At 60.0% G+C, this 55,939-nt stretch carries 56 protein-coding genes, 1 tRNA gene and 1 pseudogene (1 of these 58 cut by a window edge); 27 read left to right on the top strand and 31 right to left on the bottom strand.

Features of this window, described 5'->3' with window-relative positions:
- From NFR87_RS06915 to NFR87_RS06890, 5 genes are all read right to left on the bottom strand, one after another.
- Window positions 1–194: the 5' portion of a metal-sensing transcriptional repressor gene (locus NFR87_RS06915; protein ID WP_251448251.1), read on the bottom strand. The gene continues 70 nt to the left of window position 1, outside the view; the window shows 194 of its 264 coding nt (coding positions 1–194); it begins with the start codon at window positions 192–194; its stop codon lies off the left edge, out of view.
- 223 nt (window positions 195–417) lie between these two features.
- The gene (locus tag NFR87_RS10455) at window positions 418–2,127 is read right to left on the bottom strand and encodes an S-layer homology domain-containing protein (RefSeq protein ID WP_277613133.1); all 1,710 of its coding nucleotides are present in this window, start codon (window positions 2,125–2,127) and stop codon (window positions 418–420) included.
- Window positions 2,128–2,245: 118 nt separating this feature from the next.
- Window positions 2,246–2,332, bottom strand: a tRNA-Leu gene (locus NFR87_RS06900).
- Between the two features lie 61 nt (window positions 2,333–2,393).
- Window positions 2,394–3,659, bottom strand: a complete 1,266-nt coding sequence (locus NFR87_RS06895; RefSeq protein WP_251448248.1) for a sensor histidine kinase — start codon at window positions 3,657–3,659, stop codon at window positions 2,394–2,396.
- Entirely contained in the window at window positions 3,656–4,333 is a 678-nt protein-coding gene (locus NFR87_RS06890) for a response regulator transcription factor (RefSeq protein ID WP_251448245.1), read from the bottom strand. The genes NFR87_RS06895 and NFR87_RS06890 overlap by 4 nt, the downstream gene beginning before the upstream one ends.
- A 407-nt stretch (window positions 4,334–4,740) precedes the next feature.
- On the opposite strand from NFR87_RS06890, the gene NFR87_RS06885 reads away from it, so the two are divergent.
- From NFR87_RS06885 to NFR87_RS06850, 8 genes are all read left to right on the top strand, one after another.
- Entirely contained in the window at window positions 4,741–5,634 is an 894-nt protein-coding gene (locus tag NFR87_RS06885) for a polysaccharide deacetylase family protein (protein WP_251448242.1), read from the top strand.
- Between the two features lie 77 nt (window positions 5,635–5,711).
- Window positions 5,712–6,563 (top strand): bactofilin family protein, encoded by an 852-nt coding sequence (locus NFR87_RS06880; protein ID WP_251448239.1) that lies wholly within the window; start codon window positions 5,712–5,714, stop codon window positions 6,561–6,563.
- A gap of 85 nt (window positions 6,564–6,648) precedes the next feature.
- Entirely contained in the window at window positions 6,649–7,443 is a 795-nt protein-coding gene (gene proC, locus NFR87_RS06875; RefSeq protein WP_251448236.1) for a pyrroline-5-carboxylate reductase, read from the top strand.
- 190 nt (window positions 7,444–7,633) lie between these two features.
- On the top strand, window positions 7,634–8,362 hold the full coding sequence (rpsB, locus tag NFR87_RS06870) for a 30S ribosomal protein S2 (protein ID WP_251448234.1): 729 nt from the start codon (window positions 7,634–7,636) through the stop codon (window positions 8,360–8,362).
- 80 nt (window positions 8,363–8,442) lie between these two features.
- Window positions 8,443–9,357: a translation elongation factor Ts gene (gene tsf, locus NFR87_RS06865; protein ID WP_251448231.1), complete on the top strand. Its 915-nt coding sequence runs from the start codon at window positions 8,443–8,445 to the stop codon at window positions 9,355–9,357.
- Between the two features lie 75 nt (window positions 9,358–9,432).
- A complete protein-coding gene (locus tag NFR87_RS06860) occupies window positions 9,433–9,888 on the top strand; it encodes a MarR family transcriptional regulator (protein ID WP_251448228.1) in 456 nt (151 codons plus the stop codon).
- Between the two features lie 205 nt (window positions 9,889–10,093).
- Window positions 10,094–11,314, top strand: a complete 1,221-nt coding sequence (locus NFR87_RS06855; protein ID WP_251448225.1) for a MalY/PatB family protein — start codon at window positions 10,094–10,096, stop codon at window positions 11,312–11,314.
- Window positions 11,315–11,339: 25 nt separating this feature from the next.
- Window positions 11,340–12,668: an APC family permease gene (locus tag NFR87_RS06850; RefSeq protein ID WP_251448222.1), complete on the top strand. Its 1,329-nt coding sequence runs from the start codon at window positions 11,340–11,342 to the stop codon at window positions 12,666–12,668.
- A 57-nt stretch (window positions 12,669–12,725) separates the two neighbouring features.
- On the opposite strand, the gene NFR87_RS06845 is transcribed toward NFR87_RS06850, so the two are convergent.
- The 11 genes from NFR87_RS06845 to NFR87_RS06795 form a co-directional block, all read right to left on the bottom strand.
- Entirely contained in the window at window positions 12,726–14,225 is a 1,500-nt protein-coding gene (locus NFR87_RS06845; RefSeq protein ID WP_251448220.1) for a hypothetical protein, read from the bottom strand.
- Complete coding sequence (locus NFR87_RS06840) at window positions 14,222–14,749, bottom strand: RNA polymerase sigma factor (protein WP_251448217.1); 528 nt, start codon at window positions 14,747–14,749, stop codon at window positions 14,222–14,224. The genes NFR87_RS06845 and NFR87_RS06840 overlap by 4 nt, the downstream gene beginning before the upstream one ends.
- Before the next feature lie 111 nt (window positions 14,750–14,860).
- Window positions 14,861–15,820 (bottom strand): HPr(Ser) kinase/phosphatase, encoded by a 960-nt coding sequence (gene hprK / locus NFR87_RS06835; protein WP_251448214.1) that lies wholly within the window; start codon window positions 15,818–15,820, stop codon window positions 14,861–14,863.
- A 137-nt stretch (window positions 15,821–15,957) separates the two neighbouring features.
- A complete protein-coding gene (gene nifU, locus NFR87_RS06830; RefSeq protein ID WP_251448211.1) occupies window positions 15,958–16,392 on the bottom strand; it encodes a Fe-S cluster assembly scaffold protein NifU in 435 nt (144 codons plus the stop codon).
- A gap of 15 nt (window positions 16,393–16,407) precedes the next feature.
- Window positions 16,408–17,595, bottom strand: a complete 1,188-nt coding sequence (gene nifS, locus NFR87_RS06825; RefSeq protein ID WP_251448208.1) for a cysteine desulfurase NifS — start codon at window positions 17,593–17,595, stop codon at window positions 16,408–16,410.
- 127 nt (window positions 17,596–17,722) lie between these two features.
- Window positions 17,723–17,974 (bottom strand): spore coat protein, encoded by a 252-nt coding sequence (locus NFR87_RS06820; RefSeq protein WP_251448205.1) that lies wholly within the window; start codon window positions 17,972–17,974, stop codon window positions 17,723–17,725.
- A 13-nt stretch (window positions 17,975–17,987) separates the two neighbouring features.
- On the bottom strand, window positions 17,988–18,173 hold the full coding sequence (locus NFR87_RS06815; protein ID WP_251448202.1) for a ferritin family protein: 186 nt from the start codon (window positions 18,171–18,173) through the stop codon (window positions 17,988–17,990).
- A gap of 15 nt (window positions 18,174–18,188) precedes the next feature.
- Window positions 18,189–18,758, bottom strand: coding sequence for a hypothetical protein (locus tag NFR87_RS06810; RefSeq protein ID WP_251448199.1), 570 nt, complete (start codon window positions 18,756–18,758; stop codon window positions 18,189–18,191).
- A gap of 91 nt (window positions 18,759–18,849) precedes the next feature.
- On the bottom strand, window positions 18,850–19,725 hold the full coding sequence (locus tag NFR87_RS06805) for a DUF4097 family beta strand repeat-containing protein (RefSeq protein ID WP_251448196.1): 876 nt from the start codon (window positions 19,723–19,725) through the stop codon (window positions 18,850–18,852).
- Window positions 19,709–20,299, bottom strand: a complete 591-nt coding sequence (locus tag NFR87_RS06800; RefSeq protein ID WP_251448193.1) for a DUF1700 domain-containing protein — start codon at window positions 20,297–20,299, stop codon at window positions 19,709–19,711. Before NFR87_RS06800 ends, NFR87_RS06805 begins: the two co-directional genes overlap by 17 nt.
- Entirely contained in the window at window positions 20,296–20,613 is a 318-nt protein-coding gene (locus NFR87_RS06795) for a PadR family transcriptional regulator (protein WP_251448190.1), read from the bottom strand. Before NFR87_RS06795 ends, NFR87_RS06800 begins: the two co-directional genes overlap by 4 nt.
- Before the next feature lie 201 nt (window positions 20,614–20,814).
- On the opposite strand from NFR87_RS06795, the gene NFR87_RS06790 reads away from it, so the two are divergent.
- From NFR87_RS06790 to NFR87_RS06780, 3 genes are read left to right on the top strand one after another with little or no spacing between them, the layout of a single operon-like run.
- Complete coding sequence (locus NFR87_RS06790; RefSeq protein ID WP_251448187.1) at window positions 20,815–23,748, top strand: acyl-CoA dehydratase activase; 2,934 nt, start codon at window positions 20,815–20,817, stop codon at window positions 23,746–23,748.
- Window positions 23,749–23,750: 2 nt separating this feature from the next.
- Window positions 23,751–25,070, top strand: coding sequence for a 2-hydroxyacyl-CoA dehydratase (locus NFR87_RS06785; protein WP_251448184.1), 1,320 nt, complete (start codon window positions 23,751–23,753; stop codon window positions 25,068–25,070).
- The gene (locus NFR87_RS06780) at window positions 25,048–25,623 is read left to right on the top strand and encodes a GNAT family N-acetyltransferase (RefSeq protein ID WP_251448181.1); all 576 of its coding nucleotides are present in this window, start codon (window positions 25,048–25,050) and stop codon (window positions 25,621–25,623) included. The genes NFR87_RS06785 and NFR87_RS06780 overlap by 23 nt, the downstream gene beginning before the upstream one ends.
- Before the next feature lie 77 nt (window positions 25,624–25,700).
- Here the strand turns inward: NFR87_RS06780 and NFR87_RS06775 are convergent, their stop codons facing one another.
- Entirely contained in the window at window positions 25,701–26,078 is a 378-nt protein-coding gene (locus NFR87_RS06775) for a DUF6465 family protein (RefSeq protein ID WP_251448178.1), read from the bottom strand.
- Between the two features lie 238 nt (window positions 26,079–26,316).
- On the opposite strand from NFR87_RS06775, the gene NFR87_RS06770 reads away from it, so the two are divergent.
- On the top strand, window positions 26,317–26,523 hold the full coding sequence (locus NFR87_RS06770; RefSeq protein ID WP_251448175.1) for a hypothetical protein: 207 nt from the start codon (window positions 26,317–26,319) through the stop codon (window positions 26,521–26,523).
- A gap of 21 nt (window positions 26,524–26,544) precedes the next feature.
- Here the strand turns inward: NFR87_RS06770 and gltA are convergent, their stop codons facing one another.
- The 10 genes from gltA to NFR87_RS06720 all read right to left on the bottom strand — a co-directional run bounded on the left by gltA (window position 26,545) and on the right by NFR87_RS06720 (window position 36,747).
- The gene (gene gltA / locus NFR87_RS06765; RefSeq protein WP_251448172.1) at window positions 26,545–27,933 is read right to left on the bottom strand and encodes an NADPH-dependent glutamate synthase; all 1,389 of its coding nucleotides are present in this window, start codon (window positions 27,931–27,933) and stop codon (window positions 26,545–26,547) included.
- Between the two features lie 14 nt (window positions 27,934–27,947).
- Window positions 27,948–28,811: a sulfide/dihydroorotate dehydrogenase-like FAD/NAD-binding protein gene (locus tag NFR87_RS06760; RefSeq protein WP_251448169.1), complete on the bottom strand. Its 864-nt coding sequence runs from the start codon at window positions 28,809–28,811 to the stop codon at window positions 27,948–27,950.
- A gap of 181 nt (window positions 28,812–28,992) precedes the next feature.
- Entirely contained in the window at window positions 28,993–29,886 is an 894-nt protein-coding gene (locus NFR87_RS06755; protein WP_251448166.1) for a sensor histidine kinase, read from the bottom strand.
- A gap of 16 nt (window positions 29,887–29,902) precedes the next feature.
- Window positions 29,903–30,664, bottom strand: a complete 762-nt coding sequence (locus NFR87_RS06750) for an ABC transporter permease (RefSeq protein WP_251448163.1) — start codon at window positions 30,662–30,664, stop codon at window positions 29,903–29,905.
- Window positions 30,665–31,459 (bottom strand): ABC-2 transporter permease, encoded by a 795-nt coding sequence (locus NFR87_RS06745; protein ID WP_251448160.1) that lies wholly within the window; start codon window positions 31,457–31,459, stop codon window positions 30,665–30,667.
- On the bottom strand, window positions 31,452–32,375 hold the full coding sequence (locus tag NFR87_RS06740) for an ABC transporter ATP-binding protein (RefSeq protein ID WP_251448157.1): 924 nt from the start codon (window positions 32,373–32,375) through the stop codon (window positions 31,452–31,454). The genes NFR87_RS06745 and NFR87_RS06740 overlap by 8 nt, the downstream gene beginning before the upstream one ends.
- Window positions 32,376–32,475: 100 nt before the next feature.
- Window positions 32,476–33,165 carry a response regulator transcription factor gene (locus tag NFR87_RS06735; protein WP_251448154.1) on the bottom strand — a complete coding sequence of 230 codons (690 nt, stop codon included), beginning with the start codon at window positions 33,163–33,165 and terminating at the stop codon, window positions 32,476–32,478.
- A gap of 79 nt (window positions 33,166–33,244) precedes the next feature.
- Window positions 33,245–34,867 carry an Rqc2 family fibronectin-binding protein gene (locus NFR87_RS06730; protein ID WP_251448152.1) on the bottom strand — a complete coding sequence of 541 codons (1,623 nt, stop codon included), beginning with the start codon at window positions 34,865–34,867 and terminating at the stop codon, window positions 33,245–33,247.
- Window positions 34,868–35,272 carry a Mini-ribonuclease 3 gene (locus NFR87_RS06725; protein ID WP_251448150.1) on the bottom strand — a complete coding sequence of 135 codons (405 nt, stop codon included), beginning with the start codon at window positions 35,270–35,272 and terminating at the stop codon, window positions 34,868–34,870. It lies immediately after the preceding gene.
- 101 nt (window positions 35,273–35,373) lie between these two features.
- A complete protein-coding gene (locus tag NFR87_RS06720; RefSeq protein ID WP_251448147.1) occupies window positions 35,374–36,747 on the bottom strand; it encodes an MATE family efflux transporter in 1,374 nt (457 codons plus the stop codon).
- A 242-nt stretch (window positions 36,748–36,989) separates the two neighbouring features.
- On the opposite strand from NFR87_RS06720, the gene NFR87_RS06715 reads away from it, so the two are divergent.
- Genes NFR87_RS06715 through NFR87_RS06685 form a run of 7 tightly spaced genes read left to right on the top strand, consistent with a single transcriptional unit; the run spans window position 36,990 to window position 43,117 of the window.
- Window positions 36,990–37,328, top strand: coding sequence for a hypothetical protein (locus tag NFR87_RS06715; RefSeq protein ID WP_251448144.1), 339 nt, complete (start codon window positions 36,990–36,992; stop codon window positions 37,326–37,328).
- Window positions 37,325–38,041, top strand: a complete 717-nt coding sequence (locus NFR87_RS06710; protein ID WP_251448141.1) for a PHP domain-containing protein — start codon at window positions 37,325–37,327, stop codon at window positions 38,039–38,041. The genes NFR87_RS06715 and NFR87_RS06710 overlap by 4 nt, the downstream gene beginning before the upstream one ends.
- Window positions 38,042–38,078: 37 nt before the next feature.
- Window positions 38,079–38,573 (top strand): NADH-quinone oxidoreductase subunit NuoE, encoded by a 495-nt coding sequence (nuoE, locus tag NFR87_RS06705; protein ID WP_251448138.1) that lies wholly within the window; start codon window positions 38,079–38,081, stop codon window positions 38,571–38,573.
- The gene (locus tag NFR87_RS06700; RefSeq protein ID WP_251448135.1) at window positions 38,570–39,145 is read left to right on the top strand and encodes an ATP-binding protein; all 576 of its coding nucleotides are present in this window, start codon (window positions 38,570–38,572) and stop codon (window positions 39,143–39,145) included. The genes nuoE and NFR87_RS06700 overlap by 4 nt, the downstream gene beginning before the upstream one ends.
- Before the next feature lie 15 nt (window positions 39,146–39,160).
- Window positions 39,161–39,541 (top strand): (2Fe-2S) ferredoxin domain-containing protein, encoded by a 381-nt coding sequence (locus NFR87_RS06695; protein ID WP_251448132.1) that lies wholly within the window; start codon window positions 39,161–39,163, stop codon window positions 39,539–39,541.
- The gene (locus NFR87_RS06690; RefSeq protein ID WP_251448129.1) at window positions 39,541–41,343 is read left to right on the top strand and encodes an NADH-quinone oxidoreductase subunit NuoF; all 1,803 of its coding nucleotides are present in this window, start codon (window positions 39,541–39,543) and stop codon (window positions 41,341–41,343) included. Before NFR87_RS06695 ends, NFR87_RS06690 begins: the two co-directional genes overlap by 1 nt.
- 13 nt (window positions 41,344–41,356) lie before the next feature.
- Complete coding sequence (locus NFR87_RS06685) at window positions 41,357–43,117, top strand: NADH-dependent [FeFe] hydrogenase, group A6 (RefSeq protein ID WP_251448126.1); 1,761 nt, start codon at window positions 41,357–41,359, stop codon at window positions 43,115–43,117.
- 75 nt (window positions 43,118–43,192) lie between these two features.
- On the opposite strand, the gene NFR87_RS06680 is transcribed toward NFR87_RS06685, so the two are convergent.
- From NFR87_RS06680 to NFR87_RS06670, 3 genes and pseudogenes are all read right to left on the bottom strand, one after another.
- Window positions 43,193–44,737 (bottom strand): O-antigen ligase family protein, encoded by a 1,545-nt coding sequence (locus NFR87_RS06680; RefSeq protein WP_251448121.1) that lies wholly within the window; start codon window positions 44,735–44,737, stop codon window positions 43,193–43,195.
- A gap of 16 nt (window positions 44,738–44,753) precedes the next feature.
- Window positions 44,754–45,860 carry a glycosyltransferase family 4 protein gene (locus tag NFR87_RS06675; protein WP_251448118.1) on the bottom strand — a complete coding sequence of 369 codons (1,107 nt, stop codon included), beginning with the start codon at window positions 45,858–45,860 and terminating at the stop codon, window positions 44,754–44,756.
- A 121-nt stretch (window positions 45,861–45,981) separates the two neighbouring features.
- Window positions 45,982–46,362: pseudogene (locus tag NFR87_RS06670) on the bottom strand (methionine adenosyltransferase domain-containing protein); the annotation flags it as partial.
- A gap of 83 nt (window positions 46,363–46,445) precedes the next feature.
- Between NFR87_RS06670 and NFR87_RS06665 the strand changes: the two are divergent.
- The 8 genes from NFR87_RS06665 (at window position 46,446) to NFR87_RS06630 (ending at window position 53,739) form a co-directional block, all read left to right on the top strand.
- Window positions 46,446–47,336: a carbohydrate ABC transporter permease gene (locus NFR87_RS06665; protein ID WP_251448259.1), complete on the top strand. Its 891-nt coding sequence runs from the start codon at window positions 46,446–46,448 to the stop codon at window positions 47,334–47,336.
- Window positions 47,337–47,351: 15 nt separating this feature from the next.
- Window positions 47,352–48,284, top strand: coding sequence for a carbohydrate ABC transporter permease (locus tag NFR87_RS06660; protein WP_251448115.1), 933 nt, complete (start codon window positions 47,352–47,354; stop codon window positions 48,282–48,284).
- A 41-nt stretch (window positions 48,285–48,325) separates the two neighbouring features.
- Complete coding sequence (locus tag NFR87_RS06655) at window positions 48,326–49,237, top strand: dihydrodipicolinate synthase family protein (protein WP_251448112.1); 912 nt, start codon at window positions 48,326–48,328, stop codon at window positions 49,235–49,237.
- A gap of 22 nt (window positions 49,238–49,259) precedes the next feature.
- Window positions 49,260–50,012 carry a glucosamine-6-phosphate deaminase gene (gene nagB, locus NFR87_RS06650; protein ID WP_251448109.1) on the top strand — a complete coding sequence of 251 codons (753 nt, stop codon included), beginning with the start codon at window positions 49,260–49,262 and terminating at the stop codon, window positions 50,010–50,012.
- Complete coding sequence (nagA, locus tag NFR87_RS06645) at window positions 50,003–51,124, top strand: N-acetylglucosamine-6-phosphate deacetylase (protein WP_251448106.1); 1,122 nt, start codon at window positions 50,003–50,005, stop codon at window positions 51,122–51,124. Before nagB ends, nagA begins: the two co-directional genes overlap by 10 nt.
- A 282-nt stretch (window positions 51,125–51,406) precedes the next feature.
- Window positions 51,407–52,525, top strand: coding sequence for an ABC transporter ATP-binding protein (locus NFR87_RS06640; protein ID WP_251448103.1), 1,119 nt, complete (start codon window positions 51,407–51,409; stop codon window positions 52,523–52,525).
- A 172-nt stretch (window positions 52,526–52,697) separates the two neighbouring features.
- Window positions 52,698–53,240: a stage V sporulation T C-terminal domain-containing protein gene (locus NFR87_RS06635; RefSeq protein ID WP_251448100.1), complete on the top strand. Its 543-nt coding sequence runs from the start codon at window positions 52,698–52,700 to the stop codon at window positions 53,238–53,240.
- Window positions 53,241–53,478: 238 nt separating this feature from the next.
- Complete coding sequence (locus tag NFR87_RS06630; RefSeq protein ID WP_251448097.1) at window positions 53,479–53,739, top strand: translation initiation factor 2; 261 nt, start codon at window positions 53,479–53,481, stop codon at window positions 53,737–53,739.
- Between the two features lie 37 nt (window positions 53,740–53,776).
- Here NFR87_RS06630 and NFR87_RS06625 read toward each other — a convergent pair whose 3' ends face one another.
- A complete protein-coding gene (locus NFR87_RS06625) occupies window positions 53,777–55,732 on the bottom strand; it encodes a hypothetical protein (RefSeq protein WP_251448094.1) in 1,956 nt (651 codons plus the stop codon).
- Window positions 55,733–55,939: the final 207 nt, after the last annotated feature.

The following is a 55,939-nucleotide window of genomic DNA, read 5'->3' as shown; positions in this document are numbered from 1 at the left end:
GCCTGTTGGACACAGCCGCGGAGATGGGCGGAGAGCACCTCCCGGTTCACCCGGTTGAGCAGCGCCTCGGTGGCCATAAGCTGCTGGGAGATGTCGATGCAATAGCGGTCTTCCTCTATCATTTTCAGGATCCCATCCAGTTGTCCGCGGGCAGTCTTCAAAAGCCGGGAGACCTTTTTCCGATCCGCCATCATGGGCCGCACCTCGCTTTCACAAGTTAAATGACACCCCCCTGGGGTGTGGTATTATTCTAACCCATCTTCCCTCCTTTGTCAAGAGGGTGCGGGCAAAAATCGAATGAAAACAAAAGCAGGCCGCTGTCGTTTCGATAGCGGCCTGCTTTATTGCGCTCATATAGAATGCACAAAGAACCCGTCGCTATTTAAGCGGCGGGTTCTTTGTTGTAATCGGCTTTTTTCATTTTCCGAAGACGTCTTCGTAGAGGGCTTCGATAATAAGTTTCTGGTTATCATAGGAATGGTCAAAATCCCAAAAGTTATCATCAAAGTAAAATTGTTCTGTCACATATGGTGCGAAGCCAATGTCAGCATTGGTTGCATCTACAACATACCACTCGCTATCAGCGTACACCAAATTCCATGCATGGTTGTTACCAGTGCAAATCATGCAGGGGAGGCCAGCATAATCGCACATGTAAGCGAACGCAACAGCGTAGTCGTCGCAGATACCCTTAACGACTGGCGCATCAGAAGCCCATACGTCTGGGCCGCCAACACGAGGGATGTCTGCAACCTCTGGAGACCCATCGTTATAAGTCATCTTTTCGCAGAGCGCCTCGACCATGATGACGATTTTGTCTTTATCGGACATGCCGGGGGTAAACTTGGCAAAGACAGGGACGAGATTGCCGTTGTATGCTTCGTCTACGGTCGTTGCCTTATATACCCGGTAGATTCCAATGTCATCCTCGACTGTATCACCCACTCGATTGACATAGATGTCACCGCCAGTTACTGCATCCACATAGTAGTCAGTAAATGGAAGTTCCATAGGAATGGGGTGGGTACGCTTTGTGCTGAAACAGGGGTAATTGAAAGTATCGACACCGTCAGTCCACGCGCCGTTTTGCCATGTGCTTGCGACAATGCCGTTCTTTGCAATCCACTCGCGGTTCAGCGCCATAAAGACATAGGCGTTATATTCATCCTTGTCCACCAGCCCATTCAGCTCAGGATGCTTTCCCCAGTAATCCACAGGAGCTTTGTGGGTCTCAAGACTCAGGGTAACCCGTTTGTCGCTTACCGTTCCAACGATGCTGTCTTCAGTAGTAGCATAAGGGGCCTTCGTGCCGCCGGTCACAGGGGGCTTCGAAGGAGTCGGAGTAGGCTCAACACTGGGGGCAGGGGTAGGCGTCGGAGTAGGAGTGGGTGTCGTGCCGCCAGCGTGGTTCCGAATGGCATCCCGCAGGCGGCAGTAGATAGCAGCGGCAGAGGCACGGTCAACCGTGCCAGAAGGATTGAAAGTACCATTGGAGTCGATACCGGTGATAACCTTGTAGTAGTATACCATCGCCATCGTTTCCCGCTGGGTATTGAGAATCTGGTCGACGTCGGGAACCTTGTTCAGTGTAGCCTGACGCTCTGCGTCAGGAAGTTCGGGGATGCCCTTCTCCAGCATGATTCGCCCCGCGATAACAGCCATGTCGATTCGGGTAATGTTCTCGGCAGAGACCTCAGACAAGTCCTTTGCGTTGCGGTACAGGAAGCTGTCAGGGTTCTTCAGCTTTCCAACACCGTTTCGGATAGCCGTTTCCATAGAGGCGCTTTCCAGCAAGCCCTTTTCATATGCGAGGAAACAGTGGGCGACGTACCACGACGTCTCGATACCGGCATTCTTCAGCTCGGTCTCCTTCGCTGCGACCTCATCCTTGTAGAAGGCCCGCATCATCATTACGATGAACTCGGCGCGGGTCAGCGTCTTGGAAGGGGAAAAGTTACCCTCTCCGGTGCCGTTCATCACGCCGTCAGCGGCGGCAGACTGGATGTAGGAGTAGGCCCAGTGGGCATCGGGTACGTCGTTGAAATTTTGATCCGCCGCGGAAACGGGAAGCGCTGCCACGCTCAGCAGTATTGCAGCCGCCAGGAGCAGTGAAGAAAGCCTTTTCACGCATAGTCCCCCTTTTATCTGTGGTACTAATTTGTCCGGCGGAAAACGCCGCATAACACAGCAGAAAAGCAATAATCCGAACCTGTTCCTACCGGAAAAGGTTCGGATTATATAGGCTTGGTGCGGATGGCGGGACTTGAACCCGCACGCCCAATTGAGCACCAGCACCTCAAGCTGGCCAGTCTACCAATTCCAGCACATCCGCATTTGCGCCCCATTTGGGGCACCATGCTATTATAGCGGCCTGCCAAAGGTTTGTCAAGCCCTCATTTTTTCGAAAAAAGCACGGTAAAAGTGGTACCCGCCTCAGGGGTGCTGGCCACAGATATCCTGCCCCCCTGGGTCTCCACAATGCTCTTGGCGATGGCCAGGCCCAGGCCGTATCCCCCCTGCACCCGATCCCGGGCGGCGTCGGAGCGGTAGAACCGCTCAAAGAGGTGCGGCAAATGCTCCGGCGGGATAGCGGGGCCGCTGTTGTTTACGGTAAGCCGGGGTCTTCCCTGGGCCTCGTCCAGGCGCACAGTGACCCTCTCCCCTGCTCCGGCGTATTTCACGGCGTTATCCAGCAGGATCATCACCAACCGGCGCAGCTGGCCCTCGTCTCCCCAGGCGGTAAGTCCGGGCGCTACCGTCTCCGCAAGGGTCACGCCCCTTTCAAAGAATACCGATTCAAAGGGCAGGATGGCGCCGGTGACCAGCTCGCTCAAGCGTACCTGAGTGGGCTGGAGCGGCTGCTTCGCCGCGTCGCTCTTGGCCAGAAAGAGAAGGTCGTCCACCAGGGCCTTCATGCGGGCGGCCTCCTCCTGGGTGTACTCGATCCACTTGGCCTGCTGCTCCACTGTGTCCGTGCGGTGTGCCAAAACAATATCCGCATTGGCTAAGATCACCGTGATAGGAGTCTTGAGCTCGTGGGAGGCGTCGGCCACAAACTGCCGCTGCTGCTCCCAGGCCCGCTCCACCGGGCGGAGGGACAGCCTGGCCAGGAACCGGGAGATGAGATAGAAGACGGTAAGGGCCAGGGCGCAGATCCCCGCGGAGGTCAACAGCTGAGCGCGAATCGTTGCGGCGATGATCCGGTTATCCGCAAAGGCCAGAAACGCTCTGCCGTTCTCCTGGCGGTAAAGATAGCTGAGGCTCTGGCCGGGGAGGGCGCCGTGACCGCCGGCCTGGGCCAGGGCGGCGTCCGTCAGCTCCTGGGCCGTCTCCCGGGTCACGGTCGCGCCGGGCCCCTCCTGAAGATCTATGATGCGGCCGTCGGCGTCGATCTCCACGGCGAAGATGGGCACCGAGGGGAAATTGTCCGCCCGATTTTCCCCCCGGCCCCTTTCCCCGCCCGGGTGGGGCATGTCGAAGGCAAAGCCGGGCGACTGCTTCTGGACGATCCACCGCAGGGCCATGAGCTGAGCCTGATAGACCTGTTCCCGGGCGCGCTGATAGGCGCTGAAGGTCTGGATGGAAAAAACCGCCAGGAGCACCAGGCTCACCAGAAGCATATTGGTCGCAATAAATTTTCGGCGCAGTTTGGCGATCATTCCTCCGGCACCTCCAAAAAGTAACCCACCTTGCGCAGGGTACCGATGGTCACATTGGAATGAAGAAAGGCCAATTTCTTGCGCAGGAAGGAGATATACACCTCCACGTTATTGTCCTCCGCCTCCGACTCCAGGCCCCACACCTTGGCGATCATATCTTCCTTGGGCACCACCGCCCTGCCGTTGAGCATCAGAAGGCGCATGACCTCAAACTCCTTAAAGCCCAAGTGGACGGAGTCCTCCCCCCACATGAGGCAGCGAACGTCCAGCCGCAGGGACAGCTCCCCCACCGTGATAACATTGCCGACCACCTCTCCCTGCCGCCGGGTGAGGGCGCGGATGCGGGCCAGGAGCTCGCCGGCGTCGAAGGGCTTGGTCATGTAGTCGTCGGCGCCGCAATCCAGCCCGCTGATCTTGTCGGCGACCTCATCCCGGGCGGTGAGCATGAGGATGGGCGTGGACACATGGGCGGCCCGGAGCCGCTGGGCCACCTCAAGTCCATCTACCTTGGGAAGCATCACATCAAGAACGATCACGTCGTATTGGCCGGTAAGGGAATAGTCCAGACCGCCCGCCCCGTCATAGACCACGTCCGTCTGATAACGCTGTTCGGTCATGATCTGGCCCAGCGCCTCGGCCAAATGACGCTCGTCCTCTACGATCAAAATTCGCATGCTCCTCCCGCCTTTCTGTCACAAGGATACCGCAGAAAGCTGAAATTTGTCTGAAAGCTTCCCGCTTCTATTGTAATAAATGTGGGCTGGAATTGGAAGGGGACGGCTTAGAAAATTTGCCATAGGCCGGGCAAATTCTTTTTGTTGGAAAAAGTCGTTAAAAAAGTTGACAAGAACCGGGAATTTGTGTCATACTTCCAATAGTGGTTTTTCTATGCCCTGCGGAAAAGGCCGGAAATCCAAAGAGCTCCGCTCTCTCTCCGCTGGAAAACTTTTACAAATTTTCGAGGAAATGCCCACTCTTTGCAAATTTTCCTTGCCTTTTCGAGGCATCTGCTTTATAATCATACTGTTAAACTACGCGGCGCTCTGTCCATGCGCGCGTGTCGTGGATGGGAGGATAGGCAATGAAGACCTTCAGCGTGACGTTTTTCAAGCGTCTGATCCTGATCGTTCTGGCATTGTTGATCCTCGTTCCCACTGTTCTGGCCATCGTTTTTGGCCTGCGGTGCGCTTCTCTGGAACAGCGGCTTGCCCGTTTGGAGTCCGCCGTGCCCGGCACGCCGGACTACTCTGCCCTGCTGGGCCCTGACCAGGCCGAGGCTCTCGCCTATCAGGAGCTCTTTCCCGAGCTCTACGGTGAGACCGCGATCCCTACCAACCGCACCCCGGCGGAGGAAACGGTCTATCTCACCTTCGACGGAAGTCCCAGTCCCAACACCCTGGACATTCTGGACACACTGGATGAATATGGTGTGAAAGCCACCTTTTTCGTCTCCGGCCAGACCGACGCCGACTCCCTGACCATTCTGAAGGAGATCGGGATCCGGGGGCACGCCATTGGCCTTCGCAGCTATAGCCTCTCCTATCAGGAGGTATATAACTCAGTCGAGGACTATCTGGCCGATTTTCAAAAGATCTATGACCTGGTTTATGAGACTACAGGTCAAAAGGTACAGATCTTCCGTTTCCCCGGCGGAAGCATCAACGCTTATAACAGCAATATCTATCAGGAGCTCATTGCCGAAATGCTCCGCCGCAACTTTGTCTACTTCGACTGGAACGTGTCCGGCGAGAGCACGCAGAGCGGTCAGACCATCGACCAGATCCGGGCCAATGTGCTTGATGGGATGGCGGACAAGAGCCGGGGGATCGTCATGCTGCAGGACAGCTTTGGCAAGGAGACCGTCGCCAAAGCGCTGGGCGGCATTATCGAGGGACTGCAGAGTGAGGGCTATAAGTTCCAGCCTCTGACGACTGCGGTACTGCCGGTGGTATTCAGCTATAAAAGCGCACCCTAAAAAGCGGGCGCGGGAGAGTTTGCACAGATGGGAAGGTGCGGCATATGGCCAGTAATAAAGAAAATATGAGACAGGCAATGAAGGAGCTGCTGGGTCTGGTTGGTATGACCAAGGAGGAAAAAGGCGACGCTACCTTTGAGACCGACTTGGATTCCACCCGCCAGGAGGTCGCCCAGACCGTTGAGAAGACCCTGTTCCAGGAGTCCCCTGTGGAGATCACAGTGGAACCTAAGGTGGAAGCCCGGAAGGAGCCCCGCGTGGCCACCCGGGTGGAGCCCCAGCAGGAGCCGAAGGCGCCGGAGCCCAAGGTGGAACTGGAGCCCAGACCGGAGCCTCAGCCCGCCCGGGGCGGCTTTTTCGGCATCGGCCGTTCCGTTACGCCGCCTCCCTCCCCTGCCTCTGCGGCAGCGCCCAGGCCGGAGCCCATGTTCTCCGGGGATGACGACGAGGAGGATGTGCGTGCACCCTTCATCCGTCCCAACGCCACGGTTATCGCCGCCGGCGCCACCTTTTTTGGCGACCTGCGGGCCGAGGGCGATGTGGAGGTGCTGGGCAAGCTAAAGGGTAACCTGGAGGCCACCGGTAATGTGCGCATCACCGGTAAGGTGCTGGGCGATGTGAAGGGCGCCGCCGTTGTGCTGGCGGGCTGTGCCGTTCAGGGCAATATCACCTCTACCTCCTCCGTATCGCTGGACGCCAGCGCTGTGGTCGTGGGCGATGTGTTGGCCACCGATATCGAATCTGACGGCAAGATCAAGGGCAATCTCCAGATTGCCCGGGCCGCCACCTTCTTCCCTGGCTCCGTACTGGCGGGCAATGTCACAGCCTGCACTATCGCGATGAACCAGGGTGCCCGGATCCAGGGCGCCATGCGCATTGCGGAGGATCCCGAGACCAACGCCCTCTTTGGAGACGGCTTGGAAATCTGATCAATTGCCAAAGAGGGCCGCACAAGGTGCGGCCCTCTTTTTTATTCCATGTGCAGAAAGACTTTTGAATTGAGGTGACCTTCTTATGAAAAAAGCGGCATTTATCGGCACGGGCAATATGGGCGCCGCCCTGCTCCGGGCCGCCTGTACGGCCCTTGGGGGCGACCAGGTGGTCTGCTCCAACCGCACTGCCGCCAAGGCCCAGGCTCTGGCGGTCGAGACCGGCTGTACCTCCCTTGAGACCAACCTGGAGGCGGCGGCCGCCGCCCAATATCTCTTTCTCTGCGTCAAACCCAAGCAGATCAAGGCCCTGCTGACCGAGCTCTCCCCTGCCCTGTCCGGCCGGGCGGTCGTCTCTGTGGCGGCAGGTATCGTTCTGGATGACATCCAGCGTTGGGCTGGGCCCGATGTCCCCGTTCTGCGCATCATGCCCAACACCCCCTGCGCCATCGGCAGGGGCATGACCGCTCTTTGCGGCGGAAGCACCGCAAAGGAAAAACACTTTGCGGATGTTGAGGCCATTCTGGCCGCCTCCGGCCGGGTGGAGCGTATCAAGGAAGGGCAGATAGACGCCTTCAGCGCCGTTGCGGGCTGCGGCCCCGCTTTCGTCTATCCCTATATCGAGGCCCTGGCTGACGGCGGCGTGGCGGCAGGGCTGCCCCGGAAGCAGGCCATGCTCTACGCCGCCCAGATGGTCTTGGGCGCGGCGGCCATGGTGCTGGAAACAGGCGAGCATCCCGGCGCGCTGAAGGATGCGGTCTGTTCCCCCGGCGGCTCTACCATCGAGGGCGTGGCGCAGCTGGAACGTCACGGGCTCCGGGCCGCGGCCATCGACGCTGTGCTGGCCGCCTGGAAGAAAAACGGCGCGTTGGGCAAGTGAACTCATTTGCCGGAAAAACATTCCTTTTTCAGGAAAAAAACCTTGCCTTTCCGGGCAAACTGTGGTAAACTACCATGGCATGTGATTACGCACATCCGCGGACAGAGGGCCAGGTGCCGGGATCACCCGGTTGGCCGGCTCTGGATGAAACGGGTGGAGGAATCAACAAATAAAGGAGGAAATTTGAACTATGGCAGTCGTATCTATGAAGCAACTTCTCGAGGCGGGCGTCCACTTCGGACACCAGACCCGCCGCTGGAACCCCAAGATGGCCGCGTATATCTACACCGAGCGCAACGGCATCTACATTATCGACCTGCAGAAGACCGTGAAGAAGCTGGAGGAGGCCTATTCCTTCGTGCGGGATATGTCCGCTGAGGGCGGCACCCTGCTCTTCGTGGGCACCAAGAAGCAGGCCCAGGAGGCCATTAAGGAAGAGGCTGGCCGCTGTGGCATGTACTTCGTCAACGCCCGTTGGCTGGGCGGCATGCTCACCAACTTCAAGACCATGCGGGGCCGTGTGGATCGTCTCAACCAGCTCAAGAAGATGCAGGAGGACGGCACCTTCGATATGCTCCCCAAGAAGGAGGTCATGCATCACCTGGGCGAGATCGCCAAGCTGGAGAAGTATCTGGGCGGCGTGACCGAGATGCGCAAGCTCCCCTCCGCCCTGTTCGTGGTGGATCCCCGCAAGGAGCGCAACGCCATCAACGAGGCCCGCAAGCTCCACATCCCCATTGTGGCCATTGTGGACACCAACTGCGACCCCGACGAAATCGACTACGTGATCCCCGGCAATGATGACGCTATCCGGGCCATCAAGCTCATCTCCGGCGTTATGGCCAACGCTATCCAGGAGGGCCGCCAGGGCGTGGACGCCGCTCCCGCCGAGGCCCCTGCCGAGGTTCCCGCTGAGTAAGTAAGAAGGAAATTTGGGAAGCGCCCGTCCAGCGCGGGCGGGCGCTTCTTTTATTTGAATATTAATAGGAGGTCATTGATATGGCAATTTCCGCAAAAGAAGTGCAGGCCCTCCGGGAAAAGACCGGCGTGGGCATGATGGAGTGCAAGAAGGCTCTGGTGGAGACTAACGGCGACATGGACAAGGCCGTGGAGTATCTCCGGGAGAAGGGCCTGGCCGCCTCCATCAAGAAGGGTGACCGCATCGCCGCCGAGGGTGCCGCTTATGCCGCCGTCATCGACGGTGTGGGCGTTGTGGTGGAAGTCAACGCCGAGACCGACTTTGTGGGCAAAAACGAGAAGTTCGTGGAGTTCGTCCACGGTGTCGCCGCCTCTGTGGTGGCCAACAAACCCGCTGACCTGGACGCCCTCATGGCCGCCCCCTACGGCAACGGCCGCAGCGTCCAGGAGGAGCAGCAGGAGATGGTGCTGGTCATCGGTGAGAACATCAAGGTGCGCCGCTTCTTCCTTTTCACTGAGGGCGTCAGCGTTCCCTATGTCCACGCCGGCGGCAAGATCGGCGTGCTGGTGAACTTTGAGACTGACCTGGCCGCTGACAAGGTGGAGCCCATCGGCAAGGACGTGGCCATGCAGATCGCCGCCATGAACCCCCGTTTCTGGGACAAGAGCCAGGTGGACGACGCCACCCTGGAGGAAGAGAAGAAGATCATGCTGGTGCAGATGGCCAACGATCCCAAGATGGCCGCCAAGCCCGACAAGGTCAAGGAGGGCATCGTCACCGGCAAGCTGCGCAAGTTCTACGAGGAGAACTGCCTGCTCCAGCAGGCCTTTGTGAAGGACGGCTCCATGAGCGTGGAGGCCTATATCGCCTCCGCCGCCAAGGCCGCCGGCGGCAGCCTCACCTTCAAGAGCGCCGTGCGTTTTGAGAAGGGCGAGGGCATCGAGAAGCGGCAGGAGAACTTCGCCGAGGAGATCGCCAAGCAGCTGCAGAAGTAAAATAAGAACCCCTAAAGAAGCTCTGGAGCCGAAAGTGCTTCAGAGCTTCTTTTTATAAAGGAAAGGGATGACAGTGTGGATCGGCTGAAACTGATTGAAAAGCTGTTGTGGGAGTGTACGACATCCGCCACCACGATCTCCGACTTTATGAATCGCCCCCGGAAATATGCCGCGGACGACTCCCTGTATATGAAAGAAGTTCATTTTGTGATGGCCCTGGGCTCAAGGGAACGTCCTTCCATGAGCGAAGCGGCTGAGCTTCTAAACGTGACCCCCGGTGCGGTGACGCAAATGGCTGCCAAGCTGGAGAAAAAGGGCTATGTGATCCGCCTGAAGTCCAGCCAGGACAAGCGGCAAACCATCCTCTCCCTCACGGAAAAAGGCAAAGCCCTGTGCGCCGATCACATTGCCTATGACCGGGAGGAACATCTCTCTGTCAGCGAAAAATTGGAGGAGTATTCTGACTCTGAGCTGGAAGACCTCATTCGATATGAGCAAAGGATACGGGCAATATTCACAAGTGACAGGTAACTTTTCTATTCAAAACGGCAAAAAGCGTCTTCTTGTATTGACAGGAAGGCGCTTTCCTTTTATAATTATTTTAGCTACTAAAGCAGTTTTCTTTTGCGCAACTCCTTTAGCTACTAAAATACTTTGTGGCAGGTGTATACGGGAGGTGAGGAATGGGCGCCTGAGCGGGAAATATTCCAAGGGAAGAAAAATGAGGAGGGATCAAATGAAGTACGATTTTGACCATGAGGTTCAGCGTTTTGGAACCTATAGCATGAAATTTGATGATCCCGGCTATTTCCGGGCTATCGTTCCGGAGATCCGGCTGGATGAGGACACGGTTCGTCTTCTTCTGGCAGATATGGACTTTAAGGCGGCTCCAGCCATTGTTCAGGCCATGCATCGGGTGGCGGATCACGCCAACTTCGGCTATACCACAGCGGGGGCGGAACCGAAGTTCAATCAGTCCATTATCAACTGGTACCGCCGCCGCTATGGGTTTGACATCAAAAATGAATGGATCATCTACTCCAACGGAGCTTTGGACGGCGTCGGTCAAACAGTCAATGCCTTTTCCGCGCCGGGAGACGGCGTGATCCTCTGCTCCCCTGTCTACAGCAACTTCACCAGCACGATCACACACCTGGACCGCAAGGTGGTCAACTGTCAAAAGCTCCACCCTGCCGTAGGCGTCTACGAGATGGACTGGGCCCGGTTCGAGACCCTCTGCGCCCAGAAGGAGAACAAGGTCTTTGTCCTCTGCTCCCCCGAAAATCCGGTGGGCCGTATCTGGACGGCGGAGGAGCTCAACCGCATGGCGGAGATCTGCCGGAAAAACGGTGTCGTCATCGTCTCTGATGAGATCCACTCTGACTTTGTGCGTCATGGAGAAAAGCATATCCCCATCCTCCAGGCAGTACAGGATCACAGCAACCTGGTGATGGTCTCTGGCCCCAACAAGTCCTTTAACCTCCAGGGCCTCCACTGCGCTTACTCCGTGATCCCCAACGATTCCCTGCGTGCCCAATTCATGGACAACTACATCACCAATATGCCCACCCCCTTCGCCGTGGCCGCCATGATCGCCGCCTATGACGAGAGCGAGGATTGGCTGGATGCGCTCAACGACTATTTGGATCGGGGGCTGGCCTGGACGGTGGACTACATCCATGAAAAGCTGCCCAAGGCCAAGGCCTATATACCCCAAGCCACTTATGTGGTCTGGGTGGACTTTTCCGATTACGGTTACAGCCAGGATATTCTGCAATATCTGGTCAATCACAAGGCAAATGTGGCCGTCCAGGGCGGTCTCTCCCACGACCCGGAGCAGGGAGAACACTACCTGCGGCTGTGTCTGACCTGCTCCACAGCCACCATGAAGGAGGCCATCGACCGCATCGCAGCAGCCTTTGCGGAATACGAGGCCCAACAGGGCTCTACAAAATAAATAAGAAAAATGGGAGGTATTCTTTATGGATAACAAAAAGCTAAATGTGTTTGACCTGACTTCCATTGGCGTTGGCACCATCATCGGCGCAGGAGTTTTCTCTATGCTGGGTTACGGTATCGCCTACACCGGTCGGGGCATCGTCATCGCCCTGTTTCTGGCCATGGCCCTTGTGGTTCTCCAGTCCATCCGCTATCCCATCCTGGCCAATGTGTTTGAGTTGGACGGCGGTATGTATGCCTATGACTCCCTGACTTGTCCCCAGATTTGCGCCGGCTTTACCGCCGCCAACGATGTATTTTTTAAATTGGGCACCCAGTCGGTGACCGTCATCGCATTTGCTATGTACCTGGAAATGCTATTCCCTGCTCTAACTCCTTACCGCAAGATCGTGGCTATTTTAGTTCTTACCGCCACCTATGCCTGTGTGATAGCAGGCACCAAGTTTGCCGCCCGGGTTCAAAATGGGATGTGCATTTGTATGTATGTGGCCCTGGGTCTGTTCGTGGTGTACGGTATCATGAATTTTGACCCCTCCGCTTACGCCGGAGAGCCCATGCTCATCAACGGCCCCACCGGCCTGATGATGGCCACCGCCCTTATGTCTTATACCTGCAACGGCTTTCAATATGTCATCAGCATGGGCAAGGCGGCCAAAAATCCCAAGCGTGGCCTGCCCCTGGCATTCTTCCTGTCCGCTCTGATCGCCGCGATCCTTTACGCTGTCATCGGTTTTGCCGCTACCCACGCCTATTCCTACGGCAAGATCGCCGGGATGGGCCTGGGGGATATCGCCAAACTGATGATGCCCGGTAGCCTTGCCACCTTCTTCCTGGTCGGCGGCGCCCTCTTTGCCCTGGGAACCTCTCTGGTGGGCGGCACCGCCTCCAGCTATCAGCCCCTGATGGCCTCCGCCCGCGACGGCTGGCTTCCCGCTGTTCTGGGTAAGACCACCAAGAATGGCACCCCCTATGTCCTGGGCTTCCTCTATGTAGTAGGCGTACTTCCCATCATTTTGGGCCTGGATCTGAACGACATGGTCACCATGCAGCTGGTTCCCTTGGGGCTGGTGATGATCGTCTGCACCATCTTCTCCCTGAATGTCCCCAACCGGTTTGCCAAAGAGTGGACAGAGAGCGGTATCAAGATTTCCCCTGCCCTTTATAAGGCGCTCAATATCCTTGCCATCCTCGCTTCCGTCATCCTGGTGTCCTACAGCTTTATCTCCAACGGCTACAAGGTCGTCACACTGGTCATCACCGCCGGCATCTTCCTCTACGGATATCTGCGCAACAAATTTGGACACATTGATATCCAATCTCAGAAGGAATACCGGGAAAACGCGGATGTATGAAACCACAAAAAAGAGGCTGTCAGCAAACGCTGACAGCCTCTTTTTTGCGCTCTTCCGTCACTGGGGCGGCCACTCCTCCGGTTCCCCCGCCTGCTCCCAGAGATAGCGGGACAGGGTCTGGAAGGTGGTGTAGAACTGCCTCCGGTTTTCGTGGATCGAACCGACGCGCTCCATCGGATCGGTATGGGGGAACGTGGGCGCGCCGCTTCGGTACCAGTTGAAGATCATGCTCCCCAACCAGTAGTCCTCCGGCATGGTGAAATCTACCTGCAGCCAGCCCCGGCGGTTTTCCGCCCCCATAGGGTAATTGACCCGGCCGGTGATAGCCTGGAAGTTTGACGTTCCGAAAAAGCCCGTAGCGGTATGCCCTTTCATCGTCAGCTCCGGGATGGGGGCGATCCAGCTCTCTCCCCCCTTCTCATAGAGAAGGGCTCCGGTATAGCGCGTCTCCCCGGCGGACTCCTCCGGCCGGAACAGGAAGCTGTCCGTCCAGAAGGGGCCGTGGTCGGCGCCGTAGGACATGCTCTTCCATTGGAAGAACAGGAAGGTGCGGAATTGGTGCCCGGGCAGCTCCGCCGTCACAGCGGTCACGTCCAGATTGGCCTTTCCCGGCGCATCCACATACTGGTAGACCAGGCCATAGCTGTTATATTCCGGCTCGCTGTGGGGGTCGAACATCAAAAGTTCTTGTGAAACGTCCAGGTTGAGCACACCTGACAGACCCTCCAGCGCACTGTCCGGCAGGTCTTGAAGCTGCTCCTCCGGAAAGCCCAACGCCAACAGCTCCTGGCGTACCGGGGCACTCCGGGCCCCGGTATCCGGCGCCGCCTCCAGGGGAATATGAGCGGCATAGAGACTACCAGCTGTCACGATGGCAAGACAGAGAAGCCAGTAGACCCACTTCACGGTTTTCTCACTGACCGCCACCGGAGCGGCAGCGAGGGCGTAGCCTGCGTCGGAGAGCTTCTCCGGCAGGTGGTAGAGGGCGTTGAGCGCGTAAATATAGAACCCCAGGGTGGGAATAGCGGCCAGCCAACTGTTGCTTAGCGGAGAACGGGCAAGGACTGCTATGGCCACGGTGAGCCCCGCCAGCAGAAGCAGCGGATCCCGCTCCCAGGGCACCTCCGCCTTTTGAAATACCTCCGCCAGCGCCTTACGCAGAATAAGGAAGTATCCCACCTGGATGGCCACCGCCAACAGGATCAGCGGGAGAGAGTTCTCGATCTCCGGGCCGCGCCAGCCGGTGGAGGCTTCAACAAGCGTGCACATCCAGCCTGCCAGACGCAGAAGGGAGAGCCCCCAGCCGGCAGCAAACCAGCGGTTTTCCCGGCGCAGCGCCCGGAAGCCCAGCAGAAGCATAAGGTATCCGATCCCAGGCAGAAGATAGTTCAGCCAAAGGAAATTCAGCTTGATGGTAGTGAGCGCCAACCCCATGGCGATGCGGGTCACCGGCTCTTCCCAAGAGTTCGTCCGCGCCACTATCTCGTCGTCGGGGGGAAGCTCGGTCAGCTCCCGGGCAAGTAGCTCCTCAAAACCTTTGTCGTCTCTTGTGCTCACAGCGCCTCACCTCCCAACCGCTGTCGCAGCTTTTGCCTCAGACGGTACAGCCGCCCCTCCACTGCCCGCTCCGTAAGGCCGAGCTCGGCGGCGATCTGGGCGGTGGACTGCATATAATAATATTTTCGGTAGCACAGGATCTGTTCCTGCCGGGGCAGAGCCTGAATGACCGAACGGAGCCGCTCCACGCGCTCTTGGCGCAGAAGCGCCTCCTCCGGAGAGGGCACGGCGGCACAGCTCTCCTCCAAAGGCTCTGAGACCGCCCCTATCCCCTTCTTTTTGTTGAGGGCGGCGTTTCGGGCCACGGCGGTGAGCCAGGTGGACAGCCTGCCCTTGTCCGGATCATATTGGCCGATCTTCTCCCAGGCGCGCAGGAATACGTCGCTGACACACTCCTCCACATCCCGGCCGTCCCCCAAAACGCCCCGCACCACATACCGGGTCAGGTTGCCGTATCGCTCCTGAAGGCGCTTCAGGCCCTCCTGGTCGCCCGCTTTCATCATAGTCAGGATATCCTCGTCCACCGTCTCACCTCCACATTTGTCCTTCTAATAGATCATACAGCGCTTCCCGGAAAATCCCACGGCGATTTTTGTAAAAAAACGGGGCGGCGATGCCGTCCCGCTTTTTCGCTCCTATTGATCCTCCCCGCTCTGCTCAGCCATCGCCTGGTCGAAGTGCCGGTTGATCTGGTCGGTAAAGGCTTGGGCAGCGTTATATCCCATGCGCTTATGGCGGTTGTTCATCGCCGCCACCTCAATAATAACCGCCAAATTCCGCCCCGGCTTCACCGGAATGGTCACCGAGGGCACCTCCACATCCAAAATGGTCGTGACCAGCTCCTCCAGGCCCAGGCGGTCATAGACCGCCCCGTCCCGCCAGGGCTCCAGATTCACCACAAGATCGATGTTGGCCTCATCCTTAACGGCGGCCACACCGAAAAGCCGCCGTACATCGATCACGCCGATGCCCCGCAGCTCCATGTAGTGACGGATCAGCTCCGGGGCGCTGCCCATGAGCTGAAAGGAACCCATCCGCTTGATCTCCACCGCATCGTCGGCAATGAGGCGGTGGCCCCGCTTGATGAGCTCGATGGCAGTCTCGCTCTTGCCCACGCCGGACTCACCGAATATGAGCACGCCCTCGCCATAGATCTCCACCAGTACGCCATGGCGGGTGATCCGCGGGCAGAGATAGTTGCGCAGGCCGGTGATAAGCGCGCCCATAAAGGCGGAGGTGGTCTCCGGAGAGCGCAAAATAGTCCTGTCGTACTTCTCCGCCATCTCCATGCACTCGGGAAAGGGCTCCATCTCCCGTGTGATGATAAGCGCTGGAATGTCATAACTCATGAACTGCTCGAAGACCCTGCGCCGCTCTTCGGAACTTGCTCCCTCCAGGAAGGTATGCTCCACCTTGCCCAGCACCTGAAGGCGCAGGGGATCGAAATAGTCAAAGAAACCGATGAGCTGCAGGCCGGGCCGGTTCACATCCTGTGTGCGGACAAGGTACTTCTCATATCCCTTTCCCTTCCGCAGCACTTCCAGGTGGAAATCCTCCACCAGCCGGGTCAGCTTTACACTGTATAGGCTCTCCATGGCGGCGCCTCCTTTTTCACCTTTTTAGTATAGCCCAGGTTGGGCGTCAACGCAACTGTTTTTCGTCCTCATTCTCATGAAAAAAGGGCCTAAAGAGGCGCAGCTCACGCCTCCTCAGGCCCTTCTCCTCTCTCCGGTCACAGACCGCAGGCGCAGCCGTGCTCCTCTCCTTCTGTGAACTTGCACGCCTCGGGAACCGGCAGCCCCTGCCGCTGGTAATAGTCGGCCAGCGCTGCCTTGATGGCCTCCTCCGCCAGCACTGAGCAGTGCATTTTATAGGCCGGCAGTCCGTCCAGCGCCTCGGCCACAGCGGCGTTGGTGAGCTGCAAAGCCTCCTCCACCGATTTTCCCTTGATCAGCTCGGTGGCCATGGAGGAGGTGGCAATGGCGGAGCCGCAGCCGAAGGTCTTAAACTTCACATCGACAATGATGCCGTCCTCGATCTTCAGATACATCTTCATAATGTCGCCGCATTTGGGGTTGCCCACCTGGCCCACGGCATCCGGGTTTTCTATCTCTCCCACGTTCCGGGGATGCTCAAAATGATCCATGACCTTATCGGAATACAACATGATTTGCTTCTCCTTTCAATGATACCAGACCGGTTTCTGGGTCTTGACGTCCCAGACCGGGGACATTTCCCGCAGCGCGTTCACTACCGCTGGGACTTCCCGAAGGATGTAATCCACATCCTCCTGGGTGCTCTCCCGGCCCAGGCTCAGCCGGAGGGAGCCGTGAGCCACCTCGTGGGGCAATCCGATGGCCAGCAGAACATGGGAGGGATCCAGAGAGGCCGAAGAGCAGGCGGAGCCGGAGGAGGCGCGGATCCCTCTGGCGTCCAGATGGAGCAGCAGGGCCTCCCCCTCCACCCCTTCAAAGATCAGGGACGCGGTGCCGGGAAGACGGTTTTCCCGGTCGCCGGTGACCTGGGCGCAGGGCAGCTTGGAAAGGCCGTCCAACAACTGATCCCGCAGCGCGGACAGGCGTTTGGACTCGCTGTCCAATTCATCCACCGCCTCCTGGAGGGCGGCGGCCATTCCCACGGCCCCGGCCACATTCTCCGTCCCGGAGCGCAGGCCCTTTTCCTGCCCGCCCCCATGGATGAGGGGCGGTAGCCGGAGCCCCCGGCGCATATAGAGCCCACCCACGCCGATGGGGCCATAAAACTTGTGGGCGGAGAAAGTCATCAGGTCACAGCCCCACTCCTTCACATCCACCGGGATGTGGCCCACCGCCTGCACAGCGTCCACATGGAAAACGACCCCCGCCTCCCTGGCGACCGCCCCAATGGCGGCAATGGGTTCGATGGTGCCGATCTCGTTGTTGGCCGCCATGACGGAAATCAGAATAGTATCCGGACGAATGGCGGCGCGCACCCGCTCCGGCTCTACCCGGCCCAGGCTGTCTACCGGCAGGTAGGTGACCTCATAGCCCAGCTTTTCCAAATACTGGGCAGTGTAAAGGACGGCGTGGTGCTCAATGGCGGTGGTGATAATGTGCTTGCCCTTGTTTTTCCGCAGCTCTGCCACGCCCTTCAGGGCCCAGTTGTCCCCCTCCGTTCCTCCGGACGTAAACAGCACTTCGCTGGGCTGTGCCCCGATGCATCGGGCGATCACAGCGCGGGCCTCCTCCAGGTCGGTCTTGGCCTGCTGGCCAAAGGCGTAAAGGCTGGACGGATTCCCAAATCGCTGCGCAAAAAAGGGCTCCATGGCCGCCTGCGCCTTAGCGGACAGGGGCGTGGTGGCGGCATGGTCTGCATATACGATCTTGGACATTCGAAAGCTCCTTTCTGAATGTAGTGGCCCCTTAATTCCTACCTATTCGCTATGATTATAATTCGATTTTCCGTTCTTGTCAATAAAAAATAGACGGAAGGCGGTGATCGCCTTCCGTCTACAGCCTTCAGGGCTTTTCTGCGTTGAACTTGTTGTAGGTCTCCGTGATTTTGCTCTGGGGCGCCGGCTCCACCGTGTACCAGCCCTTGGACTGGGCAGTCTTAAAGAGGGTCGTCTGCGTCATGTGGCTCTGGTTCAAAATTTTCAGGTACTCGTCCCGGAGCTTATCGTCCACACACTCCGAGGCAAAGGTGTTATAATTGGTGCTCATCTTCTTCTCGCTGAGGATCATGTCTGTGATACGTTCCTGATCGTTCATGGCCCTTCTCTCCTTACTGCAAAAAGTTCAGCAGGCAGTTGTAATTCTGCCGGTGCTGATCGGCGTACTGCTGAAAGCTGGTTTTCAGCTGGGCGTCCTCCGTCTCCTGCACGGCGGCCTGATACTTGGCACAGATGACCTTTTCAAAGGCCAGCTGGTCGCTGAGACCCGAGAGTTCTTTGGCGCTTAAATTGGGCATTGCTCTTCCCTCCTTTTAGATTTCGAGGGTAGTTTTTCCCAGCGTTTCAGAATTATGCAAAAGTTGAGGACAGCCACGGCGGGAAAACCGAAAGAGGACGTACCGCCTGTCGCCCAGCTCCTCGACCCGGCCCAGACAAAACAGCGCGGGAACAGGAAATGCCTCCCCCGGCGTGAAGGGCAGGGCCAGCAAAAACCCCTCCTCATCTCTGCGAAGCATGGCCCGCTCCACAGCGTGCAGGGCTCTGCGCAGGCCGGGCTCCCCCATGAGCTGGCCGGGACAGTCCGTCCACTGCCAGCCGGGTGGGTGATTTTGCGGCGCGGCGCTCCCCGCCAAAACCAGCTCTGCCCCCGTGGGCGGCCAGGCGCCCTGCCGTTCCAGCTGCTCCACCGGCATTGTCCGCCGCAGACGCAGGATGCCGCCCTCCGGGATAAGCGTGCCCAGCAGGGCTTTTCCTCTCTCCCCCAGGAGCCATGCCTTCCACAGTCCGCCCCTCCCGTCAGGACGGACAGCCCGGCAAAGAGCCTGTTCCCCCTCCCGGCACACAGTCACCACGCCATTGGGGCCGTCAAAACTCCACTCCACGCTGCAGCACCCCCTCTGGTCAGTCTATGCCGGGCCGGAGGTGGGCATGTCTAAGAAAAAAGGAGGAGAGCTTCCGCTCTCCCCCTCGCGCTTATGCGCCAAAATAAATTTGTACGTCCCCCAAAGCGGAGCTGGCCTCCAAGATGTTCTTGCCTGTGCCGCCTCGCTCGACGATGGTTCCCAAGCCGCCGTTGCGGTTCTCCCCATCCAGGTAAAGCTCTCCCATATTGGTCTCCAGCTCCCAGCTGTAATCCTCCCGTCCCCCCGGCAGATGAAGCTTCACGTCTCCCAGGTCGGTCTCCGTCTCCATCTCCTTGGCCCGAAGGCCCTGACAGGTCACATCTCCCAAGTCGGTGGAGAGATCGGCCTCTCGGGCCGTAATATCTCCCGTTACCTCGATATCGCCCAGGTCGGTAGAGATCTTCAGCTCGTCCAGCGCCGTTCCGGCGGGGAGCGTGATAACGGCCTTACAGTCGCCTCCAAGGCCGCCGGGCATTATACCGGGCCAGCTGTCGCTGGTAACGACAAGATGGCCGTCCGCCATCTCCCACGCCATGGAATAGTTGCTCAGCTCCCAGCTCAGGGAGACGCCGCAGGTCTCCCCCTCCTGGATCCAGACATCGGCGCAGTCCACGTCGACCTCTATGGAAGCGACGCCGCTCAGGGCGCCGCTCTCGATGTTCTGCGCCGCTCCTTTGCTCTCGCTTCCGTGGTGCTCCAGATGGATCCCGTGTTCACCCCCGATGTCCACGCCGGTGCCGTCCACATGGAATCCGTTTTCTCCGCCGATGTGGATGCCATCCCCCTTTGTCAGGACACGAGTCCAGCGGATGCTGTGCCAATTCTCTTCAAAATAGCGGTCAGTTTCTCCCCGGCCGCCCATAACAGCCCCCGCCACCATACACACAATGCCTACCGCCAGAAGCGTTCCCGCCACAGAGAGGCAGAACTTAACAAGCCTTTTCATCTTGGTAGCCCCCCTCCACAAAATTGCAACGGAACCAGTGGATCAGCTTTACCGCGCCCCACACCGCGGCCAGAGCCCCCGCCAGGAGGAAAAGGCCCACCGCCGTTGTGATCAGACCTCCGCCGCCCAAATAGAGAAGTCCACCAAAGGAAAGCTTCCCCACGCCGCCCATCACCAGACCCAGGCCCACTGTCACACACACCAGTCCGCCCAGACCCAGACCGAAGACCAGCCCCAGCAGCACCGGCCCCACAAAGATGGCCGCCGCCACAAGGATCAGGATAAAAAGCCAGCGGGGCATCCCGCTTCCGGTCTGGGGGATGTAGTCCCCCTCCTGCGACCCATAGGCGTAAGGTTCCGCCGCCGGGATCATGTTCTCCTCCGTCGGACGGCCCAGGATCTTCTCCGCCAGCCGCTGGGGAGAGCCCAGTTCCATCATGACCTCCCGCTCCCGTTCCGGGCCGGCCTCTTCAAAATATTCCGTATAATACCGCAGGATATCCTCCAGCTCCTCCTGCGATAAATAACCCGTCAACTCCGCCCGCAGCAGAAACAGATATTGCTCTACAGTCATCCTTCATCGCCCCCTGACAAGATTTTTGCCACCCGGCAAGTATAGTCCGTCCAATCTCGCCGGCACTCCGCTAAAAGCGCCCGCCCAGACTGGGTGATGGCATAATAACGCCGGTTTCGCCCCTGGAATTGCTGGTCATAAACCGCCAGACACCCATCCCGCTGCAATCGCCGCAGCACGGGATAGAGGGTGGATTCCGAAATATCGATCTCCTGCTTGAGCCGCTGGGTCAGGTTGTAGCCATAGGCGTCTCCCTGCTCTAAAATGGCCAGCACACACCCGTCCAGCAGCGGTGTGTTCAGTTGGAATACCACCAGCGCATCCCTCCTTCTTTATTTTCTTGCGATATTATATATGATATAATATCGTCTGTCAATCATTTCTTTTTCTGGTTTGAAAAACAGGGCCGGACTTATCCTTCCAGTTCCGTATGAAATAAACAGTTGTCAATCGGCATATTTTGCGATAAAATATAGGCTAACCAACTATGGAATGAGTTTTTCGAGGTGTATGCTATGAACCTTCGCGTCGGCATTGATATCGGCTCCACCACCGTCAAGGTGGTGGTGCTGGATGAAAATGACACCCTTCTCTTCCGCTCCTACGAGCGGCACTTCTCCAAGACCCGGGAGCGGGCGGCTCAAACCCTGCGCTCCATTCAGGACATGCTCTCCGGCAAGGACGTACATATGGTCATCACCGGCTCGGCCGGTCTCGGCGTCAGCAAGGCCAGCGGCATCGACTTTGTCCAGGAGGTCTATGCCACCGCCGCCGCCGTCAACACCTTCGTCCCCGGTACCGACGCGGTCATTGAGCTGGGGGGCGAGGACGCCAAGATCATTTTCTTTGGCGGGGCGCTGGAGGAGCGAATGAACGGCTCCTGCGCCGGAGGCACCGGGGCCTTTATCGACCAGATGGCCTCCCTGCTCAACGTGTCTATCGACGAGCTGGACGCCCTCTCCCTCAAGCACGAAAAGATCTACCCCATCGCCTCCCGCTGCGGCGTGTTTGCCAAAAGTGACATCCAGCCCATTCTGAATCAGGGCGGGCGAAAGGAGGACATCGCCGCCTCCATTTTCCAGGCGGTGGTGGATCAGACGGTGGCCGGCCTTACCCAGGGCCGGGAGCTGAAGGGCAAGATCGTCTTCCTGGGCGGCCCCCTCCACTTCCTCATGGGTCTGCGGGAGCGGTTCGTAGACACCCTGCAGCTGGACGCCGAACACGCCGTGTTCCCCGCTGACGGCGACTGCTTCGCCGCCATGGGCGCGGCCCTCTGCTCCACCGACTATGCCCCCCGCCCCTTTGAGGAATGTCTGCGGCTGCTGGAGGAGAGCGTGGACGCCACCGGTTCTCTGGACGTGATGCCCCCACTCTTTACCGACCAGGCCGACTACGACGCCTTCCTCCGCCGCCACAACGCCAACCATCCTCCCCAGGCCGACCTGTCCGCCTATACCGGGGATGCCTGGCTGGGCATCGACGCCGGCTCCACCACCACGAAAATGGCCTTGATCGACCCGCAAGGCGGTATCCTTTACAGCTATTATCACTCCAACCAGGGCAACCCTGTGGCCATTGTGCTGGAGCAGCTCAAGGAGATATACCGGCTTTGCGGAGACCGGGTGACCATCATGGGCTCCGCCGTCACCGGTTACGGCGAGGAGCTGATCAAAAACGCCTTCCAGTGCGACCTGGGCCTAGTGGAGACCATGGCCCATTATAAGGCCGCCGCCCACTTTAATCCCGATGTGGACTTTATCATCGACATCGGCGGCCAGGACATGAAGTGCTTTAAGATCCGCAACGGCGCGGTGGACTCCATTATGCTCAACGAGGCCTGCTCCTCCGGCTGCGGCTCCTTCATTGAGACCTTTGCCAAGGCCCTGGGGTACGATATCGCCGCCTTTTCCAAGCTGGGCCTCTTCTCCCCCCGGCCGGTGAACCTGGGCTCCCGGTGTACCGTATTTATGAACTCCTCGGTAAAGCAGGCCCAGAAGGACGGAGCCAGCGTGGAGGACATCTCCGCCGGTCTTTCCATCTCCATCGTGAAAAATGCCGTCTATAAGGTCATCCGGGCCGCCAACGCCGACGACCTGGGCAGGAATATCGTCGTCCAGGGGGGCACCTTCCTCAACGACGCTGTTCTCCGGGCCTTTGAGCAGGAGCTGGGCCGGGATGTGGTGCGGCCCACCATCGCCGGACTTATGGGTGCCTTTGGCGCCGCCCTGGCCGCCCGGGATCTTCACCTGGAGCGCTCCGATTTGTTAGGCGAAGAGGCTTTACAGTCCTTCACCCACAGCGCCAAGCCCGCCACCTGCAATCTGTGCACCAACCACTGCTCCCTGACGGTCAACCAGTTTGATGGGGGCCGCCGGTTCATCTCCGGCAACCGCTGCTCCCGGCCCCTGGGCAAGGAAAAGCAGCAGCTACCCGACCTGAGCACATACAAGTATAAAAGGCTGCGGGCTATGGAGGGCAAGGGCCAGGGCTCCGGGATCCGGGGGCGGATGGGGATCCCCTTCGGCCTCAATATGTATGAAAACCTGCCCTTCTGGTACGAGTTTTTCACCCGGCTGAATTTTGAGGTCGTCCTCTCCCCCGAGTCCTCCCGGAAGCTCTACATCAAGGGCCAGCACACCATCCCTTCGGACACGGTGTGTTACCCCGCCAAGCTGCTCCACGGCCATGTGGAGGCCCTGGTGGAGATGGGTGTGGACGCCATCTGGTATCCCTGCATGTCCTACAACTATGACGAGGGCATCGGCGATAACCACTATAACTGCCCCGTGGTGGCCTACTATCCGGAGCTGCTCTCCGCCAATGTGCCTGTTTTAAAACAGACCCGTTTCCTTTTCCCCTATGTGGGCCTCTGGCGGCACAAGGACTTTGAAAAGCGGATCTCCTCCATTATGGAGGAGGAATTCTCCATTCCGAAGAAGGAGACCGTTGCCGCGGCCCGGGCCGCCTTTGACTCCTACGACGCCTATAAGAAAGACCTGTGGGCCAAGGGCCAGGAATATATCGCCTATGCCCGGGAACACGCCCTTCCCATCCTGGTTCAGGCGGGCCGGCCCTACCATATCGACCCGGAGATCAACCACGGCATCAATGACCTTATTACCGGCCAGGGCTTCGTGCTTATCACAGAGGATGCGGTGAGCCACCTGGAGGGCTATGAGACCCGCAAGGTGCTCAACCAGTGGACGTTCCAGTCCCGGATGTACAACGCCGCCCGGTATGTCTGCTCCCAGCCGGATATGCAGCTGGTGCAGCTGGTCTCCTTCGGCTGCGGCACCGACGCCATCACCGCTGACGAGGTGCGCGCCATCCTGGAGGAGGGCGGCAAGCTCTATACCCAGCTGAAGATCGACGATATCAACAATCTGGGAGCGGTGAAGATCCGCATCCGCTCCCTTATGGCCGCCATGGACGCCCGGAAAGGAGTGTAACTATGGCTGAACTGAAATACGACAAGACCGGCCGGCTCCTCTTCACCAAGGAGATGAAGGAGGAATACACCCTTCTCATCCCACAGATGCTTCCCGACCATTTCGCCATGCTGGTCAGCATCATCCGTGGCGAAGGCTACAAGGTGGAAATGCTGGAAAATACCGGCCGGCCCGTCATCGACGCGGGACAGAAATATGTCCACAACGATGCCTGCTACCCTGCGATCCTGGTCATCGGCCAGCTCATTAACGCCGTCCAATCGGGAAAGTATGACCCTCACAAGGTGGCTTTGGTCATCACCCAGACCGGCGGCGGCTGCCGGGCGAGCAACTACATCCACCTGCTGCGCAAGGCCCTGGAGAAGGCCGGGCTCGCCTTTGTGCCCGTCATCTCGGTGAACCTGTCCGGGCTGGAGAGTAATCCCGGCTTCAAGCTGAGCCTGGGGCTTTTGCGAAAGGTGGTTTATGCCATCATCTACGGCGACCTCATCATGAATGTGGCCAACCAGGTGCGGCCCTATGAGGTCACCCGCGGGGACACAGACGCCGCCGTCCAGCGCTGTATGGACTTCCTGCTCCAGGATATGGACAGGGGCAAGGGCATGTCATTTAAGTCCATGAAGGCCAACTTCGACCGCATCACCGCCGAATTCAAGACCATCCCCGTCACCGGCGAGGAGAAGGTGCGGGTAGGTGTGGTAGGCGAGATCTACGTGAAATATGCTCCCTTGGGTAACAATGACCTAGCTAATTTTCTCCTCTCCGAGGGGGCGGAACCGGTGATCCCCGGCCTGATGGACTTTATCATCTTCAAGGTAAACAACCGCGAGGTGGATGTGGGCCTCTATGGCGGCAAGTGGATCAAGGAAAAATTCTGCCATTGGCTGCAAAACTACCTGATGAAGTACCAGCACGCCATGATCGACGCCTTAAAGCGGGGCGGCTTCCGGGCCCCCGGCGACTTCAACGAGCTCCACAGCTATATCAAGGGCTATCTGGGCGAAGGCAATAAGATGGGAGAGGGCTGGCTCCTCACTGCCGAGATGCTGGAGCTCATCCATACCGGCGTGCCCAACATCGTGTGCACCCAGCCCTTTGGATGTCTGCCCAACCACATTGTGGGCAAGGGCATGATCCGCAAGATCAAGGACGACTACCCCTGGTCCAACGTGGTGGCCATCGACTATGACCCCGGCGCCACCCGCATCAACCAGGAAAACCGCATCAAGCTCATGCTGGCCAACGCCCGTGCCCTGGCCAAGGAGCAGCGCAGCCACGAGGAGAAAGAGGGCGAAGCGGATGCTGCCGTCTCCCTCTCCTGACGAGCTTCGGCTGGTGGACGCCGTTACAGAAGAGCATTTTACCGCCATGTCTCTCATCCATGCTCTGGGCTGGCGGGACACCTATAAGGGCTACGTCCCCGACGAATATATGGCCCGGGAAATTACCGACGGGCGCTGGATAAAGGTATTCCGGGAAAACTACAAGACCGGCGTTTGTAACGGCCTTCTGCTTTACAGAGGCGGCGTCCCAGTGGCCTGCATCAATTACTGCCGGGCCCGGAAGAGCAACTACAACACCGGAGAGGTCTGCACCTTTGAAAACGCAGGCTACGAGGACTGGGGTGAGATCGCGTCCTTCTATACCCACCCGGCAGAGCGGGGCAAGGGCTACGGCGGGATCCTTATGACGCAGGCCCTGGCCCGGCTGAAGGCGGCGGGCTACCGCAACGCCTTCGTCTTTGTCCTTCGGGAAAATGAAAAGGCCCGGAAGTTCTATGCCGCCCACGGCTTTTCCTGGGATGGCACTCACGCCGATATCCACTTCCCTCCCGACACGGTCTGCGTGGATCTGCGGTATGTTCGGAGTTTATAATAAAAAGCGGACGACCTGATCAGGCCGTCCGCTTTTTATCTCTGCTTTGGTATTTTCTGTAGCTGGTTTGCGGCAACTCAGATGATCGCCTTACCGGTATCCTTGCCGTCGACCACATAGTAGGCAGCGCCATCCTCGGGTTTCACATAGACCTCCAGGGATTTGACGCTCTTTTTTCCGGCGGCGGTCTTTACAGCCTCCAGGATCGCGTCCATGTCCATCTGACGGCCCTGGTACTCCACAAACACCTTCACAGCAGTGGACGCCTTGGGCGCGGCCTTGGTGGTGGTCTTCTTGGCGGCGGCCTTGGTCTTCACGGTCTTGGGGGCAGCCTTCTTTGCGGCGGATTTAGTCTCGGAAACAGCGGGGGTCTTGACGGCTTCGGCCGTCACAGGGGCCTTCAGGGCCTCAGGGGTCTTGACGGGGGTCTCCGCTTTCTTCACGGTTTTCGCCATACTCATAGAACTCCTTCATTCACGGCTCTTGGCCGCTTGATATTACAGTTTATTCTATCAGAATTTTCAGGAAATGGAAGTAGAAAAACGACTATTTTCCAAGAAATTTCCATTCTTTTTCCGCCGCTTTGAACAGATTCAGGGCGTTTACAGGGTATTCTTCCCCGCTGGGCGAAAAATAAGTCCCTCTACACCTCTCCATAGAAAACTGCGTAAACTGGCTCAAGGGGGAATGCGGGTGAAAAGCTGTCAGGGAAGCGGCAATAACCAGGGGCTTTTGCTGCTGGCCACGCTGGCCTCTATCCGCATCGCCCAGGGGCTGAACGCGGAGCAGATCGAGCTGCTGTCCGCCTTCTTCGAGGTGCTGGGCGACAACCTGGCGCTCCTCATTGCCCCCAGCTGGGGGGACGCCTGTCTGGACAGGAAAAAAGACGGAGAGGGATGACCTCTCCGTCTTTTTCCGTTTTTATTTGCCGCTGAGATACTCGTCCATGGCCTGGGCGGCTTTCTTACCGGCGCCCATGGCCAGGATCACGGTGGCCGCGCCGGTGACCGCGTCGCCGCCGGCATAGATGCCGTCCCGGGTGGTCTTCATGGTGTCCTCGCTGACCAGTAGGCAGCCCTTGCGATTGGTCTCCAGCCCGGGGGTGGTGGAGCGGATGAGGGGGTTGGGGCTGGTGCCCAGGGCCATGATGACCGCATCCACGGGCAGGAAGAAGTTGGAGCCGACCACTTCCTTGGGAGAGCGGCGGCCGCTCTCGTCGGGGGCCTGGAGGCGCATGCGGATGCACTCGATCTGGCAGACCTTGCCGTTTTCGTCGCCCAGGATACGTACAGGGTTGCAAAGGAGCCGGAAGTCGATCTCCTCCTCCTTGGCGTGGTTGACCTCCTCCCGGCGGGCGGGCATCTCCTCCTCGTCCCGGCGGTAGAGCAGGTAGACCTTTTCCGCGCCCATGCGCTTGGCGCATCGGGCGGCGTCCATGGCCACGTTGCCACCGCCCACCACGGCCACAGTCCTGCACTTTTTCAGGGGCGTGTCATAGTCGGGAAGATAGGCCTTCATCAGGTTCACACGGGTCAAGTACTCGTTGGCGGAGTATACCCCCGCCAAGTTCTCCCCCTCAATGCCCATAAACATGGGCAGGCCCGCACCGGAGCCGACGAAAACAGCCTGATAGCCCTGCTCCATCAGCTCGTCGATGGTGATGGTGCGGCCCACCACCACGTCCAGCTGAAGATCCACGCCCAGGGCCTTGAGCTTATCCACCTCGCTCTGAACGATGGCCTTGGGCAGACGGAACTCAGGAATACCATAGACCAAAACGCCGCCGGCGGTGTGGAAAGCCTCGAAGACAGTGACCTCATAGCCCCGCTTGGCAAGATCGCTGGCGCAGGTAAGACCGGCGGGGCCGGAGCCTACCACCGCCACCTTGACGCCGTTGGACTGGGGCTTCTCCGGCAGGGCGTTGACATTTTTCAGGTACCAGTCGGCCACAAACCGCTCCAGGCGGCCGATGGCCACGGCCTCGCCCTTGATGCCCCGGACACAGCGCTCCTCGCACTGGTTCTCCTGGGGGCAGACCCGGCCGGAGACGCAGGGCAGGGCGTTGGTGTCGGAAATGATCTCATAGGCGGCCTTGAAGTCTCCCTCCGCCACCTTGGCGATGAAATCGGGGATGTGGATGTTTACCGGACAGCCGGCCACACAGGGCTTGTTCTTGCAGTTCAGGCAGCGGCGGGCCTCCTCGACAGCCTGCTCCGGCGTGTAGCCCAGGGAGACCTCCAGGAAGTTTTTATTTCGTACAAGGGGCGCCTGCTCTTCCACAGGCGTCTTGGTCAAACTCATATTCGGCATATTCGCTTCCTCCTTTAAGGGATCAGGGCCTTGCCCATCTGCTCCAGCCGGCAGGTGTGGTGGCCCTCTTCCCGCTGGGCAGCCTCCTCTTCCCGGTAGACCGCGTTGCGGTTCATCAACTCGTCAAAATCCACCTGGTGCCCGTCAAAGTCAGGGCCGTCAACGCAGGCGAAGCGCACCTTTCCGCCCACAGTGCAGCGGCAGCAGCCGCACATGCCGGTGCCGTCGATCATCAGCGGGTTGAGGCTGACAACGGTGGGGACGCCGTAGGGCTCGGTGGTCTTGCACACAAACTTCATCATAGGGATGGGACCGATGGCGATGACCGCATCGTACTTCTTCCCGCCGTCGATCAACTCCTGGAGCTTCTGGGTCACAAGGCCCTTCTCGCCATAGCTTCCGTCATCGGTCATGAGGTAAAAATTGTCACAGGCGGCCTTGAACTCCTCCTCCAGGATCACAATGTCCTTGGAGCGGAAGCCGGCGATCACGTCCACCTTCATTCCACTGCCGAAGTTCTCCTTGGCCTGGGGAAACGCAATGGCACAGCCCACGCCGCCGCCAATGACACAGATGCTTTTGGCGCCGGCGGGAAGCTCCGTCGGCACGCCCAGGGGGCCCACGAAGTCCAAGATCGTATCTCCCTCATTCAGGTCGCCCAGCAGCCGGGTGGACAGGCCCACCTTCTGGAAGATGATAGTCACTGTTCCCTTGGCAGGGTCATGATCGGCGATGGTGAGGGGCACCCGCTCCCCCATCTCGTCTACCCGGAAGATAATGAACTGGCCGGGCTTGGCCTTTTTTGCAATAAGGGGCGCCTCGACCTCCAGCAAAGTCACAGTGGGGTTAAGCGCCTTTTTTCTTACAATTTTTACCATTTAAAAACGACCTTTCTCATTGGGGAATGTCGGTCAACAATATCGTTAAAACTTTAGCAGTTTCCCTCCTGCTTGTCAAGCAAAAAGGCGAATTTCCAGCCTTTTCAGGTGGAATTCGCCATCTTTTGCCGTATATTCTATACTTGTCAGTTTAAATATCGGACTCTCAGGAAAATATTTTTCAACATTTCCAGATGAGGATCACGGAAAACAGACCCTCCGCCAACTCCGCCCTGACCTGTCCCCCCATCTGCTCGGTGAGAGATTTGACGATGGCCAAACCCAACCCGGTGTTTCGGCCGGAACGGGTCTGGTCGGAGGTGAAGAAGCGGTCAAAGACATGGGTCAAGTCCTCCTCCCCCAGCTCTGGGGCGCCGTTGGTGAATACGGTCTCCACCGCCCCTCCCACCTGCCGGGCGGAGACGGTCAGGGTATCTCCCCCGTGCTCCAGGGCGTTGCGGATCAGATTGGTATAGACCCGCGTCATGGCCGCCCGGTCTCCCCAGACGGCGGGAAGGCCGTCCGGCAGCTCCACCGTGACCTGAAAGCGCTGCTCCAGCTCGTCATAAAAGGCCGCCAGCAGCTCTCCGATCACTTCTTTCAGCTCCACCTGCTCCCGGATGATGGGGTACTCCCCCGCCTCCAGGCGGCTCAGGTCGTAAAAGCTGGTGATGAGGCTTTGCAATACCCGGGCCCGGCCCTCGATGATCTCCAGATACTCCCCCCTCTGCGCCTCGGTGGTCTGGTCGCTCTCCAAAAGCTGAAGATAGCCCAGAATGGAGGTCAGGGGGGTGCGCAGATCGTGGGAGACGTTGGCGATCTGCCGGCGCAGAGCTTGCTCCCGGCGGCGGAAGTCGGCCCGCTCCTCCTCCCGCTCCCGAAGGAGGGCGTTGATCTCGGAGAGAAGGGCCTCCGTAGGCCCATGGGGGGCCGCAAGGCGCAATGGCGCGGCATTCCCCTCAGAACGCCGCGCCTTGAGCTGGGCCGTGCCCGCTTTCAGGTTTTGCTTCAGCGCATAGAGACGCAGGAGCAGAAGCAGGCACACCAGCGCCAGCAGTCCCACCAGATAGCCCATACCCCGCGCTCCTTTCTCACTTGATCTCCCGCTGATTGAACGCCGCCAATCCCACGGCTGTGGTGACCACGATCCATCCCACGCCCACCGCCAGGCTCCAGCCCAGGGCGGGAAGTACAGGCTCCCCGTTGACAGGCTCGTAAATTCCACGGAACGGGGAGACAAAATGCCAGTAGCTGAAGAAATTCCACAGGTGGGAATCGGTATGCGTACCGGGCGCCATAAGCGCCAGCGGCACGGTGAAAAACAGAAGGATATAGTTCAGCGCAATGGCTCCGGCGCCGCTTCGGATCAGCGTCAGAAGGCAGAACGACAGGGAAAGGCTGGCCAGCCACAGCGGCAGGACGATCAAAGTTCCCCGAAGGCAGAGCTCGGCACAGGCAAGGACGTTCTCCTGCCCCCCTCCGCCTCCGGTCAAAAGGCCCAGCAGCAGATAAAAGCTCAGCACGATAAGGGCTGACGCCGTCCCCGCCGCGCCCCCCAGGAGCAGCTTGCCCAGGTAAATGCGGCGTCTGGGGATCCCGAAGACGATCTCATTTTTCAGCGTTCCACGGCCGTACTGGTCGTCAAAGACCCGACTGGCAAAAACAGGGGCCAGAAAGAACCCCAGGATCAGAGAGACCAGATAGGCTATGGCATAGACCCCAAAGGTAGGCTCCTCATACCAGGCGGAGGGAATAAACATGGTGGCGATCAGAGCCAGCAGCACACCGAAGGCGATGAAGATCCCCTTTGTCCGGCGAAGCTTATACCATTCGGCAGAGAGATAGTTGAGCATTTAATTGATCTCCTTCTTCCGGAAGCCCACAAGCCCCACCAATGTGGAGACCGCCAGCCAGCCCAGCCCCAAGGCCCAGGCATAGCCCATCAGGCTCTCAGGGCTTTGCGTCCGCATCAGATTGAAGGGGGTGTTAAGAGAAATGGTCGTCATCAGTTTCTCCAAGGGCTCCAGAGCGGGGATGAACATGCTCATCAGTGACAGAAAACCGCCGCCCAAAAGGCCGATGACCATTACATAGACCACCGTGGCGGCAGTGGAGCCCCGGAGGAGAAACTGGAGCATAGTGAAAAAGCCAAGCCCGCCCAGCCACAGGGGAAAGGCCGCGGCCAGGCAGAGTCCAAAGGTGCGCAGGCTCTCTCCGAGCCTGTCCGCCCCGGTGGGAAAGAGCGCGAAGGCCAAAAGCAGGTAGCCGCCCACCAGCACCGCGCACATAACCACCGCCACCAGCACAGAGGAGAGCAGCTTTCCCAGATAGATGCGCAGGCGGGGCAGGCCGAAGGAGACCTCATTTTTCAGCGTATTGTACTTATACTGCTCAGAGAACACCATGTCGGCAGCGATCAGGCAGAAATAGAGCCCCACGGACAGCGCCATGGCCAGGACGCCCAAAAGCTCAGGGACTGAGACCCGCTGTATGATGATCATACCGTCCCCCGTCTGGCTCTGGTGCATCCCCTCCACCCGCAGAAGGAGCATAAAGGCCCCCGCCAGGGCCAGGATCGCGGCCAAAAACAGATAAAAATACTTCCTCCGAAAAGCCTTATAGCACTCGGCATTGAGATACTTAACCATGGCGGACACCTCCGATCAGGTTCAGGAAGTAGTCCTCCAAATTGGCCCCCCGGTGCTCCATGCCGTAGAGGGAAATGCCCTGAGAAATGAGCAGATTGGTCACCCGCTGAGGGGATTCCAGCCCCTCATAGAGGCGGATCACTCCGCCGGGCAGCACCTCGAAGTCACGGCAGCCCAGCTCCCGCTCCATGAGGGCGGCGGCGCGGGGCGCGTCGTCCACCTTCAGCTCCAGGCAGTCCCGGCATTTCTCCGCCAGCTGCGCCGCCGAGAGCTGCTCCAGCATCCTGCCGCTGTCGATAAAGCCATAGCAGGTGGCCAGATTCTGCAGTTCGGAGAGGATGTGGCTGGAGATGAGGATGGTGGTCTGATATTGGCGGTTGAGCTCCAGCAATAGATTGCGGAACTCCACGATGCCCTCCGGGTCAAGACCGTTAATAGGCTCATCCAGCAGAAGGAACTCCGGGCGGTTCATCAGCGCCAGCGCCAGGCCCAGCCGCTGCTTCATGCCCAGGGAAAAGGCTTTGAACTTCTTCTTGCCCGCATCGGCCAGGTTGACCTGCTCCAGGGCGTCGTCCACGGCGCTCTTCCCCGCCACGCCCCGCTGGCGGCGGTAGTATTCCAGATTCTCACGGGCGCTGAGATAGGGGTAGAAACTGGGGATCTCCACCATGGCGCCTGTGCGGGCGCGTGCGGCAGCCAGCTCCTTGGCGCCGGTGGCTCCAAAGAGCTCCACCTCGCCGCCGGTGGGCACTGTCTGAGCGCACACCATGCGGATGATGGTGGTCTTCCCCGCCCCGTTGCGGCCCACCAGGCCGTAGATCGCGCCCTTGGGGATGGCGATATTGGCATGATCCACTGCCACAGCCGCGCCGTAGCGTTTGGTGAGATCACGGGTAACAAGTACATGTTCTGTCATCAAGTATGACCTCGCTTTCCTGAATGTGCCCTTAGCTTACAGCAAAGTCAACAAGAGAGCTTGAAGCCAAAGTGAAGAAAAAGTGAAGACGCGCCCGCGCTCACACTTCCGCCATTTTGAAGCCGATGCCCCAGACGGTCTTGATATACTCCTTATCGCTGGCCTTCGCCAGTTTGGAACGAAGGTTGGAGATGTGGACGTTCACCGTGTTGTCGTCTCCCATATATTCCTCCCCCCAGACCCGCACATAGATCTGCTCCCGGGTAAAGACCTTTTTGGGGTATTCCATCAGCAGCGTCAGGATCTCAAACTCCCGGGCGGTAAGGGCGACCTCCTGTCCCTCCACGGTGAGGGTCACGCCCTCCCGATCCAGCACCAGGCCCCCGCAGGTGAGCACGCCTCCCGCCTGGGTGGGCGCGAACTTCTTATAGCGGCGCAGCTGTGCCTCGATGCGGGCCAGCACCTCAGCGTTCTCAAAGGGCTTGGGAATAAAGTCGTCCGCCCCCAGCTTCAGCACGTTCACCCGGGCCTCCACCCCCGCCTTGGCGGAGAGGACGATGATGGGCATGGTCTTGCCCTGGCGCAGCCGGGCGATGAATTCCTCCCCGGTGAGGCCGGGGAGCATCAGATCCAGGAGGATCAGGTCGTAGCTGTACTGCTCGGCCAAAAGGGCGGCCTCACTGCCGGAAAAGGCGGGACGGCAGTCATAGCCCGCATCGGTGACGATCCTGCACAGCAGATTGTTGATATCCGGGTCGTCCTCCACCACTAAAATGTGAAAGGTGTCCATGGCTGTCCCTTCCTTTCGGGTTTTTTCTCCATTATACCCCAGCGGCAGGCAAATGATCTTAATTTTTCCTAAGTTTTCTTCACTTGACCCGCAGCCGCTTTGCCAACTCCCGGTCGGGCTGGGCCATGATGGTCTGATAGGTGGTGTAGGTCACCATACCCGGCCGGGCGCCGGCGGGCTTTCTCACGTAGCGGACTTGGGTACAGTCCACCGCCACCTTGCCCGCCTCCCGGCCCTGGGAGAACCAGGCCGCCAGGGAGGCCGCCTGGGCGACGCTCTCCTCATCGGGCTGTCCCCCCTCCGTCCATAGGATGACATGGGCGCCATGGAGCTTCTGGATGTGGAACCACCAGTCCCACTTCCCCGCCCGCTTGGTGGTGAGCTGGTCATTCTGGGTATTGTTTTTCCCCACACTGATGCGCAGCCCGGTATCGGAGCGAAACTCCATCGGCTTGCCGGCCAGATGCCGGCTTCCCTTCTTATCCGTCCTCTTTCGGCGCAGGTATCCCGTCTCGGTGAGCTCCTGACGTATCTCCTGCAAGTCCCGCTCCCCCTCGGCCAGAGCAACGCTCTCTAACACACTGTCCAGATAGGCCAGGTCGGCCTCGCCCTTCTCTATCTGTAAAGTTAAAGCACTTTCCCCATTCTTGGCCTTATTGTAATCCCTATAATATTTGGCGGCGTTCTGCTGCGGGGTGAGCAGCGGATCCAGGGGGATCTCCACCTCGCCCGCGTCAGGGGCGTAATAGTCCTGAAGTGTCACCGAGGCGCGGCCCTTCTCCAGCAGATGGAGGTTGCTGGTGAGGATGTCCCCCAGCTCCCGAAGCCGTTCCCGGTCTTTTGTGCGCGCCAGCTCCAGCTTCTGGTTTTCCAGCTTCCGGGCGGTGCGCTCCCGGGCGGTACGCACCGCGCGCAGCAGGTCTTCTCCCCGCTGCCTGGCCTGCTCCTGCCGCTCTCTGGTCTCGTAGAACTCGTCCAGCATCTGCCCGAAGGTGGGATATTCCCGCAGCTCGGTATTCGGGCCGTATTGGAGGATGGGCAAAAAGGAAAAATCCACCGGCCTGCCCTCCCGGATCAGCATGGTCGGTGTGGAGGGATATTCCTTTACAGAGTCCCAAAGCCGGGACACCTGCTCCTCCAGCACCCCCTCCTCTCCCCGAAAGTGCAGCTCCCGCTCAATGAGCGGCGGCACGCCGAAGCGGGGCTGGGGAGGCTGATAAAAAAGGCCGGGCAGGAGCTGCCTGGCCCAGGTGGTGATGTCCCCCTCCACCCGCCGGACGCAGTCCACGATACGCCCCTCGGCATCCAAGAGCAAGAGGTTGGCGTGGCGGCCCATGGCCTCCAACACCAGGGCCCGCTCCACCCGGTCGCCCAGCTCGTTCAGGGCCTCCAGACGCAGCTTTACCGTCCGCTCCATATAAGGCTGCTCGATGTCCAGGATACGGGCGCCAGTGAGGTGCTTGCGCAGGAGCATGCAAAACATGGGCGGCTTGTCCGGATTCTCCCGCTCCAGAGTGGTCAGGTGGATGCGGGGATGGCTGGGATTGGCGGACAAGAGCACCTTCACATTCCCGGCAGGGCCCCGGACGGCCAGGATCACATCCTGGGCGCCGGGCTGGTGGATCTTGTCGATTTTTCCGCCCAGGATGGCGGCGCGCAGCTCCGTCAGCACGGCGGAGAGGCACAGAGCGTCAAGAGCCATTTACTCTTCCTCCATCATCATTTCAAACAGCTCGTTGAGCCGCTCCTTCTCCCCCCGAAGCCAGAGCCAGCCGAAAAGGGCCTCCAGCGCCGTGGCGGCCTGGTACTCTCCCCTGCTGGCGTTTTGAGGGATGGAGTGGGGCGAGGCGTTGCGGCCCCGGCGGAACACATCCTGCTCCTCCTGTGACAGAAAGGGCTTGATCTTCTCCGTCATCTGGGCCTGGGCGGGCGCGGCGACATAGTGTACCGCCGCCTTGTGAAGACCCTTCGCGGTGGCCTTTCCGTGGAGGCAGAGCCAGGAGCGCACCATCAGCTCAAAGACGGCGTCCCCCAGATGGGCCAGACCCAGGCTGCTGATCTGGTCGAGGGTCTCCTTCGAGGCGGCAAGCTGGAAATAGTCGGTCATGAAGGTCTTCCCTTCCTTCTTCTAAGTCAAGGCAAGTATACCCCAAAACAAAAAAATAGGCAAGGGCCTCCCGGTGAGAGGCCCTTGCCTGAAAGACGTATTCAGGAGGGCAGCGGGTCGTCCAGAGGGCCAATGACCTCCCGGATGATCTTGCGGTTAAAGAGCATACACATGACCACCGCCGAGAGCTCCGCGATGGGAAAGGCCAGCCACACCAGCTCCAGCCGCCCGGTGAGAGACAGGAGAAAGGCCGCCGGGAGGAGCACCACCAACTGGCGGACGATGGAGGTGACCATGCTCAGCACCCCGTGGCCCAGGGCCTGGAACACCGAGCCGGAGACGATGCCGTACCCGGCGAAGACAAAGCAGGTACAGATGATCCGCAGGGCGGGCTCGCCGATTTCCAGCATCTCATCGGAGGCGTTGAAAATGCCCAGCAGCTGGGCCGGGATAAGCTCCGCCACCGCCAGACCCACCGCCATGATGCTCACCGCCGCGATAATGGCGAGCTTCCGGGTCCGCAGGATACGCTCCCGGTTCCGGGCGCCGTAATTGTATGCGATGATGGGCACCATACCGTTGTTCAGGCCGAACACCGGCATAAAGATAAAGGACTGGAGCTTGAAGTAGATGCCAAACACGGCGGTGGCCGCGTCGGTAAAGCCCATCAGGATCTTATTGATCCCAAAGACCATCACCGAGCCGATGGAGTTCATCACGATGGTGGGCACGCCAACAGAGTAGATCCGTCCGACGACCTGTCCCCTGGGCTTTAAATACTTCAGGCCAAAGGTCAGCTCCCGATTCACCGCCAAATTGAAGATGATGCCCAGGATAGCGCCCACGATCTGCCCCGCCACCGTGGCCACGGCTGCCCCTGCCACTCCCATGGTGGGAAAGGGCCCCAGGCCAAAGATGAGCACCGGATCCATGATGATGTTGATAACAGCCCCCACTCCCTGGGTGGCCAGAGTATAGATGGTATTTCCCGTAGACTGGAGCAGCCGCTCACACATGATGCCGATGAAAAGGCCCATGGAACAGGTACAGCAGATGGTGAGGTACTGCGTTCCCTGCTCCACGATACCGGGAATGTCGGTCTGCACCAGGAAAAATGTCCTGGGCAGGAGCAAACCCAGAAAAATGGCGGCTATCGCGCTGACAAAGGCCAGGAACAGACCGTTTCCCGCCGCCTCATTGGCCGCCTCAAAGTTCTTTTCACCCAGGCTCCGGGACAAAAGGGCGTTAACGCCCACCCCTGTGCCCACCGCCACGCCGATCATCAGGTTTTGCAGCGGAAAGGACAGGCTCACGGCATTGAGAGCGTCCTGACTGAGCTGGGCCACAAAATAGCTGTCCACCACATTATAAAGGGCCTGCACCAGCATAGATATCATCATGGGCAGGGACATGGTAAACAGAAGTCTGCCCACCGGCATGATCCCCATCTTGTTTTCTCTGATCTGTTCCGACATAAAAACCTCCCGGATCTCACGCAAAAAGGCCGCAGCCTCTGCTGCGGCCCTTTCGGACATTCACATTGTTGCCCATTATACAGGAATCCATTTTTTTCGTCAAGTAGTTGTTTCTTCTCCCCGCATATGGTACAATAAGATTGTGAAGTTTTTCACCTTCCCTTTTCCTCTTGCAATATTCTAAACTCGATGGTATAGTTTTATGGGATCATTTTATCTTCGCGCAGCAAGGAGGTGTTCCTATGCCCCTGCAGGCCCTGATCGACGCGCTTTCTCTCACCGTATTTCACCTGGATCAGCCGGAGCGGCAGGTTACCGGTGGCTACTGCGGCGATCTGCTCAGCTGGGTCATGGGCCGGGCCCAGGCCGACGAGGCCTGGCTCACCATCATGTCCAACGGCAATGTAGCGGCCGTGGCCGCCCTCACTGACTGCGCCTGCGTCATCCTCACTGACAGTGTTCAGCCCGATCCGGATCTTCTGGTCAAGGCCAAGGCCCACGGGATCAATTTGCTGGGCGCCGGCGCAGAGACCTATGAGACCGCCCTGGCTTTGGCGGAGGCGCTGAGGGCCAAGGCATGAGGTTGTCCTTCGATCTACATATGCACTCCTGCCTCTCCCCCTGCGGCGGTGAGGATAACACCCCTGCCAACCTGGCGGCCATGTGCGCACTGGCGGGGTTACAGGTGGTGGCGCTCACCGACCACAACACCACGGGAAACTGTCCCGCCTTTTGCGCCGCCGCCCAACGCCATGGCTTGCTGGCCCTTCCCGGTATGGAGCTGACCACCCGGGAGGACGTTCATGTGGTCTGCCTCTTCCCTGACCTGCCCGCCGCCCAGCGCTTCGACGGCTATGTCCGCGCCCGCCTTCCAAACATCGGCAATGACCCCGCTTATTGGGGCCGCCAGCTTTTGATGGACGACGGGGACAACATTCTGGGCGAGGAGACCGCCTTTTTGGCCGGCGCCGCCGACATTGGCGTCTACGACGTTCACGCATTGGCGGCGTCCTACGGCGGAATAGCTTTTCCCGCCCACATCGACCGTTCCGCCTTCTCTCTGCTGGGCGCTTTGGGTTTTTGGGATCCGGACATGGGCTTTCCCCTGGCAGAGCTCACCCCCCACTGCCCCCCGGCGCTGCGGGAGCGGCCGGATCTGAAGGGCGTGCCCTTCATTGTAGACTGCGACGCCCACTATTTGAACCAGATCCCCGACGCCCACCAATATATGGACTTGCCGGAGCCTACCGCGCACGCGGTTTTGGACTGGCTGCGCCGGGGCGGAAGATCATAATACAAGCAACACTTTAAAAGAAGGAGTGAGGATCCATATGCCAAACGTCAAAACCGCCATCCCCTATCGGGGCACCCCGGAACAAGAGGCGCGGCTCCGGGAGGTCATTGCGGCTCATAAGGGCCAGCCCGGCGCCACCATGCCGGTGCTCCAAGCCGCGCAGGAGATCTTCGGCTATCTGCCGGAGGAAGTCCAGATCATGATCGCCGAGGGCCTGGACATTCCCCTTTCCGAGGTCTATGGTGTGGTATCCTTTTACACCCAGTTCAGCTTGAATCCCAAGGGCCGCTATCAGATCTCCATTTGTCTGGGCACGGCCTGCTACGTCAAGGGCGCGGGCAATATCCTGGAGGCCGTCCAGAAAAAGCTGGGTATCGCTCCCGGCGGCATCACCGCCGACGGCAAGTTCTCCCTGGACGCCTGCCGGTGCATCGGCGCCTGCGGCCTGGCTCCGGTAATGATGATCAACGACGATGTCTACGGCCGGCTCACCCCCGATCAGGTCTCTGGCATCCTGGATCGCTACGAATGAAGGAGCTGTCTCTCCACCTGCTGGATATCGTAAAGAACTCTACCGCAGCGGGGGCCGCCCTGGTGGAGGTATCTCTCACCGAGGCAGAAGACCGCACGCTGACCATTGTCATCGCAGACAACGGAGCCGGCATGTCTCCCGAGACGCTCTCCTCGGTATCCGACCCCTTCACCACCTCCCGAACCACCCGAAAGGTGGGGCTGGGGATCCCCCTCTACCGCATGGCGGCAGAGCAGACTGGGGGCAGCGTGAAGCTGGAAAGCGCCCTGGGTGTGGGCACCACTGTGACCGCGGTATTTCACCTGGATCATCTGGACTGCGCCCCTCTGGGCGACCTGCCTGGCGCTGCGGCCACCGTTATCCAGGGAAATCCACGCACCGACTTCCGCTTTTCCCGCGCCACGCCCCGGGGAAGCTATTGTCTGGACACCCGGGAGATGCGCGAGCTGCTGGGCCCGGACGTCCCCCTGGACGCGCCCGAGGTCTTTGCCTGGGTCACGGGATATCTTCAGGAGCAGGAAGACGCGCTCAACGATCCAACACAATTTCCCGCCTACGGCGCGGGAATATAAAGGAGTAGAAATGGGATGAAAAGTTTAGAAGAGCTGAAGGCCATTCGGGAACAGATGAAAAAACAGCTGGATCTCCGGGATCAAACGGACAACAACATCCGTGTGGCGGTGGGCATGGCCACCTGCGGCATTGCCGCCGGCGCCAAACCCGTCCTGGCAGCCTTCCTTCAGGAGATCGACAAACGGGATCTCCGCGGCATCACCGTGACCCAGACCGGCTGCATCGGGGTGTGCCGGCTGGAGCCCATCGTGGAGGTCTATGTCCCGGGACAGGAGAAGGTCACCTACGTAAAAGTCACGCCTGAAATGGTGCCCACCATCGTGGCCGACCATCTGGTCAACCGCCAGGTGGTCACCCGGTTCACCATCGGCGCGGCGGAGCAGGAGGAAAAGTGATGAAGCTGATTCGCAACCACGTTATGGTCTGCTGCGGCACCGGCTGCACCTCTTCGGAAAGCCCCCAGATCGCCGCCGCCTTTGAGCAGGAATTGATCCGCGCGGAACTCCAGGACGAGGTCAAGGTGGTTCGCACCGGCTGCTTTGGCCTGTGCGCCGCCGGCCCCATTGTCATGATCCTTCCCGACGGGGCCTGCTACAGCCGGGTCACCGTCAGCGATGTGCCCGAGATCGTGCGGGAGCACCTGGTAAAGGGCCGAATCGTAGACCGGCTGCTTCGCCTGGAGGGAGACGAGGGCGCCACCGCCACCTCTCTCAGTGACACCCAATTCTATAAGCACCAGACCCGGATCGCTCTGCGCAACTGCGGCGTGATCGACCCGGAGTCCATCGACGAGTACATCGGCTCCGACGGCTACCTGGCCTTGGGGAACATTCTGGAAAACAAGACCGATCCCCAGGAGATCGTGGACGCCATCAAGAAAAGCGGCCTTCGGGGCCGGGGCGGCGCGGGCTTCTCCACGGGCATGAAGTGGCAGTTCACCAAGGACGCCCAGAGTCCCGACGGGGTCAAGTATGTCTGCTGCAACGCCGACGAGGGCGACCCCGGCGCTTTTATGGACCGCTCCGTGCTGGAGGGCGATCCCTTCTCCATCCTGGAGGCCATGACCATCGCCGCCTATGCCGTAGGCGGCACCCAGGGCTATATCTATGTCCGCGCCGAATATCCCATCGCCGTCAAGCGGCTCCAGACCGCCATTGGCCAGGCCCGGGAGTACGGCCTTTTGGGCGAGCACATCCTGGGCAGTGATTTCTCCTTTGATATCGAGCTGCGGCTGGGCGCCGGCGCCTTCGTCTGCGGCGAGGAGACCGCCCTCATGACCAGCATCGAAGGACACCGGGGCGAACCCCGGCCCCGTCCCCCCTTCCCCGCGGTGAAGGGCCTTTGGCAGCGGCCCACCCTGCTCAACAACGTGGAGACCTATGCCAACATCACCTGGATCCTCAACAACGGCTGGGAAAAGTACGCCGCCATCGGCACCGAGGGCTCCAAGGGCACCAAGGTCTTCGCCCTGGGCGGCAAGATCGTCAACACCGGCCTTGTGGAGATCCCCATGGGCACGACCCTGCGCACCATTGTGGAGGACATTGGCGGCGGCGTGCCCCGGGGCAAAAAGTTCAAGGCCGCCCAGACCGGCGGCCCCTCCGGCGGCTGTATCCCCGCCGAGCTGATCGATACCCCCATCGACTACGACTCCCTCACCGCCATTGGCTCCATGATGGGTTCGGGCGGCCTCATCATCATGGATGAGGACAACTGCATGGTGGACATCGCCAAGTTCTTCCTCTCTTTCATCGTGGACGAGTCCTGCGGCAAGTGCACCCCCTGCCGCATCGGCACCAAGCGGCTGTATGATCTGCTGTGCAAGATCACCGACGGCAAGGGAACGCTGGAGGATCTGGACACCATCGAGGAGCTGTGCTACCACCTGAAGGAGTCCTCCCTGTGCGCCCTGGGCCAGTCGGCCCCCAACCCGGTGCTCTCCACCCTGAAATACTTCCGGGAGGAGTACATCGCCCATGTGGTGGAGAAGCGCTGCCCCGCCGGGGTGTGTAAGGATCTGGTATCCTACCACATCGTCCCCGACAAGTGTAAGGGCTGTACGCTCTGCGCCAAAAACTGCCCCGCCGACGCCATCTCCGGCGCTATCCGGGCGGCCCATACCATTGATTCCAGCAAGTGCATCAAATGCGGCGTATGTATGGACAACTGCCGCTTTGGCGCCATCGTAAAAGTGTAAGGAGGGACGGAATATGGAACAGAAAATGGTCAATCTCACCATCGATAATATCCCCGTCACCGTCCCGGAGGGCACCACCGTCTTGGAGGCCGCCCGGAACGCGGGCATCAAGATTCCCACCCTGTGTTTCCTGAAGGACATCAACGAGATCGGCGCCTGCCGCATCTGCGTGGTGGAGGTAAAGGGAGCCCGGAGCCTTATGGCCTCCTGCGTCTACCCGGTCAGCGAGGGCATGGAGGTGTTCACCAACACCCCCAAAGTCCGCCATTCCCGGCAGCTCACCCTGGAGTTGATCCTGTCTAACCACCGCATGGACTGCCTCACCTGCTCCCGCAACGCCCACTGCGAGCTGCGGCAGCTGGCCTCCGACCTGGGCATCGACGCAGTGCGCTATGCCAACGACCAGCTCCTTCCCCAGTTGGAGACCACCGCCCTCCATCTGGTGCGGGACAACTCCAAATGTATCCTCTGCCGCCGGTGTACCGCCATGTGTAAGAACGTGCAGAAGGCGGGGGTCATCGGCCCCAATGAGCGGGGCTTCGCCACTCATATCGGCTGCGCCTTCGACCGGGATCTGGCGGAGGTGGACTGCGTCTCCTGCGGCCAGTGCATCGTGGCCTGCCCCACCGGAGCTTTGGCCGAGCAGGACAATACCGCCAAGGTCTTATCCGCCCTCCATGACCCCACCAAGCATGTGGTGGTGGGCCCCGCCCCCTCTGTCCGGGTCACTCTGGGTGAGTGCTTCGGCATGCCGGTGGGCACCAATGTAGAAGGCAAGATGGTCACCGCGCTGAAGCGGCTGGGCTTTGACAAGGTCTTCGATGTGGACACCGCCGCCGACTTCACCATCATGGAGGAGGGCACTGAATTTATCCATCGCCTCCAGGGCAACGGCCCCCTTCCCCTCATCACCTCCTGCTCCCCCGGCTGGATCCGGTATTGTGAGCAGCACACCCCCCAGTTCCTGCCCAACCTGTCCTCCTGCAAGTCCCCCCAGCAGATGTTCGGCGCCTTGGTAAAGAGCTACTACGCCGAGCAGGCCGGCATCGACCCCAAGGACATCTACGTGGTGTCCATCATGCCCTGCACCGCCAAGAAGTACGAGGTGCAGCGGGAAGAGCAGCGGATGCAGAGCGGCTGTATGCCGGTGGACGTGTCCCTCACCACCCGGGAACTGGCCCGGATGATCACCCAGGCGGGCATGATGTTCGACCACCTGCCCGAGGGGGAGTTCGATCCCATGCTGGGCATCGCCACTGGCGCGGCCACCATCTTCGGCGCCTCCGGCGGCGTTATGGAGGCCGCCCTGCGCACCGTAGTGGAGACCCTCACCGGCAAGGAGCTGGAGAAGCTGGACTTCACCGAAGTCCGGGGTATGGAGGGCATCAAGGAGGCCAGCTACGATGTGGCCGGCCGAACTGTCAAGGTCTGCGCCGCCTCCGGCCTGACTAACGTCAAAAAGGTGCTGGACGGCCTGGCCGACGGCTCTCTCCAGTATGACTTTGTAGAGTTCATGGCCTGTCCTGGCGGCTGTATCAACGGCGGTGGACAGCCTCTCCATCCCAGCGATGTGCGCTCCTTCACCGATCTGCCCGCACTCCGGGCCCAGGCGCTCTACGGCCAGGATCAGGGCCAGACTTACCGCAAGAGTCACGAAAATCCCATTGTGAAGAAGGTCTACGCCGAGTATCTGGGCGAGCCTGGCGGCCACAAGGCCCACGAGCTTCTTCACTGCACCTATGTCCCCCAGAAGCGCTACCGCACCGACGACTAAACCCTCCGGCGGATCGATCAGAATAAAGCAAAGCGGAGGATGCCTGAGGCATCCCCCGCTTTTGTTTTACCGCTGTTATTGCGCCTCTTCGTCCCGGACGCTCTTCCGGCAGAGCTTCACACAGGCCGCGATGAGCCCGAAAAGGAAGAAGTAGACAAACATATTCCGGGCATAGAACCAGGTGTACTCCGCCACAGAGATCAGCAGGATGCCGCAAAAGCCCGCCACGGCGGCCGCCAGCAGATTTTTGACCCGCCGGTCTGTCCCAGCCGCATAGGCTCTGATCCCCGTTTTCAGCTGGCTAAGGAGCATACAGAGGAAGGTGATGATGCCCCCGGGGCCCATCTCCGCCCAGACCTGGAGGTAGTTATTGTGGGTGTGGATGGGAAAGTTCCCGTCGAACATGGGCGGATAGCCCTTGAAGGTCTTTGTTAGAATGTCGCTGCCCAGGCCCACGCCCCGATACCAGTAGTCTTTCATCAGCACGCCGCTGGCTCCGTAGATGGCGAAGCGGTAGCTGGTGGAGCTGTCCTCCATATTGCCGATGGTCAGAATACGGTTGTATATGGTCTCCGGCAGCAGAGGGATGCAGCAAATGCCCAACACCGCCAGCAGGGGAATAAGCTTCCAGTTGCAGAACGCGATGAAGACCACTGTGGCCAAAGCGAAGCCCAGCCAGCCCGAGCGGGAATAGGTCACGCCCAGGGCGATCACGCATACGCCCAGAGAGAACAGGGCCCCTACCCTCCCCCGCCAGGTCTTGGCGTTCAAAAGAAGGGCGTAATTCAGGGGCGAGAGCATCACCAGTAGTTCGGCAAAGTTGTTGGGGTTGTCAAAAAAGGCATACACCCGGCCGGGCATCCCGGCGTTCACCGACATATCCTGCTGGTTGGCCACCACTTCCACCCCGATGACCCCCTGGTAGCAGCCATAGAGGGCGGCCACAGTCAGCCCCGCCGCCACCAGAATGACCATCATCTCCACCTGCTCGTACTTCTTCACCCCACTCACCGCCAGCAGGCACAGCAGGAAGGCCGCCAGGTAGAAGCCCACGAACCGCAGAGACATGCTCCAGGACAGAGAGGCAAGGAAGGCGTAGCACACAAAGGCCATAAAAAGGGTGAGCCAGGGCCCCAGCGCCCCTATCTCCAAACGATTCCCGGGGCGGATGGCACAGCCCAGGGCAAAGAGCGCGATGAGCGCGACAGCCCCCATCAGGGCCCAGCGGTTGTCCCAATTGCTGTGGGGCACCATGAGCATCAGCGCCATAAAGCCGCCCAGGCAGAGATAGGGCATTGCGCCCAGACCGGCGACCGCCCGGAAGGTCAAGCTGCCGTCCCACACCTCCTTGCGCAGGCCGTAGATCCAGCGGCAGACAGCGCAGGGAATATTCAAAATAAATGTCAGCACCCGGCAGGTCAGGCTTGTCTCCCAGCTCTTGGGCAGCGTCCCCTCCCGCCAGATGAACTGGCATACCGCACTTCCCTTCACGCACCGGGCAAAGCCCCGGCCAAAGGCGCGCAGGGCATTGCCCACCCGGCTCTCCGCCCAAGCGTCTGTCAGTGCGCCCCAAAGGGCCAGGAAAAAGCGGCAAATCAAGCTGTTTTCAACGATGGTCATAGTATTTTCTCCAAATTCAGCCGTTGACGGCTTTTTCATAAACTTGAAAAGTGGCATCCGCCATCTTGTGGATCTCGAACTTCTCCTCCACCGTCCGCTTGGCCCCCTCCCGGCACTGGGCCAGGAAGTCAGGCTCCTCGATCATCACCTTCATCGCACTGGCCATAGAGTCGGGGTTGTCATATTCCGCCAACAGGCCGCAGCCCGCCTCATCGTTGACGATATCCGGGTTGCCGGCGATATCGGTGGCGATCACCGGCAGTCCCGCGGCCATGGCCTCGATGATGAGGAAGCTGAGGGCTTCATGCCGGGAGGAATTGATATAGAGGTCGCTGCCCTTGTAGAGGTTCTTGATGTCCTTGCGGAAGCCAATGAAGCGCACCTGCTCCTCGGTGAGCCCCAATTCCTTCACCTGGGCCTTCCGCGCCTCCAGCAGAGGCCCGTCCCCCGCCAGCACCAGGGTAAAGGGGGCGGCAGTGAGCTCCGTGAGCCGCTTGACGGCCTTGAGCAGGTACTCATGGCCCTTATCGTCGGCAAATCGGGAGGCGCAGAGCATCACAAACCGGTCTTCCGGGATCCCCAGCTCAGCGCGCATGGTGGACTCGCCCCGCTCTCCCGCCCAGGCCGCGGGGTCGACGGCGTTGAAGATGACCTGGATATGTTCTCCGCTCCAGCCGTTGGCAATGAGCTGGGCCCTGCCGGGATTGCACACGGCGATCATCTGATCCTGCCGTTTGTCCAGCAGGCGGTTGGAAAGCCGGGTCACGGCGTCATTGGGCAGGATGAAGTGATTGGTATAGACCACCCGCGGCTTCTTATTATAGCTTTTCGAGAGCATAGCGATATAATTCTCCCGCAGGTAGTGGCAGTGGATGAGGTCGATGTCCCACTCCTCACACAGTCCGGCCAGCGCCTTGGCCGCCTTGCGGTCGAAACGGCTTTTCATGGTGATCTGCCGGGTTGGCACCCCCAGCGCCTCCAGCCGCTCCACCAGCAGGCCGCCCTCGTTATAGGCAAAAAAGGGCCTGATCCGCCCGTCGGCGGAGAGATACTTCACCAGCGTCTCCACATACCGCTCAGTGCCCGCCTTTCCGGCGTAATTCAACAGATAGAGAACATTCATAAAGAGGGCCTCCCTCTCAAAAATTCATAGCAACTCTATTGTACAGGAAAAAGGAGGGAAAAGCAACTATTTCAGCAGAAAAGGCCCCGCCGGAAGGCAGGGCCTTTTCTCTCATTTCATCTCACAGCGCGGCCTTCAGCGCCTCCACCCTGTCAGTGCGCTCCCAGGGCAGGTCGATGTCCGTGCGGCCAAAGTGGCCATAGGCGGCGGTCTGCTGGTAGATGGGCCGGCGCAGATCCAGCGCCTCAATGATCTTGGCGGGGCGCAGGTCAAAAACCCGCATGACCGCCGCGGAGAGCTTCTCCTCCTCCACCGTTCCGGTGCCGTAGGTATCCACCAGCACGCTGACAGGATGGGCCACGCCGATGGCGTAGGCCACCTCGATCTGGCACTTTTTCGCCAGACCCGCCGCCACGATGTTCTTCGCCACGTACCGGGCCATATAGGCCGCCGAGCGGTCTACCTTGGTGGGATCCTTGCCGGAGAAGCAGCCGCCGCCGTGGGGGGGGGGGGGGGCGCCCTTTCTATCAAACGATCAAGAGAGGAGTGTTGATTTTGGCGAAAGAGAAAATCAGCAAGCCCACCATGAGCCGGGCCCTGCAGCGCAGAGAGGACGTTGCCGGGTACCTTTTCATGCTGCCCAGCCTTATTTTCTTCCTGGGCTTTGTGGTGATCCCCATGTTCATCTGCATCGGCTACAGCATGACCGACGCCACCATGCACCAAAAGACCGCCACCAGCTTCATCTTCTTCGAGAACTTTGGCCGCCTGGTGCATGACGAGGTGTTCCTGGAGGCACTGAAGAACACCTTTATCATCGTGATCGTCAGCGTGCCCGCCGTGGCCGCCTTCTCTTTGTGGGTGTCCTCCGCCATCTATAAGCTCAAAGGCCCTGTGCTCTCCGCTTTCCGCTGTATTTTCTACCTGCCCGTGGTCACCGGCTCCGTGGCGGTCACCGTGGTGTGGAAGTGGATGTTCGACAACTACACCGGCATCATTAACACGGTGCTCACCGGGGCGGGAGTGATCGAGAAGAACATCAACTTCCTGGGCGATTCCCGCTATGCCCTTTGGTGTATCATCCTCATCCTGTTCACCACCTCCGTGGGACAGCCCATCGTCCTCTACGTCTCCGCCCTGGGCAATGTGGATCAGGGCCTGGTGGAGGCGGCCAAGGTGGACGGCGCCACGGATCTCCAGGTGTTCTGGAAGATCAAGTGGCCCCAGATGATGCCCACCACCCTGTACATCCTGGTCATCACCACCATCAACTCCTTCCAGTGCTTCGCGCTGATCCAGCTGCTGACCTCCGGCGGTTCGGGGACGAATACCGTCATGTATTATATTTACCACACCGCCTTTAAGCTCACCGAGCAGGCCGGCCATTTCGGGTACGCCAACGCCATGGGCGTGGTGCTGGCCATCTTTATCGCCCTGCTGTCTGCCCTGCAGTTCAAGCTGGCGAAAGAAAAGTAAAGGAGGGGAGAGACTATGAAAACATCCGACCAGACGTTAAGACGGCTCTATAAGATCCTGTCCGTTCTCATTCTGATCCTGTTGGCGTTCCTGTTCGTCTTCCCCCTGTACTGGATCGTCACCGGCGCCTTTAAGCCCGCCACCGACATCTACGCCATGAAGCCTGTGTGGTGGCCCAGTGAGTTTACCGGAGAGAACTTTGTCAAGCTGCTCAACAAGCGCTCCGCGCCTCTGTTCCAGCTGGCCGTTCCCTTCAGTGCGCAGTTCTCCGGTACCGGGGAACCCATCTACTTCCTCACCGGCCCCACCGTTCCCGCCGCCTTCCGGTGGCTCATTAACACGGTGTTTATGGCCGTCACCGCCATGATCCTCACCTGCATCACCGCCGCCATGGCGGGCTACGCCCTGGCCAAAAAGCGTTTTCGCGGCCGGGCGATCCTGTTCTCCCTCATCATCTGCGCCATGGCCCTGCCCAAGCAGGTCATCCTCATCCCCCTGCTCAAGGAGATGTCCGCCCTGGGTCTGATGAACACCCTCTGGGCCGTCATCTTCCCCACCGTGGGCTGGCCCTTCGGCGTGTTCCTGATGAAGCAGTTCTCCGAGAGCATCCCGGGTGAGATATTGGAGGCCGCCCGGGTGGACGGCTCCAGCGAGATCCGTACCTTTGCCACTATTGTGGTACCCATGGTGAAGCCGGGTATCGGCGCCCTGGCCATCTTCACCTTCATCAATTCCTGGAACGACTACTTCCTCCAGCTGATCATGCTCACCAGCGGCGCCAACTACACCATGCCCCTGGGCGTTGCCACCCTCCAGGCGGAGACCAGCGTGGACATGGGCCTTCTGATGGCGGGCGCCTCGCTGGCCGCGCTGCCCATCATCATCGTCTTCCTCATTTTCCAGAAATACTTCACCCAGGGGATCACCATGGGTGCAGTGAAGGGCTAAAGCCCTTAAATTCGCATCCTTTGAGAATAGGAGCTTAAAAAATGGACATCAAAAAGTATCAGGGTGTATTTCCCGCCTTCTATGCCTGCTATGACGACGCCGGCGCCATTTCCCCCGACCGGGTGCGTGGACTGACCCGCTACCTGATGGACAAGGGCGTTCAGGGCCTCTATGTGGGCGGCTCTTCCGGTGAGTGCATCTACCAGAGCGTGGAAGAGCGCAAGGTAGTGCTGGAGAACGTGATGGCCGAGGCCAAGGGCAAGCTCACCATCATCGCCCACGTGGCCTGCAACAATACCGCCGATTCCCAGGAGCTCTCCCGCCACGCCGAGAGCCTTGGGGTGGACGCCATCGCCGCCATCCCGCCCATCTACTTCCACCTGCCCCCCTACGGCATCGCGGAGTACTGGAACGACATCTCCGCCGCCGCGCCTAACACCGATTTCATCATCTACAACATCCCCCAGCTGGCCGGCGTGGCCCTCACCCCGGCCCTCCTGGCGGAGATGCGCAAGAATCCCCGGGTCATCGGCGTGAAGAACTCCTCCATGCCCACCCAGGATATCCAGATGTGGAAGGATCAGGGCGGCGCGGACTTCGTGGTGATGAACGGCCCTGACGAGCAGTTTGTCTCCGGCCTGGCCATGGGCGCCACCGGCGGCATCGGCGGCACCTACGCCGTCATGCCCGAGCTTTACCTGAAGATCCGGGAGCTGTTCTACGCCGGCAAAGTCGCCGAGGCCGCCGCAGTGCAGAACGACGTGTGCCGCATTATCTATAAGATGTGCGAGGGCCACGGGAACCTCTATGCGGTCATGAAGGCCATTCTCAAGAAAAACGGCATGAACTGCGGCACTGTCCGCAAGCCCCTGCCCGGCCTGGCGGAGAGTGACAAGGCCATCGTAGAGGCGGCAGACGGGATGATAAAGGATGCCATCGCCAAATACTGCTGAAAATCGATCGAGGTGACGCAATATGCGGATATATCAAGCCAGCGATTATCAGGCTATGAGCCGCCGGGCGGCCAACATCATTTCCGCCCAGGTCATCATCAAGCCCAACTGCGTGCTGGGGCTGGCCACCGGCTCCACCCCCATCGGCACGTACCGCCAGCTCATTGAGTGGTACAAGAAGGGGGACTTGAGCTTCGCCGAGGTACACACGGTGAACCTGGACGAATATGTGGGGCTCCCCGGTACCCATGACCAGAGCTACCGCTATTTCATGCAGACCAACTTCTTCGACCACATCGACGTCAGGCCCGAGTGGACCAATGTCCCCGACGGCATGGCTGCCGATGCCCAGGCCGAGTGCGAGCGCTACAATCAGGTCATCCATGGGCTGGGGGGCATCGACCTCCAGCTTCTGGGCATGGGCCACAATGGCCACATCGGTTTCAATGAGCCGGAGGACGCCTTTGAGCTGGGCACCCACATGGTGGATCTCGCCGAGAGCACCATCCAGGCCAACAAGCGCTTCTTTGCCTCGGAGGCCGACGTGCCCCGCCAGGCCCTCACCATGGGCATCAAGAACATCATGCAGGCCCGCCACATCCTGGTGGTGGTCAGCGGCGAGGGCAAGGCGGACATCGTCCTCAAGGCATTCCGGGGCCCGGTGACCCCGATGGTGCCCGCCTCCATCCTCCAGCTCCATCCCAATGTGACCCTGGTGGGCGACAAGGCGGCTCTGAGCAAGCTGGCCGCAGCGGGGGAATCCATATGCGGATAACCGGCGGACAGGTCTTTGACCTGAAGGAGGGCTTTGTCCAGCGGGAGCTGTGCATGGACGGTGGCTGCGTCGCCAATGCCAGCGCCGACGGGAAAACTTACGACGCCACGGGCTGCTATGTGATCCCCGGCCTGACCGACGTCCACTTTCACGGCTGTCAGGGGGCGGACTTCTCCGACGGCGATCCCCAGGGGCTCCAGACCATGGCGGACTACGAGCTCAGCCGGGGCGTGACCCAGATCTGCCCCGCGGGAATGACCTTGCTGGAGGAGCAGCTCGCCGTTATCTGCAAGATGGCCGCGGCCCACAAGAAAAGCAGTACTGCCGGCGCGGAGCTGGTGGGGGTCAACCTGGAGGGGCCCTTCCTCTCCTACGCCAAAAAGGGCGCCCAGAACGGGGACTGGCTCCACAAGCCCGATGCGGATATGCTCAAACGGCTCATTGACGTCTCCGGCGGCCTTGTAAAGCTGGTGACGGTGGCGGCGGAGGAGCCGGGCGCCATGGAGTTCATTGACCGGGCCAAGGATTGGGTCACCGTCTCCCTGGGCCACACCACCGCCGACTACGATACCGCCATGGAGGCCTATGGCCTGGGAGCATCCCAGGCCACCCACCTCTTCAACGCCATGCCCCCCTTCACCCACCGCGCCCCCGGCGTGGTGGGCGCCTCGGCGGACAGCTCCCATGTGCGGGTGGAGCTTATCTGCGACGGCGTGCACATCCACCCCTCGGTGGTGCGCGCGGTGTTCAAGCTGTTCGGCGTCAAGCGGGTGGTGCTCATCTCCGACTCCCTGCGCTGCACCGGCATGCCCGACGGGAAGTACCCCTTCGGCGGTCAGGAGATCGTCCTCAAGGGCAACCGGGCCACCCTGGCCCACGAGCCCGACACCCTGGCCGGCTCCGTGACCGACCTGATGGGCTGTGTGAAGAAGGCGGCGGAGTTCGGCATCCTCCTCCACGACGCTGTCCGGGCCGCGGCGGTCAACCCTGCCAAGGCCATCGGCATATTCGGCCGCTACGGCTCTCTGGAGCCGGGGAAGGCGGCCAATGCGGCGGTGCTGGATGAGAACCTGAATTTGAAGGCCGTCATTTTTCAGGGAAATGTGCTTTGAAACGCAAAAAAAGCTATTCAAAGACGAGAAAATGCGATATACTGGAAATGCAGTGATATCCTATGGTCATCACAGGCGGGAGACGCCTGTCATGATAACGCGCATCCCCCAAATCAAGGCCTCCGAGCCCTACTCCATTCCCATAGGGCCGGAGAGTCAAAAAAGGAGGAAATCACCGCCGGGCCGGCGGTGCGGCAGTGTGGAGACCTGTCGCAAAGCCCTTGTGGACGCACCCAAGGGTGAGGAAGGGGCGCGGAGGCGCCCTGACTACGGCTCAAGAGTATGGCAACTGTGCAGTTGAAGAACGTCAAAAAGATCTACGACAACAAGGTCACCGCCGTACACAGCTTCAACCTGGAGATCGCGGACAAGGAGTTCATCGTCCTGGTCGGCCCCTCCGGCTGCGGCAAGTCCACCACCCTGCGGATGGTGGCCGGTCTGGAGGAGATCAGCGAGGGCGAGCTGCTCATCGACGGCCAGGTCATGAACGATGTGGAGCCCAAGGATCGGGACATCGCCATGGTCTTCCAGTCCTACGCCCTCTATCCCCACATGACCGTGTACGAGAACATGGCCTTCTCCCTGAAGCTGAAGAAGGTGCCCAAGGAGGAGATCGACAAGAAGGTGCGGGAGGCCGCCGCCATCTTGGACATCACCCAGTACCTGGAGCGCAAGCCCAAGGCCCTGTCCGGCGGCCAGCGCCAGCGGGTGGCCATCGGCCGCGCCATCGTCCGCAACCCCAAGGTCTTCCTCATGGACGAGCCCCTGTCCAACCTGGACGCCAAGCTGCGCAACCAGATGCGGGCGGAGATCATCAAGCTGCGCCAGCGGATCGACACCACCTTTATCTACGTCACCCACGACCAGACTGAGGCCATGACGCTGGGCGACCGGATCGTCATTATGAAGGACGGCTACATCATGCAGATCGGCACGCCCCAGGAGGTCTTCGACCACCCCGCCAACATCTTCGTGGCCGGCTTTATCGGCACGCCCCAGATGAACTTCTTCGACGCCAAGCTGGAGAAGGCCGGCGACGGCTGGCAGGTCAAGGTGGCTGACGCCGTGGTGCCCCTTAACGCCGACATGAACGCCAAGCTGGACGCCAGCGGTGTGAAGGATATGAACGTGACCCTGGGTATTCGGCCTGAGCACGTCTCCTTCGCCGCTGAGGCGGGGCCCCATACCGTAGAGGGTAAGGTGGACGTGTCCGAGATGATGGGCAGCGAGCTCTATCTCCACGTGACCGCCGGCGGCAAGGATGTCGTTCTGCGTATCCCCACCACAGACCTTCCTGTGGAGCACCGGGGCGGGATCCCCCACGGCACCGCCGTGAATTTCACCTTCCGGCCGGAGCTTATCCACCTCTTCGACCCCGAGAGCGAGAAAAATCTGCTCTGAGAGAGCAAAAAGTGAATAGAAAAGAGCGGTATCCGGATGGATACCGCTCTTTTTTGTCGGAAAAGGGGAAAAACGCCGTTTCCAAATCATACCGCCCATCTTGGGAGAATAGCCAAAACAAACCTGCGGATACTAAGGGCGTCAACCGATTTTACCGCAGGAGGAGAGAGAAATGAAAGCCACTGGAATCGTACGGCGGATCGACGACCTGGGACGCGTCGTCATCCCCAAGGAGATCCGCCGCACCATGCGTATCCGCGAGGGCGACCCGCTGGAGATATACACCGATAAGGATGGCGAGGTCATCTTCAAAAAGTATTCCCTTATGGGTGGGCTCAGCGATTTCGCCTCTCAGATGTGCGAGACCCTGAACAAGACCACCGGCCATGTCACCGTCATCACGGATCGGGACGCCTGTATCGCCGTGGCGGGCGCGCCCCGCCGGGACTTGATGGACAAGCGGCTGGGGGAGCGGCTGGAGGCCCTTCTGGAGGGCCGCAAGATCTATCAGTACCAGCCGGGTGAGGCGCCCATCCCCGTCAGCGATGAGAGCGGGAAGTTCTATGTCAGCTGCGCCGCCCCCATCCTGGCGGAGGGAGACGTACTGGGCTGCGTCCTCTTCGCCGCCGAGGAGGGCTCGTTGGTGGCCGACGACACCGACTATAAGCTCCTTCAGACCACCTCCGGCTTCCTGGGCCGGCACATGGAGGGGTGAAAGGAAAAGACCGCTGCGAGAAAAACGCAGCGGTCTTTTTCCTGTCAGAGGACGGCCTGGAAGAGGAGAATAAGGAGGATGTTCACTCCAAAAACCGCCGCCAGGGCCGCCCAGGGCCTTCTCTCCATACCATTCCCTCCGGAAAAAGTGTACGCCGGGACGGGGCCGGGTATGCCGGGTATATTTTTCCGGAATGTGTCCATACTGAAGGAAGAAACTGCAAAGGGAGGCGGCGTCCATGCTGAAGGGAACCAACCGGCGGGTCATTGTGGTCAGATCTCCTGACCGCCGTTTTTTTGAGGAGGCCATTTTCATTGTCCGGGAGGGGGTGTGGAGCCAAAAGGGGGTCACAGCGGAGCAGGTGGTGGAGGAGGCTCGGCGGGTGGCCGACGGCTTTGTCCAGAAAAACAGGCCCCGCTGGCACATCCCCGCCCCCGGCTATGTGGCCCTGGGGGCCCTGCTGGCCACTGTGGTCTGGTGCGTGGGCCTGCTGACATGAAAAGGAGCCTTCCCGCTGGGGGAAGGCTCCTTTTTGTTCAGCCCGTACCCACTCCGGCACAGACCCAGACGTTGTCCGTCTCATTGAGATACATAGCGCCCCGGCGGAGGTAGGAATAGGCTCCCTCAGGCACATTGGGGTCGGGGCCTTCATAGTTCCCGGTGTTGCCCGCCATGACCCAGGCCAGGGCCGCCTCATCTTCCGGGAGGAAGGCGGCCTCATAGATAAAGGCGAACCGCTCATGGCCCTCGCTCTCCGGGGGGAACCAGGCGTCGGGCATATCCTCCAAGGTGCCCACGCCCACGATCCGCAGGAAAGTGAACCTGCCCATGGAGCTGCCCGGGGTCACCTTCAGGTGGCCGCCCTCGTAGGCCTCCGCCCAGTCCTGGGCAATGTTCAGGTAGCTTTGGTTTTCATTTTTTACCGAGGGGGAGCCGCGCAGCGCGGAGAGCTCCGCCTCGTCAAAGAGGATCCGCATGGTGGGAAAGATGCGGCTTCGCTCATAGAACACGTCGTCTGCCGGCTCCACGCTCTCCGCCCGGAACCAGGTCTCCCTGAAGCCGCCGCCCTTGGCCAGCACCAGGTCGCTGCCCTGCCAGAACTGGAGCTGGCTGTACCAGTTGGGGTCGGCCAGCAGGAGGGAGGCCCCGGTTGGAGTCTGCGCCGGAGGCTCCACCTCGCTCCAGGTATAGGCGGAGGTGAATTGATTGCGGGCGTATGGGCCGTTGCCCTCGTTGGGGTCGAGGAGATAGTCGCCGCCCCCCACCCCGTCGGGAGTGGACAGCACCATCCGCACCTGGCCGCCGCTGTGGTTCAGAATGAGCTCCAGGGCCTGGGCGGCCTTCTCCGCCGCCACGCTGGTGCCGCCCAGGTCGACGCCCAGCCGATCCAGGTGGCTGATCACATTCTCCTTGAAGGCCCAGGAGTCGGGAGAGGCGTCGTTGATCATGTCGTGCCAGAGCAGCTTCCGGTTTTCATTCGCGGCGCCGCTGAGCCGGTAGAAGAGCCACTCGCACCCCGGGTAGCCGGGGGAGACCCAGTTATCCTCGGTGATGTACCGGCCCCCGGCCAAGACCACATTTTCCGGGGTGGTGGTGTGGAGCTCGTAGTTAAAAGCCCAGCCCTCGATGACCGTGTCGCCGAACTGCTCGGAATAGAACCCGGTGAAGCTCTCGATGCGCCAGTCATCAAAGACCACGGCCGCCTCGCCGTCCTCCTCCCGATCCCGGTAGAACCAGGTGCCGTTTGACCCCTCTTCGATGACCTCCTGAAGAACGTAGTTCTTGGCGTCTTCCACCACTTCGTCGGGCACGCCGTACGCCTCCGCCGCCCCGTCCACCACATGGTCGGTGGCGGACTTGGGGCCCTGCTGATAGACCAGCACCTGCTCCCCGTCAAAGTAGAGCAGCAGGGTGCACTCCCGTCCACCCAGCTTCTCGTCGCTGGCCGAGCCATACACCACCAGGCACCTGGCGTATTTATCCCAGGACGAAGTGTCCCAGTAGTAGCCCAGCTCGGGCAGGGCCTGGCCCAGAAGCTGGGGCAGGTCGGCCCGGTAAACCCGGCCTTCCCGCTGGAAGAAGAGCTCCTTTTCGGTGACCAGCTCGCTGGTTCCGTCCCCGTTGAGATCCACGGCGATGGGCTGGTAAAAGCCGTTCTGGGTACGGCACAGCAGGGCGGGCGCCCCGTCTGCGCCCACGGTGTAGAAGTCCACCAGGGTGCCGTACGCATGCTCGGAGAGCTGGCCCTGATAGGTGATGGTGAAGCCGTTTTGGCCGAAGAGGTCGTGGAAGAAGAACATGTTCTGATAATTGTCCTCCTGGGTGGTGAAGAACACGTTCATAGTCCCGTCGTCCTGCCGGATGGCGGCGTGGACGGTGCCGGGCCGGGTGGAGGAGCGGTAGACCACTACACTGGTTCCGTCAAAGTTCCAGTTTTCCAGTCGGTAGTCGTAGTGGTCGATGAAGTCATCGGTGTGGGGCTCTGTCGTCACCGTGGGGGCCGCGTAGGGCTCCAGACGATCCAGGTCGATGACCGCCTTCGGCTCCCCAGCAGGCAGAGGAGTGGGGATAGCCGGGGCCTCGCACTCCTGGTGGGAGACAAAGTAATATTGCCGTTCCTCTGTACCTTGCTCTCCGTAGGGGCGGGGGCCCGGCCCCCCCCCCCCCCCACGGGCGGGGGCTTTCGCTTCGCTTCACCC

Origin of the sequence: Vermiculatibacterium agrestimuris, assembly GCF_943193085.1 — a bacterium.
GTDB classification, from domain to species: Bacteria; Bacillota; Clostridia; order Oscillospirales; family Oscillospiraceae; genus Vermiculatibacterium; species Vermiculatibacterium agrestimuris.
Note: the sequence above shows the minus strand (reverse complement) of the source record. Positions and strands in the feature narration are given on the sequence as shown.

Excerpts from the sequence above, each read along its gene's own strand:
- NFR87_RS06895 (WP_251448248.1), bottom strand. The coding sequence starts at position 3,659 with ATGATCGCCAAACTGCGCCGAAAATTTATTGCGACCAATATGCTTCTG.
- NFR87_RS06890 (WP_251448245.1), bottom strand. The coding sequence starts at position 4,333 with ATGCGAATTTTGATCGTAGAGGACGAGCGTCATTTGGCCGAGGCGCTG.
- NFR87_RS06885 (WP_251448242.1), top strand. The coding sequence starts at position 4,741 with ATGAAGACCTTCAGCGTGACGTTTTTCAAGCGTCTGATCCTGATCGTT.
- NFR87_RS06880 (WP_251448239.1), top strand. The coding sequence starts at position 5,712 with ATGAAGGAGCTGCTGGGTCTGGTTGGTATGACCAAGGAGGAAAAAGGC.
- proC (WP_251448236.1), top strand. The coding sequence starts at position 6,649 with ATGAAAAAAGCGGCATTTATCGGCACGGGCAATATGGGCGCCGCCCTG.
- rpsB (WP_251448234.1), top strand. The coding sequence starts at position 7,634 with ATGGCAGTCGTATCTATGAAGCAACTTCTCGAGGCGGGCGTCCACTTC.
- tsf (WP_251448231.1), top strand. The coding sequence starts at position 8,443 with ATGGCAATTTCCGCAAAAGAAGTGCAGGCCCTCCGGGAAAAGACCGGC.
- NFR87_RS06855 (WP_251448225.1), top strand. The coding sequence starts at position 10,094 with ATGAAGTACGATTTTGACCATGAGGTTCAGCGTTTTGGAACCTATAGC.
- NFR87_RS06850 (WP_251448222.1), top strand. The coding sequence starts at position 11,340 with ATGGATAACAAAAAGCTAAATGTGTTTGACCTGACTTCCATTGGCGTT.
- hprK (WP_251448214.1), bottom strand. The coding sequence starts at position 15,820 with ATGGAGAGCCTATACAGTGTAAAGCTGACCCGGCTGGTGGAGGATTTC.
- nifU (WP_251448211.1), bottom strand. The coding sequence starts at position 16,392 with ATGTTGTATTCCGATAAGGTCATGGATCATTTTGAGCATCCCCGGAAC.
- nifS (WP_251448208.1), bottom strand. The coding sequence starts at position 17,595 with ATGTCCAAGATCGTATATGCAGACCATGCCGCCACCACGCCCCTGTCC.
- NFR87_RS06820 (WP_251448205.1), bottom strand. The coding sequence starts at position 17,974 with ATGAACGATCAGGAACGTATCACAGACATGATCCTCAGCGAGAAGAAG.
- NFR87_RS06815 (WP_251448202.1), bottom strand. The coding sequence starts at position 18,173 with ATGCCCAATTTAAGCGCCAAAGAACTCTCGGGTCTCAGCGACCAGCTG.
- NFR87_RS06805 (WP_251448196.1), bottom strand. The coding sequence starts at position 19,725 with ATGAAAAGGCTTGTTAAGTTCTGCCTCTCTGTGGCGGGAACGCTTCTG.
- NFR87_RS06800 (WP_251448193.1), bottom strand. The coding sequence starts at position 20,299 with ATGACTGTAGAGCAATATCTGTTTCTGCTGCGGGCGGAGTTGACGGGT.
- NFR87_RS06790 (WP_251448187.1), top strand. The coding sequence starts at position 20,815 with ATGAACCTTCGCGTCGGCATTGATATCGGCTCCACCACCGTCAAGGTG.
- NFR87_RS06785 (WP_251448184.1), top strand. The coding sequence starts at position 23,751 with ATGGCTGAACTGAAATACGACAAGACCGGCCGGCTCCTCTTCACCAAG.
- NFR87_RS06780 (WP_251448181.1), top strand. The coding sequence starts at position 25,048 with ATGCTGCCGTCTCCCTCTCCTGACGAGCTTCGGCTGGTGGACGCCGTT.
- NFR87_RS06775 (WP_251448178.1), bottom strand. The coding sequence starts at position 26,078 with ATGGCGAAAACCGTGAAGAAAGCGGAGACCCCCGTCAAGACCCCTGAG.
- gltA (WP_251448172.1), bottom strand. The coding sequence starts at position 27,933 with ATGCCGAATATGAGTTTGACCAAGACGCCTGTGGAAGAGCAGGCGCCC.
- NFR87_RS06760 (WP_251448169.1), bottom strand. The coding sequence starts at position 28,811 with ATGGTAAAAATTGTAAGAAAAAAGGCGCTTAACCCCACTGTGACTTTG.
- NFR87_RS06755 (WP_251448166.1), bottom strand. The coding sequence starts at position 29,886 with ATGGGCTATCTGGTGGGACTGCTGGCGCTGGTGTGCCTGCTTCTGCTC.
- NFR87_RS06750 (WP_251448163.1), bottom strand. The coding sequence starts at position 30,664 with ATGCTCAACTATCTCTCTGCCGAATGGTATAAGCTTCGCCGGACAAAG.
- NFR87_RS06745 (WP_251448160.1), bottom strand. The coding sequence starts at position 31,459 with ATGGTTAAGTATCTCAATGCCGAGTGCTATAAGGCTTTTCGGAGGAAG.
- NFR87_RS06740 (WP_251448157.1), bottom strand. The coding sequence starts at position 32,375 with ATGACAGAACATGTACTTGTTACCCGTGATCTCACCAAACGCTACGGC.
- NFR87_RS06735 (WP_251448154.1), bottom strand. The coding sequence starts at position 33,165 with ATGGACACCTTTCACATTTTAGTGGTGGAGGACGACCCGGATATCAAC.
- NFR87_RS06730 (WP_251448152.1), bottom strand. The coding sequence starts at position 34,867 with ATGGCTCTTGACGCTCTGTGCCTCTCCGCCGTGCTGACGGAGCTGCGC.
- NFR87_RS06725 (WP_251448150.1), bottom strand. The coding sequence starts at position 35,272 with ATGACCGACTATTTCCAGCTTGCCGCCTCGAAGGAGACCCTCGACCAG.
- NFR87_RS06720 (WP_251448147.1), bottom strand. The coding sequence starts at position 36,747 with ATGTCGGAACAGATCAGAGAAAACAAGATGGGGATCATGCCGGTGGGC.
- NFR87_RS06715 (WP_251448144.1), top strand. The coding sequence starts at position 36,990 with ATGCCCCTGCAGGCCCTGATCGACGCGCTTTCTCTCACCGTATTTCAC.
- NFR87_RS06710 (WP_251448141.1), top strand. The coding sequence starts at position 37,325 with ATGAGGTTGTCCTTCGATCTACATATGCACTCCTGCCTCTCCCCCTGC.
- nuoE (WP_251448138.1), top strand. The coding sequence starts at position 38,079 with ATGCCAAACGTCAAAACCGCCATCCCCTATCGGGGCACCCCGGAACAA.
- NFR87_RS06700 (WP_251448135.1), top strand. The coding sequence starts at position 38,570 with ATGAAGGAGCTGTCTCTCCACCTGCTGGATATCGTAAAGAACTCTACC.
- NFR87_RS06695 (WP_251448132.1), top strand. The coding sequence starts at position 39,161 with ATGAAAAGTTTAGAAGAGCTGAAGGCCATTCGGGAACAGATGAAAAAA.
- NFR87_RS06690 (WP_251448129.1), top strand. The coding sequence starts at position 39,541 with ATGAAGCTGATTCGCAACCACGTTATGGTCTGCTGCGGCACCGGCTGC.
- NFR87_RS06685 (WP_251448126.1), top strand. The coding sequence starts at position 41,357 with ATGGAACAGAAAATGGTCAATCTCACCATCGATAATATCCCCGTCACC.
- NFR87_RS06680 (WP_251448121.1), bottom strand. The coding sequence starts at position 44,737 with ATGACCATCGTTGAAAACAGCTTGATTTGCCGCTTTTTCCTGGCCCTT.
- NFR87_RS06675 (WP_251448118.1), bottom strand. The coding sequence starts at position 45,860 with ATGAATGTTCTCTATCTGTTGAATTACGCCGGAAAGGCGGGCACTGAG.
- NFR87_RS06665 (WP_251448259.1), top strand. The coding sequence starts at position 46,446 with ATGAGCCGGGCCCTGCAGCGCAGAGAGGACGTTGCCGGGTACCTTTTC.
- NFR87_RS06660 (WP_251448115.1), top strand. The coding sequence starts at position 47,352 with ATGAAAACATCCGACCAGACGTTAAGACGGCTCTATAAGATCCTGTCC.
- NFR87_RS06655 (WP_251448112.1), top strand. The coding sequence starts at position 48,326 with ATGGACATCAAAAAGTATCAGGGTGTATTTCCCGCCTTCTATGCCTGC.
- nagB (WP_251448109.1), top strand. The coding sequence starts at position 49,260 with ATGCGGATATATCAAGCCAGCGATTATCAGGCTATGAGCCGCCGGGCG.
- nagA (WP_251448106.1), top strand. The coding sequence starts at position 50,003 with ATGCGGATAACCGGCGGACAGGTCTTTGACCTGAAGGAGGGCTTTGTC.
- NFR87_RS06640 (WP_251448103.1), top strand. The coding sequence starts at position 51,407 with ATGGCAACTGTGCAGTTGAAGAACGTCAAAAAGATCTACGACAACAAG.
- NFR87_RS06635 (WP_251448100.1), top strand. The coding sequence starts at position 52,698 with ATGAAAGCCACTGGAATCGTACGGCGGATCGACGACCTGGGACGCGTC.
- NFR87_RS06630 (WP_251448097.1), top strand. The coding sequence starts at position 53,479 with ATGCTGAAGGGAACCAACCGGCGGGTCATTGTGGTCAGATCTCCTGAC.